The following is a 56017-nucleotide window of genomic DNA, read 5'->3' as shown; positions in this document are numbered from 1 at the left end:
CGCCCCGCACCGGAGCAGGCGCCCACGGCACGCGACCGCTGCGCCGCCGTCTCCGCCCGCGACTCCTTCGGCGCGGTCAGCCTTCGTGCGCTCGGCGCGCCCACCACACGGGCATCACGCCCGTCCCTTCGGCACCCCGAAGCCCATCCGAGTGAAGTTGCCCGCGCCTGACCGAATTCTCCGTACGGCAGCAGCTATACAGGGTTCGTTTCCCCCACCGGCCACGCACTCGGCCCAGCAAATCGGAGTGTCATGGCAGCACCACGTCGCGGATCAATTCTGATGATTGCGGCACTCGCCGCATGCGCCCTGCTCTCCGGGCAAGGGGTGGCCGTCGCCGACGGCCCGGTTGTCAAGACCGGTGGCGCCCAAGGGCTGCACGGCGGGAACGAAGTACCGCTACAAGGGCCAGGCGCGCTTCTACGTGTCGGGACCGCAGGGCAAGGGCTCAGCGCACGTGTACAACCAGAACGACAGCGAGATCAAGTGCACGAAGCGCTGAGTCGTGCGTCGGTGGCTGCGGCGGGCGCCGCCTGTCTGGCGATGGCATTGGTCTCCTGTGGCTCGAATCGAGAGGGCGGTTCCACCCCCTCCCCGGATTCGATGCCGCCCGCGCCGAGCGCACGCGACGGTCAACACGGAGCAGCCCTGCCCCTGGTGGCCGGCCGGTGGTCGAAGAACAGTGGCCACCATCCGCCAGAAAACCTCACATGGAGACGAGCGCCCCTCCCGCAATCGGAAAGTCGTCTGTCTGCAGATGTCGCGGGGCCGGAGCAGCCCTGGTACGCGTCGTTCATGACGCACAAGACCGTCAACCGGGCCGGAATTCCGGACGAGAGTCCGGAGAATCAGCGCGTGCTGGCATGCGGCCAGGGCATCGCGAAGCCCGGCTGTCGGATCACCTCGCTCGGCGGCCACCGGTGGCGCATCGAGACACTCGCGCCCGCCCCTCAGAACCACCCGTACCGAATTCTGTACGTGCAGTGGCCCTCGGGGGGCCCCGGAGAACCCGAGAACTGGGCCTCATGGCAACTACCCACCCCCTGAACGCCATGGCCGGCGACCATGCGGGCCTGGCTCGCTGGGCTCTGGGCAGGATGGCTGCCGCAGCGGCCTGGGACATCCAGTTCGACGCAGAGGCGCGATGCGCCCAGCACCGCTCACCGGAAGATGTCTCGGGCCGCTACGGCTGGCACAGCGTGGGACGCTTCGAAGAGACGGAGGCCGCTTCGGCGGGCCGGCTCCGCATCGACTCCGAGTCCAGCGCCCGCCTCCGCAAGGAGGACGAAGCCGCCGGTGACCCCCTGCTCGCACTCTGCGACCCCGCCCGTCTGATCAGCGGCGTGGCTACCGCCTCGGCGGGGCAGTGCACCTGGATCGACGGGCGCCCCTGCGTCGACGTCACGCTGGTCCCGCATCCCTGGAGCGCCGACCCGCAGGACCCCTGGCTCCCGCCAGGGGTGACCTACCTGACCGCCGGCGTCGACACCGCCACCGGATTCCTCCTGCACACCCGCGCCTACGACAGGCAGGGCTGTTTCCGCTCCGGCCACCTGCGTGATCTGCGCACCACGGCAGACGGCAGCTCACAGATCGCCGACGCGGCGCGGACGCCCGCGGGTACAGAGACGGGGGCACCCTTCGTTCTGGCGCGCATGGCAACCAGCCTGATCGACCCCGTACGTCTGAGAGCCGAAGTCACGGCCGTCCCGGAGATCGAATCGGAACTATCGGTAGCGAGTGTGCCGTCCAGTCGCTCATGGGCTGTCACATTTCGAGGCAGGAACACGATGACGGTGGACATGAGCGGAGACTACGAACCCGAACAGGCCGACCCTGCGGCAGCCAGACTCGCGGAACTCCTCAGTCCGGCCCGCGTCGTGTCGCACCTCGCAGAGGTCACCACCACCGGGCCCACCTCCGTCAAGGCCACGGTACGGCCGATGCGGTCCTTCCCGTTCAGCGCCTGGGCCCCTGAAGAAGGGCTCATCTGCCACTTCACCCTCGATCCGGACACCGGCATCCTCCTTCGGGCCCGCACCGAGGACGGATCCCGGACTCTCTTCCGCATGGAAATCGCCCTCCGGGCCGAGTGACACCAACCGAATGCGGTAACGGAATTCGCCACCTCTCCGTGACGTGAGGGCCGGTCGATGAACAGCCGCAGCAGGACCGAAGGGATCAGTTGTCCGAGCAACACGACGTCGTCCAGCCAGGGATCGACCCCTCGGGTACGTCCACGGCGGGCCCCATGTCCGCCGCGTTTCATGGCGAGCTGGTCCCGCACCCGTGGCGCGACCCCGAGTCCGAGCATGACGCCTACCAGCTGTTCCACCAGCGGTCGGTTGCCATGGGCTGGCTCGACGAGCAATCGAGCGCCGCAGGGGGCGAACGCGCGTCCAAGGCGCCGGGCCTGTGGGCCATGAACAACGCCTTCTGCGGTACTCGCCATGCCGCTGCCGAGCCCTTCGCCCGGTTCCAGGTCGAGTGCAGTACGCCGGCGAATGACAGGCCGTTGCCCGTGCAACCGTTTCTGCGCTGCGCCGAGGACACCACTGCGCGCATCGGCACGGCACATCTGTCCGCGGTACAGCTTCTGCTGCCCCTTCAAGGACTTGCCCCCGCCTCCCGCCCGCGCAACGCGCTCGTGCCCTCCATGGAGACCTGCGACTGGTTCGGTGAACGCGCCCCGCAGGCCCGGACACCGGTGAAGATCACCATTGACAGCGGGCGCAATCCCTCCATCCCTGCCATCGCGCAGCAACTCGTCAGCTGCCTCGGCCACTTGGAGCAAGACGCATTCATCCCGGGCAAGTCGGGAAGAGCCGACGAGGACGAGACGCTGCCACCGCCGTTCGCCGACGGATTCTGGAACGGCCCGCCTCTGCACGGCATGACCCTACGAGGTGAACTCGCCGAGTGGTCCTGCGACGCAGTCGGCTGGCTGGCCGCGACGATCGCCGACTCCGCATCCCACCTCGGCGTACGCACCCCCCTGCTGCTTTCTGTCGTAAGAGGCTGAACGACGGCGAGTGGCTGCTCTCCGGCCGGGCCCGGAAGAAGGCGAGCTGCCGGTCCTGGAGTTCAGCGAACACGCATGTCGGCGTCGCTTGAACCGCGCCCCTCTGACGGCGGGCTGCGGGCCCAACCCGGGCGAGCTGCCCATCGTACGCGGCAGTGATCTGCGCATCACCGACAGCGGCATGGCGGTGATCGACGCTCCGTGGCCGGGACGACTGGTGGCCCCCCGACGCCGAGGGAGCCGACTGGCGTCTGGCGTCTGGCGTCTGGCGTCTGGCGTCTGGCCAAGTACCGCCAGGACGTCCCCTACCTCCGCACCCCTGGCTGAACACGTACAAGCCCATCCGCAGCCACAACGAAGGCGCCAACGGCCGCTTCAAGAACGGGGCCCTCGACATCGGCAACCGCAAGCACCGCCCCGGGCCAGGTCACTCAGGCCCTCTTCCTCGCCCTGATGCTCACCGTCGCGAACCTGAGAATCCTCGAGACCTGGCTCACCGAACGGAACGGACCCGACGAGCTCACCGCCGCCGACTTCGACACCACCGGCCCGCTGCCTCCGCCCAGTACCCCGGCGATCACACCGCCGGCCCTGGGTTCCGGGCGACATCCGCCTCCGCGCCTCCGCTGACGCCGGACTCGCACGACAACCCCAGATGGTCCACGCACGCCGATCACCCCGCAGGTCGGCGTGCACACCCACGCCCGCACGCGGGCAGGCAGCAGGACGGCGGCCGCCGCGCCACCCCGATGCGCGCACCCAGACCTCCTGACGAGCCCAGAAACGACGAGATCCCGCCCGATCTTGCGATCGGACGGGATCTCGTCACCATTCCTGAGCTGACTCAGGAACAGTCGTGCAGTGGACCTGTGGGGATTTGAACCCCAGACCCCCTCGATGCGAACGAGGTGCGCTACCAGACTGCGCCACAGGCCCTTGCGACGTGTGAAACTCTAGCACCCTCGGAGGGGTGCTCGGAAATCCGTTCCGCGCTGGTCAGCCGTGGCGTGGGTCACGGCCGTCCGGCGAGGGGGTCACTCGTTGGCCGCGCGGGGGCGGTCGCCGTCCTCGTACTGGTCGAAGAGCGGGGTGCGGCCCCGGTCGCGGGAGCGGCGGGACTGCGGGGAGCGCTGGCGCGGCGCCGGGTCCACCGGGGGCGCCTCGGGCTCCGGCTGCGCGGGCTCGGCGGTGCTGGAGCGGGCCGCGCTCCAGGTCTCCGGATTGCCGACCTCGACGCCGCCCGTGGCGCGCGGGGCGACCGGGGCGGTGACGTAGGTGGGCAGGGGGACCGGGACCGGCTCCCAGCTGTCGCCCTGGACCCGGCCGCGCTCGCGCTGCTGGTCGACCCACTCCGCGTGGTCCGTCTGCTCGACCAGGGCGCGACGGCCGGCCTCCTGCGGGGAGACCGTGGGGGTGGGTTCGGGGACCGGGTGGCGCGGCTCGGCGTCCTCGTCGGTGTCGGCCGGGGCCGTGGCGGCGGGCTGGTGACGGCGGGGGCGGTTCTCGCGGAGCCGCTGGGCCGCCACCTCGGCGCGGCGCTGGTCCATGGTGAAGGCGAACCTGCGCCGCTCGTGCGTCCGCAGGTGCGCGATGTACGCGCTGAGCAGCACGGCCGGGACCGCCGGCGCCCACAGGAAGCGCAGGCCGCCGACCGCCGCGACGATCGCGCCGAGCGTGAAGGCGAGGAAGAGGACGACGGTGGTGCGCCGGCGGCGCGCGAGGACCTGGAGGCGCTGCGCGCGCCGGGCGCGTTCCGCGTCGGTTCCGCCGGGGCGCGCGCGCCGGGCGGAGCCGATGGCGGCACCGCCCGGCTTGCGCGGGGCGGGCTCGGGCGCGGCGGCCGGGTCGTGCATCCGGGCCTCGGTGTGCGCGGGGGGCGCGGCGAAGGCCCGGACGTCGACGGATTCCATTCGGTCCGTGCTCACGTCCGGGTCGGCGTCGGGTGCCGCCTCGTCCTCGGCGCGCTCCTGCAGCCCCTTGGCATACCGGCGCTCCATCGCCGCCCGGCCGGAGAGCAGCCGGATGGCGGTGCTGAAGCGCTCGGTCGGACGCTCCTCGTTCAGCTCGTCCTGCCTGCGGAGCCACATCGGCACCAAGTAGGCGGCCCAGGCCCCGACGATGACTGCGTAGATGAGGCCACTGCTGCTCACATCTCACACCGTAGAGGGGTTTGCGCGGAGGCATCCGCCAATTGGCCCGGTGTGTCGCACGATCCGGCCGATATCGCGGACTTTTTTTGTGATTGTTCGGATCAACGGACAGCAAGCAATTCGAACATACTTTTTATTATGCGGGAGGTTCCGGCTGATCCGGACGTGGAGCCGGCCGCGACCGGTGCCATCTCCGCAGCAGCCCGTCCGGCACCTCCTCCGCCGTCAGTGCGTAGATCAGGTGGTCCCGCCAGGCCCCGTCGATGTGCAGATAACGCGGGCGCAGCCCCTCCTCGCGGAATCCGAGTTTCTCCACGACCCGCCGGCTCGGCCCGTTCTCGGGGCGAATGCACACCTCGACGCGGTGGAGTCCGACCACCTGGAAACAGTGGTCGACGGCGAGCGCGACAGCGGTCGGCATCACCCCGCGTCCGGCCACTTCCCGGTCCACCCAGTAACCGACGTGCCCCGAGCACATCGAGCCCCAGGTGACCCCGGCGACGGTCAGCTGACCGACCAGCCGGCCCCGGTACTCGATGGCGAACGGCAGCATCCGGCCGGCGTGGGCCTCCGAGCGCAGGTGACGGATCATCTGGCGGTACGTGGGCCGCTGGGCGACCGGGCCGCCGGGGGCGGGCGGCGGGACGGTCGCCTCCCAGGGGCGCAGCCACTCCCGGTTGCGGCGGTTGACCTCGCGCCACTCGCGCTGGTCGCGCAGCTTGATGGGCCGGAGGGCGACATCACCGTCCGTCAGGATCACCGGCCAGGTCGGGACGTTCAGCTCGGGCTCCCGGGTCGGGGGTGGTCGCCGCCGCGCAGCTGGTCCACGGCGTGCGCCAGAAGCCGGTCCAGGACGGCGAGCCCGTCGCGCACCCCGCCGGTCGAGCCGGGGAGGTTGACGATCAGGGTGCGCCCGGCGACGCCCGCCAGGCCCCGCGAGAGCGCGGCGGTGGGGACCTTGTCGCGGCCCTCGGCCCGGATCGCCTCGGGGATGCCGGGGACCTCGTGGTCCAGGACGCGGCGGGTGGCCTCGGGGGTGCGGTCGGTGGGCGAGATGCCCGTACCGCCGGTGGTGACGACCACGTCGTACGCGGCGGCCACCGCGGACCGCAGGGCCCGCTCGACCGGGTCGCCGTCGGAAACGACCTCGGGGCCGTCGACGGTGAAGCCGAGCCGGGTCAGCGCCTCGGCGATCAGCGGCCCGCCCTTGTCGGCGTAGACCCCGGCGGCCGCGCGGTTCGAGGCGGTGACGACGAGGGCGCGGTACGGGGGCGGGGGGACGGCGGCGTTCACGCTTCGGCCCCGGGTTCGTGAGCGCGCACGTAGTCGCCGGACTTGCCGCCCGACTTCGCCTCCACCCGGACGTCCGTGATGACGGCGGCCTTGTCGACGGCCTTGACCATGTCGACGACGGTGAGCGCGGCGACCGACACCGCGGTCAGGGCCTCCATCTCCACGCCCGTGCGGTCGGTGGTCTTCACCGTGGCGGTGATCTCCACGGCGTCGTCGGCCACGCTGAGCTCGACGCCGACTCCGGAGACGGCCAGCGGGTGGCAGAGGGGGATCAGGTCCGGGGTGCGCTTGGCGCCCATGATCCCGGCGATCCGCGCGGTGGCGAGGGCGTCGCCCTTGGGGACCCCCTCGCCCCGGAGCAGTTCGACGACACGCGGCGACACGAGGACCCGGCCGCTGGCACGGGCGACGCGCGCGGTGACGTCCTTCCCGGAGACGTCGACCATGCGGGCGGCCCCCGCCTCGTCGATGTGCGTCAGCCTGTTCTGCGTACTCAACTCACTCCGCCTAGCGGTAGGGCGCCGGATTCCCCGGTGCCGCGCCGGGGCGCGGTCCGGGGGCCGGGGGGTGTCCCCCGGACGGCACAGCGCCAGACACCGTACCGCCACCGGGCCGCGGTCAGCGGAGCAGGATCACCTCGGTGTCGGAGCCGGGTTCGGCGGAGGTGACGTCCTCGCGCAGCACGATCAGCGCGTCCGCCTGGGCGAGCGCGGCGATCAGATGTGAGCCGGAACCGCCGACGGGCGTGACGGTGCCGGCCTCCGCGTCGTACGTACCGCGCAGGAACTGGCGCTTCCCGGCCGGCGAGGACAGGGCCTTGTCGGCGACGAGCACGGCCTTCGCCGTCGGGCGGTCCATCGCGGGCAGCCCCATCAGGGTGCGGATGGCGGGGCGGACGAACAGCTCGAAGGAGACGTAGCTGGAGACCGGGTTCCCGGGGAGGGCGAGCAGCGGGGTGTGGTCGGGGCCGATGGAGCCGAAGCCCTGCGGTTTGCCCGGCTGCATGGCGAGCTTGCGGAAGTCGACCCCGCCGCCGGGTTCGTCCTCGTCGCCGACCGAGGACAGGGCTTCCTTGACGACGTCGTAGGCGCCGACGCTGACGCCGCCCGTGGTGACGACGAGGTCGGCGCGGATCAGCTGGTCCTCGATCGTGGCGCGCAGGGTCTCGGCGTCGTCGGCGACGGCGCCGACGCGGTAGGCGATGGCCCCGGCGTCCCGGGCGGCGGCGGTGAGGGCGAAGCTGTTGGAGTCGTAGATCCGGCCGCCGGTCAGCTCGCCGCCGGGCTGTACGAGTTCGCTGCCGGTGGACAGGACGACGACGCGGGGGCGGGGGCGGACCTTGACGGTGGAGCGGCCGATCGCGGCGAGCAGGCCGATCTGCGGCGGCCCGATGACCGTGCCGGCCTTGAGCGCGAGGTCGCCGGGGCGCACATCGCTGCCCCGGTCCCGGACGTGGGCGCGGGCCTGGGCCGGGCGGTGGACGCGGACCTCTCCGCCGGCCCCCTCGGGGGCGTCGCTGTGGGCGCGCATCGCGGCGGCGGGGCCCTCGCCCGTACCGCCGTCGGTCCACTCGACGGGGACGACGGCCTCGGCGCCCTCCGGGAGCGGGGCGCCGGTCATGATGCGGGCGGCCTCGCCGGGGCCGACGCGCCGGCCGGCGCCGAGGCCGTCGTCGCCGGCCGCGACGTCGCCGATGACGGTGAGGACGGCGGGGAACTCCTCGGTGGCGCCCTCGACATCGGCGACGCGGACCGCGTAACCGTCCATCGAGCTGTTGTCGAAGGGCGGCAGGGCGATCTCCACGACGACGTCCTCGACGAGGACGCAGCCCTGGGCCTCGGGCAGTTGCAGCTCGATGGGTTCGAGCGGCTTCACCGCGGCGAGGATGTCTTCCAGGTGCTCGTCCACCGACCAGATCGTGCTGCTCAACGTGCTACATCTCCTCGGTGACGTAACGGCGGAGCCAGCTGCGGAACTCCGGCCCCAGATCTTCACGTTCGCACGCGAGTCTGACAATGGCCCGCAGATAGTCGCTGCGGTCGCCGGTGTCGTAGCGGCGGCCCTTGAAGACGACGCCGTGCACGGGGCCGCCGACCTTCTCGTCCTCGGCGAGCAGTTGCAGGGCGTCGGTCAGCTGGATCTCGTTGCCCCGGCCCGGCTCGGTCCTGCGCAGTATGTCGAACACCGCGGGGTCCAGGACGTAGCGGCCGATCACGGCGAGGTTGCTGGGCGCGTCGGCGGGCTCCGGCTTCTCGACCAGGCCGGTGACGCGCACCACGTCCGCCTCGGCGGTGGGCTCCACGGCCGCGCAGCCGTACTGGTGGATCATCGCGGAGGGGACCTCCATGAGCGCGATGACGCTGCCGCCCTCCCGCCCCTGGACCTCGGTCATCCGGGTCAGCAGGGGGTCGCGCGGGTCGATCAGGTCGTCGCCGAGCAGCACCGCGAACGGCTCGTCACCGACGTGCGGCGCGGCGCACAGCACGGCGTGGCCCAGGCCCCGGGGGTCGCCCTGGCGTACGTAGTGCATGGTCGCGAGGTCACTGGACTCGCGGACCATGCGCAGCCGGTCGGCGTCCCCCTTGCGGGTCAGGGCGCTCTCCAGCTCGTAGTTCCGGTCGAAGTGGTCCTCCAGGGGACGCTTGTTGCGGCCGGTGATCATGAGCACATCGTGCAGCCCGGCAGCCACCGCTTCCTCGACGACGTACTGGATGGCAGGCTTGTCGACGACAGGCAGCATCTCCTTGGGGGTGGCCTTGGTGGCCGGCAGGAAGCGGGTCCCGAGGCCCGCCGCCGGGATGACGGCCTTGCTGATCCTGGGGTTCGACTGGGTCATGCGCTGAACATTAACCGGCCCATCTGGGCGGAAGATGATCCTCCGGTTAATTTTGTCCTCATATAACCCCGTACGAGAGACCGGTAGGCACCCGTTGAACACCGATATGTCCGCAAAGGCCCTGCTGCGGCGTGAACTGCTCGCCGCACGTCGCCTCCTGACGGACCAGGACGTCGAACGGGCCGCCGCGGTTCTCGCCCGCCACGCGCTCGCCCTCCCGGAGCTGAACGGGGCCCGTACCGTCGCCGCGTACGTCTCGGTGGGGCGCGAACCGGGCACCCTCGCCCTGCTGGACGCGCTGCGCGCGCGGGGCGTGCGGGTGCTGCTGCCGGTGCTCCTCGCCGACAACGACCTGGACTGGGCGCCGTACGAAGGCCTCGCGGGCCTCGCGAAGGCGGGGCGCGGACTGCTCGAACCCGTCGGCGAGCGGCTCGGCCCCGACGCCGTCCTCGGCGCGGACGCGGTGCTGCTGCCCGGTCTCGCGGTGGACGCGCGCGGGATGCGCCTCGGGCGCGGCGGCGGCAGCTACGACCGGGTTCTGGCGCGCCTGACAGCCGCGGGGGCCACGCCCGCGCTGGTCGTCCTGCTGTACGCGAACGAGGTGACCGCCCAGGTCCCGGCCGAGCCGCACGACTTCCCCGTACACGCGGTGGTCACACCCGAAGGCCCCCGGCGCTTCAGCGCGAGCTGAGGCACCGGGGGCCTTCGGGGCGGCCTTCTACGGTTTCAGGGTCAGGGTGTCCGTCGTCGTCCCGGCCACGGCGTTCGTGCCGTAGGCCCAGGGCAGCAGCTCACCGTTGACCCACTTGTCGGTCTGGTCGGTGTAGTGCGCGCTGAACGCGTGTCCGGAGGCGCCGGTGAGGTTGATCCAGCGGGACTTGTCCCAGTCCCCCACGTTGACGACCATCCGCATCGACGGCACCCAGACCACTTCGTAGCCGCCGGCCGCGTTCCAGCCGGTGGCGTCCACCGCGGCCTCGCCGCCGCCGAGGTTCCACGGGCCCCGGTTGAGGACCCGCCGCAGGAGGTCGGGGCCCTCCGTGCCGAGGGTCTGGTTCTTCAGGGTCAGCTGGTGCAGCCGGCCCCAGTTCCAGGTGGTGATGTCCTTGCCGAGCTTGGCCGTCAGCTCCCAGCGCGCGTCCTCCATGGCGCGGGCGAACAGCTCGTCGCGGGTCTCGGTCGCCTTGTCCTTGCGGCTCTTGGGCGACTTCCACCAGTCACTGTCCGGCTTGTCCATGAGGTTCGCGACGACCTGGTACCAGCGGTCGCCGCCGTCCGGCTGCGCGGAGTCCGGGGAGCGCTGACCGCACTCGCGCACCAGCCGGTCCTGCTCGTCGACCGGGCCGGAGCTCTTGGCCGGACGAACGTTCAGGCACTCGCCCTCGACGCGCATCTCCTTGGGCAGCTTGTCGCCGAAGGCCAGCTTGAGGATGTTGCGCCAGACGCCGTTGAAGTACGCGGCGGCGGCCGAGTCGGCCTCCTGGGTGTAGTCCCAGCCCTCCAGCAGCTTCTGCGCCTGGCGGACGTCCTTGTCGGAGACGTTGATCTTCAGCAGTTCGGGCACCAGCAGCGCGGCGATCTCGCTGGTGTTGTCCATCTGCATCTTCTGCATGTCCTCGGTCGAGATCTTGCCGCCGCCCTTGATCTTCGACTGGACGAGGTCGTTGATCCGCTGGCTGCGGCTGCCGTAGCCCCAGTCCTTGGTGAGCAGGTACGGGTACGTGTCCTCGTCGATCACGGCCTGGTTGGCGGTGACGATGTAGCCGCGCTTCGGGTCGTACTCGTAGGGCAGCTCGTCGAACGGGATCGGGTCCTTCTTCCAGCCGTACGACGAGGACCAGCCGGGGCTGGGCGTCGTACCGTCGCCCTGCTTGCGCACCGGGATCCTGCCGGGGGCCTGGTAGCCGATGTGGCCCTTGGTGTCGGCGTAGATCAGGTTCTGCGAGGGAACCTCGAAGTGCTGGGCCGCCGCGCGGAAGGCCGTGAAGTCCTTGGCGCGGTTGAGCTCGAAGACGGCGTCCATGGAGTGGCCGGGTTCCAGCGCGGTCCACTTCAGCGCGACGGCGTAACCGTCGGCGCGGTCCGGGGCGGAGTTGGTGACGGGGGCCTTCTGGCCGACCTTCTCCAGCTCGCTGCTGCGGTCGGAGACCAGCGGCCCGTTGTTGGTCTCGCGGACGGTGATGTGCCGGTCCTTGCCGCCCGCGACCTTGATGGTCTCCTCGCGGGTGGTGAACGGCTTCGTCTTCCCGTCGTACAGGTAGCCGTCGGCGGAGACCTTCTCCAGGAAGAGGTCGGTGACGTCGGCGCCCAGGTTGGTGAAGCCCCAGGCGATGTCCTGGTTGTGGCCGATGATCACACCCGGCATGCCGGAGAAGGTGTAGCCGGCGGTGTCGTACTTGCAGGTTTCGGAGACCTGGCGGCAGTGAAGGCCCATCTGGTACCAGAGGGACGGCAGCATCGGCGCGAGGTGCGGGTCGTTGGCGAGCAGCGGCTTGTTGGTGGTCGTGTACTTGCCGGAGACCACCCAGGAGTTCGAGCCGATGCCGGTGCCGTTCGGGCCGAGCAGCGCGGGGATCTCGTCCAGGGTGTCGGAGAGCGCGCCGAGCTGCGTGTTCAGGCCCTGGGTGGCGCCCGCCACGGTGGACGCGCCGCTGCCCTCGGAGTCCGGCGCCTCGGGGTCGAACTTCCCGGTGAGCGGGGAGATCGCGCCTTCGGTGACGATCGGCTCGTGCTTGTCGTACGGGTAGGCCGGGTAGAGCTGCTCGATCTGGTCGGCGTCGAGCCGGCTCGTCATCAGCGAGCGGTCGATCTCGTCCTGCATGTTGCCGCGCAGGTCCCAGGCCATCGCCTTCAGCCAGGCGACCGAGTCGACCGGGGTCCACGCGGAGGGCTTGTAGTCGTTGGTGAGGCCGAGGGCGGCGTACTCGACGGAGATGTCCTTGCCGTCGCGCCCCTCGAGGTAGGCGTTCACGCCGTCCGCGTACGCCTGGAGGTTCTTCTTGGTCTCGTCGGACAGGACGGTGTCGTACTCCTCCTGCGCGACCTTGCGCCAGCCCAGCGTCCGCAGGAAGGAGTCCGTCTCGACCTGGCCCGAGCCGAACATCTCGGAGAGCCGCCCGGCCGTCATGTGGCGGCGGACGTCCATCTCCCAGAAGCGGTCCTGGGCCTGGACGAAGCCCTGGGCGCGGAACAGGTCGGCGTCGGAGTCCGCGTAGATCTGCGGGATGCCGTAGCCGTCGCGCTTGACGTCGACGTTGCCGGAGAGGCCGTCGAGGTGGATGGTCCCGTTCGTCTGCGGGTACGAGGCGCGCACGGTGGATACGGACCAGTACGTTCCGTAACCGACACCCGCGACGAGCGCCAGCACCAGGACGATCAGGAGCAGGCGGGCGCGTCGCCCCTTTTTCCTCTTCTTGCGCGGCCCGCCACCGGCGGTACCGGTGGATCCGGAAGAGACGGTTGTTGTGGCGGGCATCGCTGTCCTTCGAGGGCAGGGCGGTCCTGGGAGTGCAGGAGCAACCATAGGCGCAGCGCGCAAGCCGCTCGGACGCGGTATCAGGATGGCTCGAATTGCGTAGCGATCGCACGAATACTCGAAGGCATCAAGAAAACGTTAAAGATTAGGTAAGGTAACGAAGTACCGGCCGCCGGAAGCCGATCCGGTAGGCGTACGCAGGGAAAGGACCGGCCACTGACTGTCCACACGCTCAACGAACTCCTGCTCGCCTGCTCACTCGTCCTGCTCGTCGCCGTCGTGGCGGTCCGCATCTCCTCCCGCAGCGGGCTCCCCAGCCTGCTCCTGTACCTCGGCATCGGTATCGCCCTGGGCCAGGACGGCTTCTTCGACGTCGAGTTCGACAACGCGGAACTGACGCAGGTCATCGGCTACGCGGCGCTCGTCGTGATCCTCGCCGAGGGCGGCCTCGGCACGAAGTGGAAAGAGGTCAGACCCGCGCTGCCCGCGGCCGTGATGCTGTCGCTGGTCGGCGTCGGGATCAGCGTGGGCGTGACCGCGGCCGGGGCGCACTACCTGGTCGGCCTGGAGTGGCGGCAGGCGCTCATCATCGGCGCGGTCGTCTCCTCGACGGACGCCGCCGCCGTCTTCTCCGTCCTGCGCAAGGTCCCGCTGCCCGCCCGCGTCACCGGCGTCCTCGAGGCGGAGTCCGGCTTCAACGACGCCCCCGTGGTCATCCTCGTGGTCGCCTTCTCGACCGTCGGCGAGGTCGAGAGCTGGTACGTGCTGCTCGGCGAGATAGCCCTGGAACTGGCCATCGGCGCCGCCGTCGGCATCGCCGTGGGCTGGCTCGGCTCGTACGGGCTGCGCCATGTGGCCCTGCCCGCCTCCGGCCTCTACCCGATCGCGGTCATGGCCATCGCGGTCTCCGCGTACGCGGCCGGCGCCATGCTCCACGGCAGCGGGTTCCTCGCCGTCTACCTCGCGTCGATGATCCTCGGCAACGCCAAGCTGCCGCACTGGCCGGCGACCCGGGGCTTCGCGGACGGGCTCGGCTGGCTGGCCCAGATCGGCATGTTCGTCCTGCTCGGTCTGCTGGTCACCCCGCACGACCTGCTCGACGACTTCTGGCCCGCCGTCGTCGTGGGCCTGGTGCTGACCGTGGTGGCACGGCCGCTGGAGGTCTTCATCTCGCTGCTGCCGTTCCGGCTGCCCTGGCAGGAGAAGGCCCTCATGTCCTGGGCCGGGCTGCGCGGTGCCGTACCCATCATCCTGGCGACCATTCCCATGGTGTCCGGCATCGAGGGCTCCACCCGGGTCTTCAACATCGTCTTCGTCCTCGTCATCGTCTACACCCTCATCCAGGGCCCGACCCTGCCCTGGCTCGCCAAGGCCCTCGACATCGGGGACGACCCGTCCGAGGCGGCCGACCTGGGCATCGAATCGGCACCCCTGGAGCGGCTGCGCGGACACCTGCTCTCGGTGGCCGTCCCCGCGAAGTCGAAGATGCACGGCGTCGAGATCGGGGAACTGCGCATGCCGGCGGGTGCCGCGGTCACCCTCGTGGTGCGCGAAGGCAAGAGCTTCGTACCCGCCCCCTCGACGGTGCTGCGGCGCGGCGACGAACTGCTCGTCGTGGCCACCGACCCGGTGCGCGACGCGGCCGAGGCACGGCTGCGCGCGGTCGCCGAGGGCGGCAAGCTGGCCGGCTGGCTCGGCACGCCCGGCGGGCACCCCACAGACCACGGGGGCCTCACCGGGCCCCATGGGGCGGGGGCGCTCAAGGCAGTGAGGAAGCTCGGCAGGTCGGACGAGGCGAAGAAACGCGACGCGAAGGCACATCACTGAGCCCACGCCGCGTTCACAGGCGGGGAGGGGCAGTGCGCGCACAATCACAGGAACACCGCCCCTCCTGCCTGTAGCATGAAGGAAACCCAGAACCACCGATTGATCGACCAACTCTGCCTGACGCAGAGCTGGCGCGACCGTATGGCGGTCGTGGCGTCCTCCGTACCGGCTGTGCACCGCACACCGGCCGCGAGCGCCCGGCATCTACCGCAGTTCCGCGCGAAGAGGACAGCTCTCGGCAGCCCCCGCCCGGCGCACACACGTGCGGACCGCCCCGGGGAGCACGGCCACCAGGCGGCAGAAAGGCAAGGACCGTGGTGTCCACGGTCTCCGACCGCCCCGGATACGGGCAGTTGCTGCGCACCCCCGGGGCGTGGACCTTCCTCCTTCCCGGCTTCGCCGCACGGCAGCCCTTCGCGATGCTCACCATCGGCATCGTGCTGCTGGTCCAGCACACCACCGGCTCGTACGGCAGCGCCGGCGCCGTCGCGGCCGTCACCGGGGTCTCCATGGCCCTGTTCGCCCCGCAGACCGGCAAGCTCGCCGACCGGTTCGGCCAGCGGGCCGTGCTGCTGCCCGGCGTGCTGGTCCACTCCGCCGCCGTCTCGCTCCTGGTGACGCTCGCCCTGGCGGACGCGCCCCTGTGGGCGCTGTTCGCGGCGGCCGTCCCGACCGGCGCGTCCGTCCCGCAGATCGGCCCCATGGTGCGCGCCCGCTGGGCGGCCGTGCTGGGGGCGGCCCCCGGGCGCGAGGCGTCGCCGCTGCTGGCGACGGCCGCCGCGTTCGAGTCGGTGACGGACGAGTTCACCTTCGTCATCGGCCCCGTACTCGCCACCGCTCTGTGCACCGGCGTGCACCCGGCGGCCGGCCTGATCGCGGAAGCCGCGCTCACCCTGGTGGGCGGTCTGCTCTTCGCCGCGCGGCGCGCCACCCAGCCGGCCGTCCGCGACCGCGCCCTGCCCGGCGGCGAGCGCCACGCCTCCGCCCTGTCGGTCCCCGGCGTACGCGTGCTCGCGGTGGCCTTCCTCGGCATCGGCTCGGTGTTCGGCGGCATGCAGGTCTCGCTGACCGCGTTCGCCGAGGAGATCGGCAGCCCGGGCGCGAACGGTGTGCTGTACGGGATCTTCGCCGCCGGCAACATGCTGGCCGGGATCGCCTGCGGGGCCGTCGCCTGGAAGTCCGGACCCCGCCGCCGCCTCATCACCGGCTACACGGGCCTGGCGCTGACCGCGTCGGGCCTGTGGGCGATGCACTCGGTGCCCCTGCTCGCCGCGCTCGGCCTGCTGGTCGGCCTCTGCATCGCTCCGGCCCTGATCAGCGGCTACACGCTGGTCGAGGCGCTGGTGCCGGGCTCCGCGCGGACCGAGGCGTTCACCTGGCTGACGGGCGCGGTCGCGCTGGGTCAGGCGGCCGCGGTGACGGTGGCCGGCCGGCTGGCGGACGGACACGGCGCGAGCGCCGGGTTCCTGGTGCCGTTGGTGGGTACGGTGCTGGCGCTGGTGACCCTGGTGACGCTGCGTTCGAGGCTCCTGCCGACCGGTTCGGGGCGGACCGTGGCGCGTGGTATCGGTCACCGCGGGCCGGTCACGGTGGACTGATCCAGCGGAATAGGTCACTATGGAGCGTCGTTAGCACTCATCGAGTCAGAGTGCCAGGAGGAACAAAGTGCCGACCTACCAGTACCAGTGCACCGAGTGTGGCGAGGGCCTCGAAGCGGTGCAGAAGTTCACCGATGACGCTCTCACGGTGTGCCCGAACTGCGACGGACGCCTGAAGAAGGTGTTCTCGGCGGTCGGCATCGTCTTCAAGGGTTCCGGCTTCTACCGGAACGACAGCCGCGGCTCCTCGTCGAGCAGCACGCCGGCGTCGGCCGCCTCGAAGACGTCCGGATCGTCCTCGTCCGCCGGCTCCTCGACGTCGTCGGAGACCAAGTCGCCGACCGCCTCGGCGGCCACGTCCTCCGCCTCCTCGTCCTCGACGAGCGGTTCGTCGGCCGCCTGAGCCGTCGGCTTCACAGCCTTCACGAAGACCCCGCCGATCCGCTCGGCGGGGTCTTCGCCGTCCCGGCACCCGGCCGCCTCTCCCCGCCCCTCGCCCGCCTGCCGGAGCCCCGGAGCGAACGCCTACTGTGACCGCATGGCGAACGCAGAGATCGGTGTGATCGGTGGCTCGGGGCTGTACTCCTTCCTGGAGGACGTCACCGAGGTCCGCGTGGATACCCCCTACGGAGAGCCCAGCGACTCCGTCTTCATCGGCGAGACCGGCGGCCGCCGGGTCGCCTTCCTCCCCCGGCACGGCCGGGGCCACCACGTGCCCCCGCACCGCATCAACTACCGCGCCAACCTGTGGGCGCTGCGCTCGGTCGGCGTACGCCAGGTGCTCGGCCCGTGCGCGGTGGGCGGTCTGCGCCCGGAGTACGGGCCGGGCACCCTGCTCGTACCGGACCAGCTGGTGGACCGCACGAAGACCCGCGTGCAGACCTATTACGACGGTGAGACCCGGGTCGACGGGGTCCTGCCGAACGTGGTGCACCTGGGCTTCGCCGACCCGTACTGCCCCGAGGGGCGCAAGGTCGCGCTGGCCGCCGCGCGGGGGCGGGACTGGGAGGCGGTGGACGGCGGGACGCTGGTGGTCGTCGAGGGGCCGCGCTTCTCGACCCGCGCCGAGTCGCGCTGGCACGCGGCGATGGGCTGGTCCGTGGTCGGCATGACCGGGCACCCCGAGGCGGTGCTCGCCCGGGAGCTGGGCCTCTGCTACACCACGATGACCCTGGTCACGGACCTGGACGCGGGGGCGGAGGCCGGCGAGGGCGTCTCCCACGAGGAGGTGCTGAAGGTCTTCGCGGCCAACGTGGACCGGCTGCGCTCGGTCCTCTTCGACGCGGTGGCGGCGCTGCCGGCGGCCGCGGACCGGGGCTGCCCGTGCGGGCACGCGCTGGATGGGATCGACACGGGGATCGCGCTGCCGTAGGGGAGGTTGTTCCGCGGCGCCGGGGTTCCCGGTGCGGGGGCTCCCGGTGCGGGGGCTCCCGGTGCGGGGGCTCCCGGTGCAGGGTTCCGGTGCTGGTGCTCCCGGTGCCAGGGTTTCGCCCCGGTGGTGTTTCGCCCCGGCGGGTGAGCGAGTTTTCCACATCGTGGGGGTGGTCCACAGGCCCCGGCGGGAATCGGGCGGCTGGTGGATCGTGGGGGATGTCCGGCGGCCGGACCCACGGGGTCCGGCGGGCGGCCCCGACCCAACGACTCCTGACGCAGGCGGTGTTCGCGATGCGCTCGTCCGGTTCCTCCTTCTCGCCCCAGACTGCTCCCGCCGCTCCGTTCGCGGGCGGCCCACCGGGGCCGTTGCCCGCTCCCGCACCGTACGGGGTGCCCGCCTTCCCGCCGTTGCGGGTGCGTGGGGGCGCCGGTCAGCGGCTGCGCCGGGCGGTGTGGCGGCAGCGCCGCTCCATGGCGGCCGGGCTGGCGCTGACGGCGGCCGCGCTGGCCGTCTCCGGGCTTGCCGGAAGCGGCGGAGACGACGGGCACGGCGGCGGTACGGCACAGGGGGCGGCCCGGGAGCGGGCGTCGCCGCCGGTGCGCCTGGTGTCGGCGCCGGTACGGATCGCGGACGCGGAGACCGTGCGGCTGCTGAGGCCGGGCGACCGGGTGGATGTCGTCGCGTCGGGGGATGCCGGAGCGGCGGAGGCCCGGGTGCTGGCCAGGGGCGCGCGGGTGGAGCGGGTGCCGCCGGCGGCCGTCGGCGGCGCGCCGGAGGCGGGGGCGCTGGTCGTGCTGGCGGTGCCGAGGAGGACGGCCGCCGATCTGGCGGGGGCGGGGATCTCCGGCGGATTCGCGGTGATCCTGTGCTGACCCGTACTCAGATGTGGTGCGGCGGCTTCTCGTCGAGGAAGCGCGCCAGGTCCGCGGCGCCGCCGGACGGAGCCCGCTCGCCCCACCCCTGGTCCGTGTCGTCCGCGGACTGCTGGTCCAGCGGATCGTCGAAGATCAGCGCCGGCCTGGGCCGGGCCGGCGTGGTGGGCTCCGCGTCGCGCGGGCCGGGGGCGGTACTCATGCCTCCAGGGTACGGCCGCCCGGCCCGGGCGGCCGGTCAGCGGTCCTTGGGGTCGAGCAGCCAGAGCCCGAGGACGACGAGGAACGAGAGGCAGAGGAAACCTGCGCCCCACCAGGCGGTGCCGGTGTTGCCCTCCATCCACTCGTCGACGATGACCATCAGGCCCCACAGCTGCCCGATGACGACGCTCATGGCCAGCACGAGGCGGGCGGTGAGCTTCGAGGACCGCTCCGGCTCCTGGTCGGTGCCGGCTCCGGGCCCGGGCCCGGTGTGGCGGACGCGGGGGTCGCCGTAGCCGCTGGTGGGCCGGATCTGCGGGTAGCGCTCGCGGACGGGCCGGTTGAGCTCGGCCCGCGCACTGCCGGGGTGGTACTCGGGGTAGTGCGGGCCGGGGTGCTGCGGGGGGCCCGGGTACTGCGGGTCGGGGGAGGGCCGCGGCGTGCCGGAGCCGCCCGGAGGCCGGCGGTCGTCGTCGCTCATGTCGGGCTCCCGGGGGTGTCGGACGCAGCGGCTCCGGTACGGGTACGCGTACGGGACGGCCCGGGGGCCACCGTGCGGGCGGCGGCTCCGGGGGCGGGAGGTGCCTCGGCGCCGTCACGGACGCCGGGGCAGCCGAGGCGGGAGGCCAGGTCGGGGCGGTCCTCGCCGAACTGGCGGCACAGTCCGTCCTCGATGCTCTCGCCGGACCGGGTGGTGCCGACGGCCCAGATGCTGCCGTCGGTCTGCTCGGTGAGCACCACCTTGGGCAGCCCCCGGGGCGGCGGCCCGGCGGTGACCTCGCCGCTGCGGGCGTCGAAGACACCCTCGTGGCAGGGGCAGTACAGCTCGCCCTCGGTGCCCCGGTCCTTGCGCCAGAGCACGGCACAGGCGAGGTGGGTGCAGATCGCGGAGTAGCCGACGAGCGTGCCGTCGTCGAGCCGGACGGCGACCGCGCGGTCCTCCTCGTCGGGGTAGTCGAAGGCGATGGACTCGCCGGGAAGGAGCCGGGAAGCGATCTTCTTCGGGGCGGGGGCCTTGCCGTCGTCGGGGTCGCCGTGGCGGGGCAGGATGCCGCCGGCGACGCCGAGGCCACCGACGGCCAGCCCGCCGGAGACGGTGGCGACGATGCGCAGGTAGTCGCGGCGGGTGGTGAGGGCGTCGGCGGCGATCCGGTCGTGCAGGGCCTCGCGCGGGTCCCCGGAGGCCGGCTGGCCGGGCGCGCCGGGCGGTGTACTGCCCGCGTCACGGGGCGGGGGCTGATTCGGGTCGCCGGGGGGCGGGTAGCCGGTTTCGGTCACCGTCGGACGTCCTTCCCGTTGATCTCCACGACGGGCAGGCCGCCGGGTACCGGCCACTGGACCCGGTCGGCGGGCACGACCATCGCGACGCCGGTGCGGACCTCGCTCTCGCCGAAGACGAAGGAGTCGGCGACCTGGACGCCGGGGCGTTCGGCCTGGAGCTCCTCGACTGTCCCGTAGAAGAGCGCGCCGGTCGGGCAGACGGTGGCGCACATGGGGGCGAGGCCGTAGGCGGTGCGGTCGTAGCAGAGGTTGCACTTCATCTGCAGTTTCGCCTGGAGGTCGATCTTCGGTACGCCGAAGGGGCAGGCGTTGACGCAGTTGGCGCAGCCGATGCAGCGGGTGGTGTCGGCCTGCTGCACGACGCCGTCGGCGGTCACCAGGATCGCGTCGGCGGGGCACACCTCGGCGCAGGGTGCGACGGGGTCCTCGCAGTGCATGCAGACGGTGGGAAGGGAGGCGACGGACTGGCCCTCGTCGGTGTAGTCGAGGTGGATCATGGACTTGCCGCGGTGCGAGTCGCATTCACGGCAGGCGGAGACGCAGGCCTGGCAGCCGATGCAGCGCCCCGGGTCGATGAAGATCGTTCGGCCCATCATGCGGGCATCAGCTCCTCTCCGAGGTGCCGCGGCCCTGTGGAGAGGTGGGCGGCAGTGGGTCGGTGCGGGAGACCTGGGTCTCCGGATAGGCGACGTGCCCGGGTGCGACCGGGGGGGCGGGGACCTCGTCGATCCGCTCGGCGTGCTCGATGCGGCAGGCGCACACCTTGTACTCGGGGATCTTGGAGCGGGGGTCGAGGGCGTCGATGGTGAGCGCGTTGGCGGCGGTGGGGACCGGCCAGTGGTACGGGATGAAGACGGTGTCGGGGCGGATCGCCTCGGTGACCAGGGCGGGGAAGACCTCGCTGCCGCGCCGGGTGACGACGCGGACGGGTTCGCCGTTGCGGAAGCCGTGGGAGGGGTGGACCTCGGCCCAGGGGCGCGGGGTCTGCTCGACGAGCCCGCCGAGCCTGCGGGTCTGGTTGCCGGAGAGGAAGTGGGCGACGGTACGTCCCGTGGTGAGCGTCATGGGGTGCTCGTCGTCGTACGGGTCCATCGGCGGGTGCCACTCGACGACCTGGAGGTGGATCTTGCCGTCGGGGTGGTAGGTCCTGCCGTCCTCGAAGAGCCGGGGGGTGCCGGGGTGGTCGGTGGAGGGGCAGGGCCAGGCGATGCCGCCGGTCTCCTCCAGCCGTTCGTAGGTGATGCCGTAGTAGTCGTTGACCGTGCCGGCGGAGGCGATCCGCAGCTCGTCGAAGACCTCGCGCGAGTTGCTGAAGTCGAACTTGTCGCCGGCGCCGAGTCGTCGGGCGAGTTCGCACATCACCCAGGTGTCCGTACGGACTCCGGGGGGCGGGTCCTGGGCCTTGTTGTGCTTGACCACGCGGGCCTCGGCGTTGGCCATGACGCCGTCGTCCTCGGCCCAGGTGGTGACGGGGAAGACGACGTGCGCGTTGGTGGCGGTCTCGGAAAGGAAGAAGTCGAATTGGGCGTGGAACTCGGTGGCGTCGTACCCCTCCTTGACGACCTTGTAGTTCGGCAGGGAGACGAAGGGGTTGTTGCAGATGCCGATCAGGCCGCGGATCTCGCGGCGCTGCATCTGCCAGACCATTTCCATCATCGAGGTCCCGGCGGGCGGGAGTTCGGACTCCTCGATGCCCCAGATCTCGCAGATCTGCCGGCGGTGCTCCGCGTTGTTGATGGAGCGCCCGCCGGGAAGGAGGTCGGATTTCTGGCCGTGCTCGCGGCCGCCCTGCCCGTTGCCCTGGCCGGTGATGGTGCCGTAGCCGGCGCCGGGCTTGCCGATGTGGCCGGTGGCGGTGCAGAGGTTGATCACGGTGAGGCAGTTCTCGACGCCCTGCGAGTGGTGCTCGATGCCGCGGGCGTGCCAGGCCATGGCCTTGGGGGCGCGGGCGAAGGTGCGGGCGACCTGGACGATCTGTTCGGCGGGGATGCCGCAGATCTCGGCGGCGCGGGACGGCGGGTACTCGGCGACCTTGGCCTTGACCTCCTCCCAGCCGGTGGCGTGGGCGGCGAGGTAGGCCTCGTCGGTGAGGCCCTCCTCGACGATGACGTTCAGCACGGAGTTGAAGAACGCGGAGTCGGTGCCGGGTTTGAGGGCGACGTGGATGTCGGCGGTCCGGGCGATGGCGGTCTCGCGGGGGTCGATCACGATGAGGCTGGCGCCGCGGTCCCGGGCTCCCCATACGTACTGGGTCATCACGGGGAAGCACTCGCCGACGTTGGAGCCGGCGATGAGCAGGCAGTCGGTGAGGAGGATGTCGGAGAAGGGGTTGCCGGCCCGGTCGATGTTGAAGGCGAGCTTGTTGGCGCCGGCGGCGCTGACCATGCAGAGCCGGCCGTTGTAGTCGACGTGCCGGGTCTTGAGGGCGACCCGGGCGAACTTGCCGACCAGGTAGGTCTTCTCGGAGAACAGGCTCGCTCCGCCGAGCAGCCCGAAGGCGTCGTTCCCGTACGTCTGCTGGATGCGTCTGATCTCGGCGACGGTGAAGTCGAGCGCCTCGTCCCAGGAGACCTCGCGGAAGTCCTCGTCGCGGGAGCGGCGCATGAGGGGGGCGGTGAGCCGGTCCGGGTGGTTGATCTGCTGGTAGGCGTTGATGCCCTTCGGGCACAGGCGCATGCGGTTGATGTCGTGGTTGCGGGGCTCGACACCGAAGACCTTGCCGCCGCGGTCGACGCGCAGATACATGCCGCACTGGACGCCGCAGAAGCAGCAGTGGGTGGGGACGAGGGTCTCGCCGTTCTGGTCGGCGTGCCACCGGTCGGCGGGGATGCCGCCCGCGTCGCGGAAGGCGCGGGTGCCCGGCGGTGCGAGGGAGGGGTCGATGGGGACGACCGCATGCGGTTCGGGGGAGCGCGGGTCCGCGGTCACTTGAAACCCTTCTTCACATGTGAGAGGTAGGCGCTGCCTCGCAGCACCCGCTTGCAGCGCGGGCAGTATTCGGCCCACTCGTCGAAGCCGAGGCTGAGGTCGCGCATGGTGCCCCGGAGGTTTTCGACGTACGGGGCGGTGTCGATGGGCTCCTCGCAGCGGCGGCAGCCGAAGACCTCTTCGTCCTGTCGGCCGGTGTACTTGAACAGCTGCATGCCGACGGCGGCGGGCCGCTGGACGATGTGGAAGAACTTCCCGAACGGGATGTAGATGAGGGTGAAGACCACGGCGACCATGTGGAGGATCGCCAGGAACTCGTAGCCGCCGCCGTGCAGGAAGATCGAGGAGAAGGTGAGGAGCAGACCGGTCACCGAGATGACGATGAGCGCGATCAGCGGCACCAGGTCGTAGGCGAACCGCTGGCCCGTGATGGCCGCCCGGTCCTTCATCCGCCGCCACAGGAAGTAGGAGGCGCCGGGGATGACGAGGACGGCGGCGATGTCCAGGCCGTGGAACATCAGCCAGCCGAGGAGGTTCAGGGAGCCGAACCCGATGATCTTGAAGCCCCAGATGCGCATTTCGTAGCCGGGTCCGGAGCCGGTCGCCGAGGTGAAGGTGAACCAGCCCCAGGTCAGCGGGAAGGTGATCAGCGCGGCGAGGATGCAGCCCCAGAAGATCAGCTGGTGGGCGGCCCAGCGGGCGTGCGAGCGGGCGCCGAGGAACTTCTGGAAGCCGAGGTAGGTGGCGATCATCTTCGGCAGCGCGGTGGGTGCCCTGCGGAAGTTGGCGGCCGAGAAGAGGCTCCCCCAGCCCTTCTTGAACAGCCGCTGGGCGCCGGGCGCGGAGACCCAGACGGTGTACCGGTACGCGACGCCGAAGGCGAGGAACACCGTGGCCACGGCGTACGGCAGCAGCGCGGAGTCGAAGTGCTCCAGGAACCGGCTGCCGAGCACGATGGCCACGATCAGCAGAAGGGAGACGATGACGCCCGCCGCGGTGGCCCGCCCGGTGACGGACCGGGGAACGAGCCCTCCGGCGCGTACGGATCCGTTCGGGGGCGGCGGACCGCCGGCCGCCCCCTCGACGGTCCCGGTACGGCCCCCGGGGGCGGGCTGCGCGGCTGCGCCTGCGGCTTCAGGTGGCTCGGTCACGGTGCCACGGTAGGACCGCCCGGGGTGATTAGTCCTGTTTTGTGAGCCCGGAGAGTGAGCGAGTCGCGGTGGAGTGGGCCGGGGGCGAGCACCCTGTCGCCGCCCGAACCCACCGAGGGCGCCCTCGTGGCGGTCGACGCGGCGGGTGCGAAGGCCGTGGGCCAGGCCCTCGTGAAGGGGTGCGGGCGGCCACGGGCATGGAGGGAGCGACGGCGGGGGCACTTTCCCGCCCTAGGCGGTCCCTACGGGCCGCACCCGCACCCGGAGGACGGGCCGGGGAAACCGACTCGCCGACCGCGCAAGGAAGTTCGGGCGGCGTACGCGGAACCTTCCGTGCGCCCCGGGCGTTTTTCTGAACCCCGGTTCCGATGTCAGCCCCAGGGGCTACGTTAAGCACGCATCAAGTCACACGCGGCGACGGCCTGGAGACAGCACCTTGAGCGATCCGTACGAGACGACCGAGCAGCACCTCGAGCGAATCCTGCGACGGGCTCTCAATTCGTTCGACCTGCCCGACAGCACCGTGGAGCGGCTGGGTTCCGCGCTGGCCCACAGCAGTTCCCTGCACTCCTCGCACCACAGCGCCACCCTGCACCGCGAGACCTACCGCCACACCTACCTGCTGAGCGACGGCTCCCCGTTGACCCTGTGGGAACTGGTGCACGGCGGTCCGCGCGGAGCCGGTCATCCCGACACCCGCCAGCACGAGCTGTACGACCAGGAGGCCGACGCCCACATCGCCGCCGCCCGGCTGGCCGGCAGCCTGTGGGACGTTCCCGACTTCGGCGACGACGAGGGGGCGCAGGCCGACCTGGAGCTCATGTCGGCCCTGCTGGCCACTCCCCCGGCCCCGCTCCCCCGGATGTACGCGCCGGACAACTCCGCGGACCATGCCCGCCGTGTGCTGCGCCGCGCGGAGAACGGCGACGTGCCCGGCGAGGAGACCGCCCATCTGCTGCGGGCCGCGTTCGCCCACCACATCACGCAGGTCTTCGGCCGCCAGTGCCAGGTGGAGGGCCGGGACGCCGGGTTCACGCTGTACGAGCACGCGTTCCTGCTCCTCGACGGCAGCGAGACGAGCCTGTGGGAGGTCGAGCACACCGCGACGCCCGACGGCCGCCACATGTGCGAGGTGTACGGCGACGAGGAGACGGCGCGCGGCGCGATGGAGGCCCGGACGCGCATCTGCTGACCGGCCCGGCCCGGCCCCGGCCGGCACCCGCGCAGAGAACCCCGGCGCCCGCCCAGCGCCCCGCCGCATGCCGGTGCCCGCATCCCCCGGGGGATGCGGGCACCGGTGACTCTGCCGCGTACGCCGTCGGCTCAGTGCGTGAGCACCGGCTCCTCGGCGGACTCCTCCGCGGCGGGCTCCGCCGCCTCCGCGCCCTCCACGTGCTGCTTCGGCCTGGCCGGCAGGGCGAACATCACCACGAAGATCAGGACCAGCACACCGGCCACCCACCACAGCGACTGCTCGAAGGCGTCGGCGAACGCCGGGCCGATCTGCGCCGGGGTGAGCCGGTCGCCGATCGCCCCGTAGAAGACGACCGAGACGAGCCCGAGGCCGAGCGCGTTGCCCATCTGCTGCACGGTGTTGAACAGACCGGAAGCGGAACCGGAGTGTTCCTTGGGCACCTCGGACAGTACCGCGTCGGCCAGCGGCGCCACGATCAGCCCCATGCCGACGCCCATGACCACCAGCGGCAGCGCCATCTGCCAGGACGTGATGTCCATGCCGTAGTGGTCGGCCTCCCAGATGTAGAGCAGCAGGCCGGCCGCCATGAGCAGCGCACCCGTCTGGAGGACCTTGCGGCCGAAGCGGGGCACCAGCTTCTGCACGGAGAGGCCGGCGGCCACCGAGACGGAGACGGAGAACGGGATTCCGGTCGTGCCGGCCCGCAGCGCGCTCCAGCCGAGGCCCATCTGCATGTACAGGGTCCAGACCAGGAAGAAGATGCCCAGCCCGATGCCGAAGGTCAGCTGCACGGCGATACCGGCGGCGAAACTCCTGACCCGGAACAGCGAGAGCTCGACCAGCGGCGACCCGTCCCGGCCGGCCTTGGCGCGCTCGAACAGCACGAGGACGAGGAAGACGAGGACGCTCCCGGCCATCGACAGGTGGCCCCACAGCGGCCAGCCCAGCTCGCGGCCGCGGGTCAGGGGGTAGATCAGCATCAGCATGCCGAGCGTGACGAGCACGACGCCGACCAGGTCGAGGCGCAGTGCCTTCGGCGACTTGGACTCGGTGATGAACCTGCTGCCCAGGACCAGGCCGAGGATGCCGACGGGCAGGTTGATCAGGAAGATCGGGCGCCATTCGAGACCGGCGATGTTCCACTCGGTCAGCAGGGCGCCCAGCAGCGGTCCGGACACCGCGCCGAGACCGACGATCGCGCCGAAGAGACCGAAGACCTTGCCGCGCTCGTGGGCGGGGAAGGTGGCGTGCACGATCGACAGCACCTGCGGCACCATCAGCGCCGCCGTCGCTCCCTGGAGGAAGCGGGAGGCGACCAGCATCTCCGGGTTGGCGGCGAATCCGCAGAGCGCGGAGGCGAGGGTGAAGCCGCCTATGCCGACGAGGAAGAGCCGCTTGCGGCCGTAGATGTCACCGAGCCGGCCGCCGGTGATGAGCCCGGCGGCGAAGGCCAGGGCGTAGCCGGCGACGATCCACTGGATCGAGGTGAACGAGGCACCGGTGTCCCGCTCGATGCTGGGGATGGCGATGTTGACGATCGTGACGTCGACGAGGTCCATGAAGGCCGCGGTCATCACGATGGCCAGGGCGAACCACCGGCGGCGGTCCGACGGGGCCTGGGCCGCCGCCGACGGTCTCCCCGCGGAAGGGGCTTCCGTCGAGGGGGCCGCGGGCGACGGCTGAGGTGCGGAGGAAGTCATGGGAAGAACTTAAACGGGTATTAGGTCAGTTCATGACCCATTGAGGTCTCATGCTGGGTGACATGACCGACACCCCGGCACGTCTGCTGAATCTGCTGTCCCTGCTCCAGACGCCGCGCGAGTGGCCGGGCAGCGAGCTCGCCGAGCGGCTCGCCGTCAGCCCGCGCACCATCCGCCGCGACATCGACCGCCTCCGTGACCTCGGCTATCCGGTCGAGGCGTCGCGCGGTTCGGTCGGCGGCTACCGGCTCGTGGCGGGCACCGCCATGCCGCCGCTGCTGCTGGACGACGAGGAGGCGGTCGCCATCGCGGTGGGGCTGCGGGCCGGCGCCGGTCACGCCATCGAGGGCGTCGACGAGGCCTCGGTACGGGCGCTGGCCAAGCTGGAGCAGGTGCTGCCGTCCCGGCTGCGGCACCGGGTCTCGACCCTGCAGAACGCGACGGTGCCGCTGGCCCGGGGCGACGGTTCGACGATCGACCCGCGGACCCTGACCGTGATGGCCTCGGCGGTCACCGGCCGGGAGCGGCTGCGGTTCGCGTACCGGGCGGGGGACGGCGCCGAGACGCGGCGGCAGGTCGAGCCGTACCGGCTGGTGAGCACGGGGTGGCGCTGGTATCTGGTGGCGTACGACCTGGGGCGGGAGGCGTGGCGCACGTTCCGGGTGGACCGGGTGAGCGAGCCGTTCGCGACCGGGTCGCGGTTCACGCCCCGGGAGCTGCCGACGGGGGACGCGGCGGAGTTCCTGACCGATTCGATGACGCGCCGGCAGCCGGAGATCGAGGTGGACGTGAGCTTCGCGGCGCCGCCGGAGTTCGTCGCGTCGCGGCTGCCCGCCAGGATCGGCCCGCTGGAGCCGGAGGGCGAGGGCGGCTGCCGGCTGCGGGGTGTGCTGCGGGACTCGCTGGAGTGGGTGGCACTGCGCCTGGCACTGGTGGACTGCGAGTTCACCGCCCACCAGCCGCCGCAGCTGGTGGCGTACCTCGCGGACCTGGGCGGCCGGCTCAGCCGCGCGGCGGCGTCCTGAGGCCCGCGGCGGGGCCGGGCGGGGCCGCGCGTAAAAGAATGAGCCCCGGCGCCAGGGGGGGTGGGCGCCGGGACTCAGCTCAGGGGGGCCAGGTGAAGCGGCCCAATTCGGAGGTTACTGGACTCGGGCTCAGGCTGCAGCGTCAAAGCCCGTGTCGTGAGCCATTCTCTTCAATTCGAGCAGTGCGTGCTTCTCGATCTGGCGGATGCGCTCGCGGGTGAGGCCGTGTTCCTTGCCTACCTCGGTCAGCGTGCGCTCGCGGCCGTCCTCGATGCCGTACCGCATGCGGATGATCGACGCGGTCCGGTTGTCGAGCTTGCCGATCAGCTCCTCCAGCTCCTCGCTGCGCAGCAGTGTGAGCACCGACTGCTCGGGCGAGACGGCGGAGGTGTCTTCGAGGAGGTCACCGAACTGGGTGTCGCCCTCGTCGTCCACGGACATGTTGAGGCTGACCGGGTCGCGGGCCCAGTCCAGTACGTCGCCGACGCGCCCCGGGGTGGAGCCCAGCTCGGCGGCGATCTCGGCGTGCTCCGGGTCGCGGCCGTTCTCCCGGTTGAACTCGCGCTGCACCCGGCGGATGCGGCCCAGCTCCTCCACCAGGTGGACGGGGAGCCGGATCGTGCGCGACTGGTCCGCTATGGAGCGGGTGATGGCCTGGCGGATCCACCACGTGGCGTACGTGGAGAACTTGAAGCCCTTGGCGTAGTCGAACTTCTCGACCGCGCGCACGAGGCCCGCGTTGCCCTCCTGGATCAGGTCGAGCAGGGGGAGGCCGGCCCGCGGGTATCGGCGGGCGACGGCCACGACGAGGCGGAGGTTGGAACGGATGAACACGTCCTTCGCGCGCTCGCCCTCGGCAACCAGCGCCTCCAGCTCCTCGCGCGAGGCGCCGCCCGCGTCGCTCTCGACCTCACCGTCGAGGATCCGGCGGGCGTAGACGCCCGCCTCGACCGCCTGCGAGAGGTCGACTTCCTTGGCTGCGTCGAGCAGTGGCGTACGCGCTATCTCGTCCAGGTACATGCCGACCAGGTCGCGATCGGCGATCTCTCCGCCCACGGCGCGAACACTGCTCGCCCGGTTGGTCCCGCCGGTGGCGGACGAACGACGGGCGACGGCACGGGTTGCCATGCGTGCTCCCTTGCTGAGTAGGTCGCGACACCCTCTCGGGTGCCCTGCATCCGATGGAAACAACGACTGGAATCCGGACAGAATTCCCATGACTGGCATTCAATTTCGCGATCATGCAGTACCCTGTGTCGCCACCGGGGCGGGCGCCTGGCGCGGCCGGGCACGTCCGCGCAGGTCGGAGCGGTTGCCGAGGACACCTGAGAGCCCACCGGCGCTCTCGGCGGGGCCTGCGCGACTCCGCCGTACCGGTACCCCGGAAGACGGCCGGTACGGGTGGCGGGTTGCCCGGCATCGCGGTACCGGGCCCGGCTCCCGTGCGTCCGGGACCAAAGTCCTGGTCCCCATGCCCCAGGACCTTGGGGCCAGCGCCCGTTACCGGGGGCGCACCGGAGTCCTAGCGTCACTGTCATGAACGAGACGACGCCCCGCACCGTGCCCGCCACCACCGCCCCCGACACCTCCGGGACGCTCGACGAGGCCCTGGAGCGGCTGCACTCCTCCGGCCCCGAGCGCGACGGCTGGCTGAGCAATCACGCCCCCATGGCCGTGGAGGCGCTGGTCCGCCGCGGCCAGGCGTCCGGCGTGCACCGCTGGCTGGACCACTACCGGGCGAAGCTGGAGGACATGCCGGACCGTTTCGCCGAGGTCACCCCGGTGAACTGGCAGGAGGCCCTCGGCGACCCCCGCCGCATCGCCGACTGGGCGGCGTACTTCGAGCGGGAGACCGCCGACCGGCCGTGGCGCGACGTGCTCGCCGAGTGGTGGCCCCGGCTGCTCCCCGGCATCGCGGGCGGCTCCACGCACCCGGTGATCCGGGTCGGCCACGGCGTGCGCACCCTGCTGACGAGCGAGGAGAACGGCCCCCGCGTCAAGGAACTGGCCCACGCGCTCGGCTACTGGGCCGCCCGCCATCAGCCGCTGCCCCCGCTGACCTCGCTCGCCCCCGCCCCGAGCGCCGGCGACGCGCTGGCCGCCGTGGCGCGGGTGCCCGACCAGAGCGGCGGCATCCGGGCCCGGCTGGCCCAGCTCACGTCGTTCCCGCAGTGGCCGGGGCTGCCCGTGGCCGGTGCGGACGAGGCCCGCGACCGGCTGGAGGAGCTGGTGCGGGCCGCCACCCACCGCTACGCGGAGTACGGGCACGGGGCGCCGGTCATGCTGGTGCACGCGGCGACCGCGCCCAACGCCGTACTGCGTACGCTGCCGGCGCTGCCGCGCGAGCTGTGGGCGCCGAGCGTGGGGGCCGCGTGGGCGGCGAGCGCGGCGGTCACCGCCGCGTACTCCCCCGCCGGGCCCGTCGCGCTTCCGGCCGGGTACGCGGCGTCCCTGTCGGCGGACGAGGTGTTCGCGCGGGCGGCGGCGCACGGCGACGACCACACCATCAAGTTCACGGACACCGCCCTGGACGTGGGCGACGCGACGGCCCTGGCCGCCGCGCTGCGCTCGGTGGAGCTGAACCCGCCGGCGCTGTGAGGCGCCTCAGCCGTACTGCACCGAGCGCTTCGCCAGTCCCATCCAGAACCCGTCGATCACGCTGCGCCCCTGGTCGAGCTCCTGCTCGGCGGCGCCGAGGGTGACGAACAGCGGGGCGAAGTGCTCGGTGCGCGGGTGGGCCAGCCGGCCCGCCGGGGACTTGCGCTCGAAGTCCAGGAGCGCGTCGATGTCCTGCGCCTGGAGCGCGCGGTGGCCCCAGTCGTCGAACTCCGCCGACCAGCCGGGGGTGCCGCCGCCCGCGTGCCGCAGGGCGGCCAGGTTGTGCGTGAAGAAGCCGCTGCCGATGATCAGGACGCCCTCGTCGCGCAGCGGCGCCAGCTTGCGCCCGATGTCCATCAGCTTCTGCGGGTCGAGCGTCGGCAGGGAGATCTGGAGCACCGGGATGTCGGCCTCGGGGAACATCTCCACCAGCGGTACGTACGCGCCGTGGTCGAGGCCGCGGTCCGGGATGTCCTGGACCGGCGTGCCGGCGCCGCGCAGCAGTTTGCGCACGCTCTCGGCGAGCCGCGGGGCGCCGGGGGCGGCGTAGCGCACCCGGTAGTAGTGGTCGGGGAAGCCCCAGAAGTCGTAGACCAGCGGGACCGTCTCGGTCGCGCCGAGTGCGAGCGGGGCCTCCTCCCAGTGGGCGGACACCATGAGGACGGCGGTGGGGCGCGGCAGCTCAGCCGACCAGGCCGCCAGCTCGCCGGGCCAGACGGGGTCGTCGGCCAGGGGCGGTGCGCCGTGGGAGAGGTAGAGGGCGGGCATGCGCTCCGCGGTGATCGTCATGACACTCCCCATCTGCGGCTACTCAAGGTAAGTCTTCTGCAGGAGGCTTCGACAGGAAAGATTCTTTAATCTTCAAGCTCCTACCTTCGGAGACCTTAGCTCTATCTAGTTAAACTTTCAAGAAAAGGTCGTACAGTGGAGTCCATGACCACGGCATCAACCGGGGCGCCGCTCTGGCTCACCGACGAAGAACAACGCGTCTGGCGCGCGTATCTGCACGCCACCACGCTCCTGGAGGATCACCTCGACCGCCAGTTGCAGGCCGATGCCGGCATGCCGCACATCTACTACGGCCTGCTCGTCCAGCTCTCCCAGGCACCCCGCCGCCGCATGCGGATGACCGAACTGGCCAAGAACGCCAAGATCACCCGCTCCCGCCTCTCGCACGCCGTCGCCCGGCTGGAGAAGAACGGCTGGGTGCGCCGCGAGGACTGCCCCTCCGACAAGCGGGGCCAGAACGCGGTCCTCACCGACGAGGGCCACGAGATGCTCCGCCGCTCGGCGCCCGGCCATGTGAAGGCCGTCCGCCAGGCGATGTTCGACCGCCTCACGCCCGAGCAGGTGAGCTCGCTGGGCGAGATCATGAAGGTCCTGGCGGCCGGACTGCAGCCGGACTGCCCGGACGCCGACCTGCCCTGGCTGCGCTGAGCCACCCGGCCCCGGCACACTTCCGCCCCGGTTCCGTCGTACGAGGGAACCGGGGCGGAAACGTATCCGCGGGGGCGGGGAGGTCAGTGGGCGACGACCGGGACCTTGAACTCCTCCTCGGCACCGTCCGCGCCAAAACCGCCGCTCGCGGAGGTTCCGGTCGACGTCGGACGGCCCGCGTTGATGAAGGTCAGCGCGATCGCGGCGGCCACCACCAGGATGCCGACGGCCCACCAGATGGCACTGGTGAAGCCGTGCACCATCGACTGGAGCTTCAGCAGCTCCGGATCGGTGGCGCCGAGCGCGGCGTGCGAGGTGGCGTACGCCGTGGCGGCCGAGGCGGCGATCGTGTTCAGCAGGGCCGTACCGATCGCACCGCCCACCTGCTGCGAGGTGTTGACCATCGCGGAGGCGACACCCGCGTCACGCGGCTCGACACCGTGCGTGGCCAGCGACATGGCCGGCATGAACGCCGTGCCCATGCCCAGACCCAGCAGGAGCTGCCCCGGCAGGATGACCGCCGCGTACGAGGAGTCGACGCCCAGGCGCGTCAGCAGCAGCATGCCGACCGCGGCGGTCAGGAAGCCCGGCCCCATCAGCTTGCGGGCCGGGACCCGCGTCATCAGCCGGGCGCCGATCTGCGTGGATCCGGTGATCATGCCCACGATCATCGGCATGAAGGCGAAGCCCGTCTTGATCGGCGAGTAGCCCTTGACCACCTGGAGGTAGTACGTGAGGAAGAGGAACAGGCCGAACATCGCGATGACGGCCAGGCCCAGCGAGAGGTAGACACCACCGCGGTTGCGGTCCATCAGGACGCGCAGCGGGAGCAGCGGCGACTTGACCCGGGCCTCGGTCAGGACGAAGGCCAGCAGCAGGACACCGGCGGCGACGAACGAGCCGACGGTCAGCGCGTCCGACCAGCCTGCGGACTCGGCGCGGGTGAACCCGTACACCAGCGAGACCAGGCCCAGCGCGGACAGCACGACGCCCGGGAGGTCGAGCGGGGAGCGGTTGCGGGTGCCGGCGGGCTCGCGGATGACGAAGTAGGCACCGGCGGCGGCGACCACCGCGAAGGGGATGTTGACGAAGAACGTCCAGCGCCAGTTCAGCGTCTGGGTGAGCAGACCGCCGAGGATCAGGCCGACGGCACCGCCGCCACCGGCGATCGCCCCGTAGATGCCGAACGCCTTGGCGCGCTCCTTGGCATCGGTGAACATCACCGCGAGCAGCGAGAGCGCGGCCGGCGCGAGCAGCGCGCCGAAGACGCCCTGGAGGGCGCGGGAGCCGAACAGCATGCCCTGGTTCTGCGCCGCGCCGCCGAGCGCGGAGGCCAGCGCGAAGCCGATGAGGCCGACCACGAAGGTGCGCTTGCGGCCCCAGAGGTCGGCGATGCGCCCACCGAAGAGCAGCAGCCCGCCGAAGGCGAGGGCGTAGGCGGTGATGACCCACTGCTTGTTGGCGTCGGTGATGCCGAGTGCGGTCTGGGCGTGCGGCAGGGCGATGTTCACGATCGTGGCGTCGAGCACGACCATCAACTGCGCGAGTGCGATGAACGCCAGTGCTTTCCAGCGACTGGGGTCGGGGAGTCGGACGTCAGCTGTTTTTGACATGGGGGTAGCCACCTAGGGGCGCGGGAGGGCACAGGAGATCGCGAACCGTGCGTGCCGCTGGTCGCGGGCACGGCCGAGGGCGCGTTCACGGACGGGAGGAGGTCGGACTCAGGTCGGGGCGAAGAGGGAAGGGCGGGCTCGGATCACGTCACATCGCGTCACGCGTCACGTCCGGCGCCGCAGGTCCTCCAGGGTCGCCGCCGTTCCGGGGAGTACGGACCGGGCCGGGGCCTCGAGTCCGTCCAGGAACAGCTGGATGTGTCGGTGGGTGAACCGGTCGATGTTCGGGCAGGCGATGCCCGGCAGCGGCCGGGTGAGCTGGGAGAGGGCGACCAGTACGTCACCGACGGCGATGTCGGTACGCAGGCGCCCCGCGGACATGGCGCGCGCGACGAGCCCTTCGACGGCCTCTTCGAGGCGCCGGCGCTCGGCGAGCAGTTCGGGATGGTCCTTGTCGAAGCCGCCGGACAGCATGGGGCACAGGGCCCCGATGCGTTCGTCGGCCGCCGCGTGGACGAAGCGGGTGAGTGCGGCGAAGGGGTCCGCTTCTTCGGCGGCGGCCTCCTCGGCGCGGTCGGTGGTACGGGAGGTGACCGCGAGCACGACCTCGTGCACGAGGGCGGCCCGGTCGGGGAAGTTCCGGTAGAGGGTGGCGTTGCCGACGCCCGCGCGGCGGGCGACCTCGTCGAGCGGCACATCGGCCCCGAACTCGACGAACATCTCGCGCGCGGCCGTCACGATCCGCTCCCGGTTGCGCAGCGCGTCGGCCCTCGGGCGGGGCGTACGCGGCTGCGCCGGCGCGGTGGCGGTACGGGCGGCGACGGCCACGACGGCACTCCTTCTCTTCCGGTGCTTCCGGTTCTCTTCCGTTGCGGTCACGGCCGGGGAACCAACCGGGGACCGCTTCCCCGTTTCGCGGGGGACACCGATGCAAACGGGGAAATCCTCCCCGCTTATTTCCCCGCTCCTTGTGACCTGCATCACATACATCCTGGCTGGAAAACCAGCCGAACGGCGCACCCAACGAGCGCCCGACGATCACCCGGCACAGGCTGACGGCAGAGCGCAGCCGAGGTCGGCCGGCTGCCGCGGACCGGAAGGCGCCTCTATGCAGCAGCCCCGCCGCCGGATACGCAAGCACCGCCGCCCGGTCGCTCTCGGCGCTGCAACGGCCCTGGTCATAGCGGCGCTGGCGACCGCGAGCAGCACCCTGCCCCCGCAGAGTCCCGTGTCGGCGGGCCCGGCGGCGACGGCCCCCCTGGCGACCGGACTCGGCCCCTGCCGGATCGCGTCGGCCATGGGCGTGCAGATGTCGGAGGGCATGCCGACGCAACCCGGCTACGCGCGCTCCACCGGCCGCGTCCGCGCACTGAACCTGATGATCGACTTCCCGGACGCGCCGGGCACCGGGCGGGCCATGGACCGCCTGGCCGAGTTCTTCCCGCAGACCACGAACTGGTTCCGGACGAGCTCCTACGGCCGGCTCACCTACATACCCGAGGCCCCGATCACCTCATGGCTGCGGATGCCGCTGCCCTTCGAGGAGTACGGAATCGAGCGGGGCTCCCCGTACGAGCCGGGCTACCGCCATCTGGTCCAGGACATCGTGACCGCCGCCGACCCGGAGGTGGACTTCGGCGCGTACGACCTGGTCAACATCCTGGTCACCCCGAACGCCGGTCCCTCGGCCCTGGACACCGTGCTGTCGGTGACCTTCTCCGGCAACGACGACGCCCCGGTCGCGGACGGGGTGCCGCTGGCCAACACGTCCTTCGTCTACAGCCGCCAGGACGACGGCTCCGGCTCGTACGCCCAGACCGGCTACCGGGTCCTGCCCCACGAGAACGGCCACGTCTTCGGCCTGCCCGACCTCTACACGAGGGAGGGCGGCGGCTCGGTCGGGCACTGGGACATCATGTCCGAGGACTGGGGCGCCAACAACGACCTCCTGGGCTGGCACAAGTGGAAGCTCGGCTGGCTGGACAACGACCAGGTCAGCTGCGCCGCCCGCCCCGGCACCACGGACCACGTCCTGGAACCCCTGGCCACCCGCGGCGGCCTGAAACTGGCCGTCGTTCCCCTGACCGCGGAGTCGGGCTACGCGGTGGAGGTCCGCACCCAGGCGGGCAACGACCAGGCGGTCTGCCGCCCCGGCGTCCTCATCTACAAGGTCAGCTCCGACGTGGACACGGGCCAGGGCCCCGTCTCGGTGTCCGACAGCACCAAGGACAGCCCCGGCTGCACCCGCCTCCCCAACGTCCACGCCGAACTCTCCGACGCCGCGTTCCAACCGGGCGACACCTTCACGGACCGGACCAACGGCATACGGATCTCGGTGCTGGAGAAGGACGAGGAGGGGGACTACCGGGTGCAGGTGACCCGGTCCTGAGGGCGGGGCCGTCCCCGGCCGGCTGGACGGTGCCGATCCGCTCGGCGGTGCGTACAGTCCTGCGGACAGAACCGCGTCCGCTGAGCAGGCCCCGCGGCCCTCACCTTCAGGCGCGGTAGGTCGCCCACGTCTTGGGCGTCTCCGAGACGCGTACCGCACTCAGTTCAGGAAGGTCCTGGCACCAGGTGTCGTAGATCCACTTGGCGATGTTCTCGGCGGTGGGGGAGCCCCCCCCCCCCATCGATTCATTCAAGTGCCGGTGATCGAGGGTGGCATCCATCCATTTCTTGAAAGCGTCGAGGTCCCGGTAGTCCCGGACGAACCCGACGTCGTTCAAATCGTCGTCCTCTGCCGACAGCTCGAGGACCACCACGTAGTTGTGACCGTGCAGACGCGCGCATGGGTGCCATTTCGGCAGGCGGTCGAGTACATGGCTTGCCGAGAAGTGGAATTCCTTGCTGATGCTGAACATGCCGACTCCCGTCTCCTGCCGTTTCCCGCGGATGGGACTCGCCTGGCCCGATCTCGCACTGTAGCCGCCGGCCCGGATCCGGCCTCCTACGCGCCCTCCTGGTCCCTGAAGAGCTCACGGTTGAGCGGTACTTGTCCGAGGAACCGCTCGCGCAGCACCGGGTCGTCGATGCTCCGGGCCTTCCGCCGGACCACAACGCGGGCGCGGTTCATCAGGAGGGCGGCCTCGTCACCGTCACCTGCTCGCGCGAGGGCCTCGGCAGCCCGGGCCAGGACCTCCTCCGTGCGCAGAGCCGGCATGTCACCGTGTTCGGCCAGCAGGGCCAGGGCCTGGCGGGCGTCACGGGCCGCGAGGTCGATCCGGCCTGCCTGGAGGCGGATACGGCTGCGCAGGACGAACCCGGCGATCTCGCTGCGGACCATGCCGCTCGCCCGGGTGTCCACCAGTGTGTCCTCGGCCAGTCGGGCGGCGAGCTCCGCATGGCCGCCTGCTTCGAGGAGCACCTCGATGTAGAGGTTACGGACGATGGGCACCAGGTTGACCAGCCAGGTCCGCTGGGTCTCCACCCAGGCGTCCTCGGCCAGCTGCACGGCCTGGTCGACACGATCGGCGTCGCGGACGACGACCTTCGCGAGCAGTGCGGTGTTGTAGGCGTGCCAGCCGCTGTGCCCGTCCCGGCGTTCCTCGAATTCCATTGCCTCGCGCAGGACGTCGCGTGCCCGGTCCCAGCTCCCCAGGGCCAGGTGGAGCTGGGCGAGGTAATTGAGGCCGATAGGCAGTTCCGCGTGGAACGGTTCGTTCCGCAGCCGCTCCACACAGCGCTCGAGCCGCTGTCCCGCCTCGCCCAGCAGGCCGGAGTCGAAGAGGTTGACGCCGATCTGCATCTCGTTGAGGTTCCGTGCGTGCTGGAGGACCGGGTTACCCGTCTCCCCCAGCTGCGGGTCGGAGGCGTAGAGCTCCTCGGCCTCACGCAGGACCCGCAGACCCGCCTGCAGATCGTGCTTGGGCAACTGGCGCCCGTACTCGACCATGGCGACGAAGAGGGCGGGGCGACCGCGCTCACCGCACTCCCGGGCCCGTTCAACGGCCTCGCGCAGTTTCTCCAGGGACGGCGCGACCCCGCGGACGGCGATCAGGGTCTTGCCCCTCAGCAAGGTGGTCCGGGCGACCAGCAGGGAATCCCCCAGCCGGTGAGCGGCTTCCTCGGCCTCCGCGGCGAGCTCGTCGATCCCGGCGCTCTCCCGGTCCCCCTCACCGCCCTTCCACCGCACCTCGGTGAGACTGAGCAGCAACTCGATCGCCTCGACGAGCCGGACATCACGCTCAGGGTGGCCGCTGGGCAGAAGCCGTGCGGACTCGATGGCCGTACGGCAGTGCTGCTCGGCCTCGGCGAACGACAGGTCCTCCACGGCGATGGAACGGGCGAGACCGTAGTGGGCGCCGGCGCTCCGCGCCGCGTGGGCCGGGCCCGCCAAGCGGTACTGCTCGGCGGTGATCGCTCGAAGTTCTACCGGCCGTCGCCCTTCGCCGCTGACCGGCATGCGCTCCAGGACGGACGCGATGGCGGCGTGACGGCGCAGTCTGACCCCTTCGCTCTGCAGGTGCCTGATCCCCGTCTGCAGGACACGGTGCTCGAAGTCGTACCAGGATGTGTCCAACTGCCGCGCCCACGCAGGGATCTCACCCCATGACCGCGGCCGGATGAGGCCATGGTGCCGACCGATGCCGTCCAGCAGGTCCTGCGTACGCGCGTGGGACATACCGGTCACCTCGGCGACGGTGTGCGAGAAGAAGAACTCTCCCATCGCCGCTCCGACGTACAGCAGTTCACGTTCCTGGTCGTCAAGTCGTTCGAAACGGTCGCGGACGGCCGCGTCCAGCTCGGTCGGCAACGGAACGCGTGGCCCGTGGCCGGGGCTCCACAGCCGCAGACACTGCTCGACGAAGACAGGCCGGCCCTTCGTCACCGCGTTCAGCTCCAGGGCGAAGCCCACGGGCAGCGCGTGCTGTCCGAGCCTGCGGTCCACCAACTGCCCGACCGCCCACGGAGGCAGGGGCGGAATCCGGTGCGGGGGAGCGAACAGATCGCTGTACTCCTGCCGCCAGCTGTGCAGCAGATCCTCCGCGGCCCCGCCGTTCCCGATGCCCGACGTGTACGAGCCGAGGCCGAGAACCAGCCCCAGGGGTTCCTGGCGCAGACGCGGCAGCAGGAGGTGAAGGAACTCGAGGGTGGAGTCGTCGCAGAGCTGGATGTCGTCGATCATCAATAGCAACGGCTTGCCGTCCCGCGCCTGCGCGAGCAGCGTGTCGACCAGCTGCCGAGTGACCTCGCTCGACAGCGGCTGAAGGCTGTCGCCGGGGATGGACCCCGTGGTCACCGCGGCCTCGGCGAAGACCCGGCCGGCCGAGTACACGGCGCCCAGGCCGGGCAGCGCCAACGACAACAGCTCCGGCGCGACCGCGGCCATTCCTCTGCCGGCCGCCCGCCCCAGCCCCCGCCCCCGCCGGCCCTGTGGAGCACGGGACTGCAGGGCGAACAACGCGTCGTACACAGGACCGAACGCGCGCCGAGGGCCGATCCCGGGCGTGGCCTGCACCAGCACCACGCGACAGGGAGCCCCGTCCACCCCTTCACGCCGGCCGTCGCGCGCCGCTTCCTCGCCGGCACCCGTCCGCCGGGCGAACTCCCGCAGCAGCGCCGACTTCCCCATCCCCGACTCGCCCTCGACCACCACGACACTCGGTTCCCCGACGGCCAGGCGTGACACGGACTCGTGGAGCAGCCGCAAGCTCTCGTCCCGGTCGACGAATACCTCTTCCATTGCGTCTCCCTGGTCCTCCGAGCCCACGTCTGTCACGTGTGCATCCCTAACACGCCCTGACGGCGGTCGTCATGATGGCCGATCAAGTCTGGTCGGACGATTGGCCGAAACCCATCACACCACCTCCTCGGCAGCACGCTCCAAGCCCGCACCCCGGGCGGTTCGACGGCCTTCGTGATGCGTGGGATCCCTTCCCCGGCCTCTTCCCAGGTGCCGGATTCGGGCAGCCGGAAGTCAGGAACGCAGACCGTGCCCGACGGCCGGGTGAACCGTTCCGGATGCGTACCGCCATCGGATCCCCCTCGCCCCGAGAGGGAGGCCCCCTCGCCATCCGTCACTACCGGAACAACGACGGCCGCCCGGCACCGAGCAGCCGCCTTCCCGGCGCCGGACGGGTGGGCCCCTCACCTGGACTCCCTCACCCGCTACACTGACGGCGGGACGCCAGACCGCTGGCGCCCCGCCGGATCAGTGGACCGATGTGTCCGGGATCGCGGCTTCCGCCGCAATTTCCTGCACATTTTCCTACAGATCCCCGCCTTCGTAGCTCAGGGGATAGAGCACCGCTCTCCTAAAGCGGGTGTCGCAGGTTCGAATCCTGCCGGGGGCACCAGGTCAAAGGCCCGCCACCTCCGGATTTCCGGAGGTGGCGGGCCTTTGACATCCACTTCTGACATCAACAAGGGCGGTCACTGACGACCGGGACGCCTCCGCAGCAGCCGGTCCATGTGGCTCATGGCCTCCCGCTGGGTGTCCTGCACGACGTGCGTGTAGACGTCCATGGTGATGCTGATCTGCGAGTGCCCGAGGATCTCCATCACGACGCGCGGCGCGACCCCGGCCGCTGTGAGGAGCGTGGCGGTACCGTGCCGGGCGTCGTGCAGCCGGATCACGCGGAGGCCGGCGGACTGGGCGACGCGGGTGAAGGAGCGGTAGACGTTCCGCGGCTCGACCTGACGGCCGGTTCGGGTGGTGAAGACGTAGCCCGACTCCTGCCAGGTCTCCCCCGCCCTGGCCCGAGCCGCTGTCTGCCGCATCCGGTGCCAGCGCAAGGGCGCGATGCAGAGCGCGGGCAGCGGGACGACACGACGGCGGCGGCTCTTGGGATCGTCGTCGTAGAGGACGCCGCGACGGCGCTGGGTCTGCTGGCGGACGTAGAGGACGCGGTTGTCGAGGTCGAGGTCGGACCAGCGCAGACCGATGATCTCGCCCCGCCGCAGGCCCATGGCGATGGCGAGGACGAAGGCCGCGTAGAGCGGATCCTTACGAGAGGCCACGAGGAAGTCGAGCGTCTCGTCGAGGCTCCAGGGCTGCAACTCCCGATTGTCCGTGCGCGGCGGCTCGACGAGCTTGGCGACGTTGCGCGTGATGAGTTCCTCACGGCAGGCGGAGGTCAGCGCCGAGCGCAGAACCCGGTGCGACTCCTTGGCGGTTGCGGCGGTCGTCTCCTTCTCCAGGCGGACGAGGAAGCGGCGGACGTCGGCGACGCCGAGGCTTTCGAGCCGCTTGCCGCCGAGGAGGGGCACCAGGTAGAGGCGGACGTGCGCTTCGTACTTGTCGAAGGTGCTGAGCTTGCGCCGGGGCTTGATGACGTTGTCCAGCCAGTACGGCAGCCACTCGGAGAGCTTGGCCGACTTGGTAGGCACGGGCACGCCCTGGTCCACCTTGTCGAGCAGCTCCCGCCGCTTGGCGTCGCACTCGGCCCACGTCTTGCCGTAGGCGAACTTGCGGGCGCGGGTGCCGTCCGGCTGGAGCACGTAGACCGCGCACTGGAAGCGGCCGTCCTTGCGCTTGGTGATGGTGCCGGCGCCGTTCGGGTTGCGCTTGCGCTGACTGGCCATCAGGCAGCCTCCTCGATCTGGCCGAGGACGAAGTCGGTGACGGCGTGGGCAGGGATGCGGCGGGCGCCGTCGATCTTGATGGAGGCGAGGCGTTGCGATCGGATGAGGTCGTAGACCTTGGAACGCCCGAGCTTGAGCCGGGCCATGACCTCCGGCACGGTCAGGAGTTCGGCGGTGGCGGTGGCGGTGGTCATGCTGCGGTTCCCTCCTCGGTGAAGCTGTCACGCAGGGCGTCGCGGGCGGTCTCGCGGTTGGTCTGGAGGTCGCGGGCGATGGTGGCGGCGAGGGCAGCTTCGCCAGGGGTGTGGCCGTGGCCGGCGTACTGCCAGTCGGTCAGGACGAGGACGGTGTCCGGTTCGCGGTCGTCGAGGCCGAGGGCAGAAGCCTCTTGAGCGGCGCGGAAGTCGGCGCGTTCCTGGCGGAGGGCGCCGAGGGTGGTGGAGTAGGCGCGCGACTTGGACGAGAAGTGGCCGCGGAAGCCGAGCATGTGTGCCCAGGCCCAGAGGCGTCGGTCCGGGTACAGGGCGTCGAGGTCGCGGCAGGCGGTGATGAGCCGCCGGGTGTGGTCGGGGACGCCGTGGCGGTCGAGTTCGGAGAGTTCGCCGATGCGGCGGTCGAGGGTGCCGGTGTTCTCGGCGGCTTTGGTGGCGTACTTGGCGACGTACGAGGCGACGGCCTGTTCGGTGATGTCGGAGCCGTCCCCGAAGGCCTTGACGGGGCGGACGTCGAGCTGTCGGCCCCAGCGGAACGTCCGGGCGGGTTGATCGGCGGCGGCCGGGACGGAGACCGAGGTGTAGGAGTGCGCGGCGGCTACTCGGAGCGCGTCGGTGAGTACGTCGACCGTTGCCCAGGCGGGCGGCGGAGTGCCGGGCCCGTCGGGGCCGTCGAGGCGTACGACGGCGTGGAAGTGCAAGGCTCCGCGCTTCTGGAACTCGGCCACCTTGCCGTACGAGACGCGCAGGTGGTCGGCGAGTTCTCGGCGGGCCAGGCCGCCGCGGGCGGCGAGTTCGCGGCGAAGCCGGGTGGTGAAGCGTTGCCAGAGCTGTCCGGCGTGGTTGTTGAACAGGACGGCGCCCGCGTAGTCGTAGGCGTCCGGGTCGAGGGCGGTGCCCAGCTCCGGGGCGTCGGACGCGTGCCGGTCGCCGCAGCGGCAGGGGCCGCCGTGATCGGGCCGGTTGTGGACCGGGCCGAACGAGGGGGCCGTGAGGGTGGCGAAGACGCGCGGGTGATCACGGACGTCGGCGGGGATGTCGCGGCGGTCGTCCCCGGCGAGGCCGGCGCGGATCAGGTGGTAGGTGTCGCCCGCGTAGGTCCAGGCGCAGGAAGGGCAGCGGGAGGCACGGCGGTTGCCGCAGGCGAGGCGGAGGCGTCCGCCCGGCTCGTTCTCGGTGGAGTAGTGGTGCAGCGTCTCACCGGTGGTCTTGTCCTTGGTGAGCGTCCAGCCGGTCAGGTGGATCGGGTCGGAGCAGCCGCCGGTACGGCGGATCTGGTCCTCCCAGCGGGTGTAGTCGGCAGCCGAGGCCACCCGGAGAACGTCTCCGAGGGTGATCGGGTCGAGCGGGCGGGCGGACGTGGTCACCTTGGGTGTGGCAGATGAGGCCCGGTGGGCCATGCTGAGGGTTCCTTCCGGTTGCGAGATCGATCGGTGGGGACGACTCCCGGGCGGCGGATGCTTGGCGGTATCGAGGCCGCCCGGGGGCCGGTCAGCGACGCTTGGCGTCGGCGGTGACCAGAGAGCGCAGGACGACGGCGCAGACGGCGACCGAGGCTCCGGTGACGGCGACGGCCAGGAGCATCGAGACCAGGACGGCGCCGACGACCAGGACGACGGCGGTGCCGGCGCCGACGAGGGCGAGGACTGCGCCGGGGGTGAGCTGGACCGTCGGGCGGGTCGACGCGGCCGGGGCTACGGGCGCCGACGGCGGAACCGGGACGCCCGGGGTGACGGTGGTCGGCTCGACGACGGCGGGCGGGGTGACGAGCCCGGTCGGCGTGGGCATGGTGGGGATCTTCGGGCGGAGCATGGCAGGGCTCCCTACTTGGTGATGGCGGTGTCGATGACGGGGGCGAGGAGGCTGTCGGCGATGAGGTAGCCGCCGAGGAGCAGCACCAGGACCAGCCAGAGCGGCGGGCGGAAGAGCTTGCAGCCGAGGTAGCCGACGACGGCGAGGGCGAACCAGAGCGGGACCTGCATGGCGGTGTCTCCTAGCGGACGCGGCAGCGGTGGGTGCGGGCGGCGAGCTGGGCGGCGGACTGGCTGGAGTAGTCGGCGGACCAGCCGCAGCGGTCGGCGGTGCAGACGGCGGCGTGCGCGGTGCGGCCGTGGCGGTCGCGGTGGGTGCCGATCTGCACGGGGCCGATGCGCATCACGGAGTGGAAGTGGTCGCGGGCGGGCATGGCGGTCAGTCCTTCCGGGTGGTGGTGGGGTCGGGGAAGGTGGCGCGGATGGCGGCGGCGGTGGCCGGGTCGGTGGTGCGCTGGGCGGCTTCCTCGGCGAGCAGGTGGGCGAGGTAGGGCCGGTCGGCGGCGGTCATCTCGCGGGCGCTGTCGAGGTAGTCGGCGGCGGTCAGGTCAGCGGGGTCGGAGGTCATCGGTCGTTCCTTCCGGGTCAGGTGAGGTGGGCGGCGATGGCGTCGGCGAGGTGGGGCGGGACGCCGAGGCGGGCGCGCAGGGTGTCGGTGTCGATCGGGGCGCCGGTGCGGTCGCGGTAGTCGGCGGCGACCTTGCGGGCGTGGTCGACGAGGACGGCGGGAACCGCGGGCGCCGGGTCGGCGGGCGGAAGCGCCGGCGGCTCCTCCACCGGGGCCGAAGCAGGGGCCGGGGTGGGCTCCGGGTCAGGTACGGGTTCGGGGTGCGGCTCGTGGTCGTCGGCGAGGTCGGGTTCCGGGGTCTGGGCGGGTGCCGGCGGAGTCGGTGTGTGGTGGTCGGCGGAGTGGGCAAGGAGGGTGCCGCCGAGGAAGGCGAGGGCGGGCCATCCGGCGATGCCCAGGCGCAGCAGGGCGGGCGGGTCGGCCAGGTCGAGGAATCCGGCGGTGGCGACGTTGGCGCCGAGGGAGGCGAACAGGGCGATGAGGAACCAGCACCAGGCCAGCCGCGACGGCCCTTCACTGCGCAGGCGTCGCCAGGCGGCGACCAGGAGCAGATCGACACTCACCGGGTAGGCCCAGGCTTTCCAGCCGTCCTGTCCGGCAGCGGCGGCCAGGTCGTGCAGGTGGGCGAAGGACAGGGCTCCGGCGATGACGGCTTGGACCAGGACGGCGTCGACGCGCAGGCCGTGGCGGGCGGCCATCAGGACTCCTCACCGGTCGGCGGCTCGGGGAGTGATGCGGCCAGGGAGGGGCTGACGACGTCGACGAAGTCGAGGTCGGCGCCGCTGGTGTCGGCGTAGAGGGCGAGCTGGCCCAGGAGCAGGACGGTGCGGGCGAAGTCCTCGCAGTCGGGGCACATGACGCGGGTTCTCCCTTCATCAGGCATGGCAGGGGTAGGGACTTGGCGCGAGGGACGGTCGCGCCGGCCGATGGGACGAGCGAGAGATCAGGCGGTGGCCGGAGAAGGCTTGGCCGACGGCACGGGAGCGGCGGCGGGTCCGGCGAGGGCGGGCCGGAACCGTGCCAGTTCGGGCAGAGCCGGGGTGCGGTCGGCGTGCCGGTTGCAGAGGTTCACGGCCTGGCGGAGCGAGGTGTGCGGAGCCCGGATGCGGTGCCAGCCGCCGGAGGAGTCACCCGCAATCGCGATCCCCCGCATCTCGGCCGGAATCTGGATGGCGGCGAGGACGGCGTCCGGGGAGATGTCGCCGAAGGCCATGTTGGCGCTGGTCTCGTCGTTGACGCGGTGGGCGGTGCGGCCGGTGAGCTGGGCGCGGAGCATGGTGATGCCCTTGCCGAGTTCGGAGCCGAAGCGCTGCCCGCAGATCTCCAGGTAGATGCCGGCCGCGCGGCCGAGCTGGGCGAGGCGGACCAGCGCGGTAATGATGCGGTCCCGCCGCTTCTCCTCATCCTTGCTCGCGAACAGGGCCAGTTCGGCAACCTCGTCGACCAGGACCACGACTGGCACGGGCCGCAGATGTTCGGGCAGGTCCCAGATGTCGGCGGCGATCTCCGCGTCCGGCACGTCGACCGTGATCCGCTGCTGGGCACGGATGAGCTGATAGACGTCTGCCATCCGAGTCACGAGCGCATCGAGCAGTTCGGCGGCGGTGTCGGGATTGTCGGCCAGCGCGGAGAAGCGGCGGGCCAGCGGGAACAGCTCGACCCCCTGTTTGCAGTCGATGCCGACCAGGGCGACATCCATGGGGGCGAGTCCGACGACCAGGTTGCGCTGGTAGACGGACTTGCCGGATTCCGTGGCGCCGAGGGTGAGGGCGTGCGGGATCGCCCGGTAGTCGCGGTAGTGCACCGAGCCGTCCTGCCGCAGGGCGACGGGAACCCGCATGGGCCGGGTCTCGGTCGTGGCGGGCATCTGCACCCGCTTGAGGACGTCGTAGCCGGTCATCCGCACTTCCACCACGCCGGACCGCAGTTCACGCGAAGTGACGCCGTACATCGAGAAGGAGTGGCGCAGCCGGTCCGAGGCGGCGGCGACGTCGAAGGCGTCTTGTCCGGGGCGCAGCTTGAGCCGTAGGACCAGGCCGGTGCGAGTTGGCCGCAGCCGCAGGATGCGCGGTGGACGGGACTCCGGCATAGGGCGGTTGGTGGCCCGTGCCAGGGCGAGCCGCCATCTCGTGGGCGGTACGGTCAGCCCGCAGGCTTCCATGACGGAGCCGTACCGGACCAGAACCCGCAGCGTGGCCAGGATGATCCCGAAGGTCAGCCAGTACCAGGCGGGACGCCGCCACCGCAGGAGACCCGCGGCGGCGACGACCAGCACCAGAGCGACCGTGAAGCCGGTCATGATCAGGCCGCCTTCGGTCCTGCGGCGGCGTTGACGTTAGCGAGCGAGGTGACCGCGACCGCACGGAACGCGATGCCGTGCCGCTTCTGACCGTTGAAGTCGTTCTCCCACGGCCGGGCAACCAGGCCGGTGAGCGCGACCGGCGTGCCCATGGCCAGCTCACCGCTGATCCCGGGCTCCGGGACGGTGATGGACAGGATCTCCACCTCCTCGTTCGCCGCGAACATCACGTCGACCGTCATCAGCTTCGCGCCGGACTCGATGTCCATGGCGATCTCGCCCGTGCGGCGGTCCTTGACCTTGGGCTGCGGAGTCTTGGCGACCATCACGATCGCGGCGGAGGTGTCGACGGGAATCTGACGCATAGCGGAGCACTCCTCTATAGATGCCGAACTTCGCCACTCATGTATATGAGTGACATGAAGAAGAGTGCACGACTCCTGTACATGAGTCAACCCGCCGCGAAGAAGAACTCGCGACGGGCTGCCAGAAGTTGAGTGAGCGTCAGTCGTCGGCAGGGATGCGGTACTCGAAAACGAACTGATCAGCGGCCATGAGCGTGTCGCACACCTCGACCACGAGACCCGCGGTCGTACGGGCCTCCCGGATCAGGTGAACCACGGCAGCACCCGGGCTCAGCGCAAGCTCCGAGGCTTCCGCCTTCGAGGCCGGCCGCGCTTGCAGCGTCTCGACGAACTCCGCGAACTCATGTCCGTGATCTTCGAGCCGGGCGTAGATGCCACCACCACCGGGGTTCTCGGCGAACAGCTCCGGGATCTCCTTCACGACGTCCCACGGCAGGTAGGACGTGGCGGTCTCGACCGGAACGCCGTTGCGGAAGTAGAGGCGCCGACGGGCCAGCACCTGCGTGCCGGCGGGGACGCCCAGCCGCTGGGCGGCATCCTCGGGAGCCTCCATAGGCCCGATGTAGAGGACGCTGACCTTTGCGGTGGCGCCGGACTGGGCGGACTCCGCGAGGTAGGCCGCCTGCCCTCCCTGCCTGAGCGAGCGCCGGAAGCGATCGGAGGAGCGGTGCCGCACAGGAGGCCGGTTCTTCACGATCGAGCCCTTGCCATGCCGGGTCTCGACGAGTCCACTCGCCCGCACCTCGGCCATGGCCTTACGGATGGTCCCGCCAGACACGCCGTAACGATCCACCAGCTCGGATTCACTCGGCACCATGTCGCCAGGCTTCAGAACCCCCGCCCGGATCTGCTGCACGATCTCTTCCGCGATCTGCACGTACCGAGGCCCGGCCGTGCCCCCTCCAGCAGCAGTTCCCATAGTCCTTCTCTGCCTCCTAAGCTCCTCTACATGAGTCAACCACAGGAAGCGACACCGTCTCCCCTGCACTCCGTGTCAGTAGCCGGAGTGGTGGTGCGCGAGGACGGCCGCCTCCTGGCGATCCGCCGAGCCGACAACGGCACCTGGGAGCTCCCCGGCGGCATCCTCGAACTCGACGAGGCCCCGGAGGCCGGCGTGGTCCGCGAGGTCCTGGAAGAGACCGGCATCCACGTTGAGGTGGACGAACTCACCGGCGTGTACAAGAACATGGTCCGAGGCGTTGTCGCCCTGGTCTTCCGCTGCAAGCCCTCCGGCGGCACGGAACGCACCTCCAGCGAGTCCACTGCCGTTTCCTGGCTCACTCCGGACGAGGTGAGCGAGCGCATGGCCGAGGTCTACGCAGTCAGGCTCCTGGACGCCTTGGACGGCAACGGGCCCCACGTACGCAGCCACGACGGCAAGCACCTCATCCCAGTGGGATAAGACTTTCTCTCCATCATCAAGGCGGCTCGCTCCGCTCCCCGCGCGCGGCCCGGCCCCCGGCCGGGCCTGCGCTCCTGTCTCCGCCCCGCTCCAGCCCGGCCAGCGTCCGTGCCGCGCTCCAAGGAATCAGTCGCCTGATGCAAGAGAAGGGGTACGTCGTGGCTGGGGCGGCCGGTTCCACGGCTTTAGGCAGCCACTTTGGCGCGAGCCTCGAAGATCATGGCCCCAACGTCGTGCTTTAGCGGGCAGGTCCACAGACTGCCCGACTCGCCGGAAGCTTACGGGGCCATGATCACTCGCGCCAAAGCAGCTCCAGCCCAAAGCCGCTCCACCGACCGCGAGCGTCGGTGCAGGGCATCGACGCCATTCCCAGAGAACGAAGATTCCTAGGGGCGACCTTGGGGTATCACTGCCCGCAACCGGGACGTGCCCGCTCAAACGACCGAGCGGTAATCTGCGTTGGGCACTCGCACGCGCCAGCGCCTTCGAACGAACGTGGAGCTCGGGCCTGCCACCACCATACGGTCCGTGGTTCGCCCGACGTGGCTAGGAGTTACCTGGATGAGCTTCACGTTCAAGCTAGTTGAGTGGCACAGTGCGGTCGGAAAAGCACCAGGCGCCTACTTGCTCCCGGAGCAATGGGATGATTTCGGATTTCAGACACTATTCGAACTGAAGATACGCATCACTCAAGGTGGTCGACTTGTCAAGATAGGGCGCCTTCGAATTGCACACCCCGGAATGCAGAGCGATGAACTGCCAGGCATCTTCTCAACCCGCGAACAACTCGACGAAACATTCGATCGACTACCCCAAGGGTATTTCAGTCTCGGCGTCGACGATTCCTACTATTCCAATCTAAACGAGCTGCCGAATGAAATCCGTCACAACCTCTTCCGCGGGTTGAATGATCTCGCATTTAATACTCATCTCTGGCGCCGGGTTCGAGATGCACCAGTTTTGAAACAATCCGTCATGCGCGGGATTGAGAACCGCGAGGCAGAAATCGATCGCCTAGCCAAGATCGCCTACGGGCGAGCCAGGACAGTTCAATACGAGTGGACATTTGAAGCCAAACCAATTGGCGCCTCCAATTCCATTAATCTTCGCTTTAAGGTGGACCCCCACTCCGATCCGCCATCAAATGTTTACGCGCTGATCGGTCGCAACGGTGCCGGAAAAACTAGAATCCTGCATCAGCTAGCGAGTAAAGTTTCCAGGAGCGCGGCAATCATCTCAGACTTGAGCGATGATACGGCGGAGCCAATGAATGTCGTCGCCGTATCATTCAGCGCCTTTGACACTCTCTTCGCCAGCGACACGCGCACTTCGACACTGCTCCCGTTTAAATACGTTGGGCTTCACGCAAGCGGAAATAGAGGAACTTTCCTAAAGCCAGAGGCAGATCAAAAGCGCGAGTTTCTAGAAAGTTTTGAAGTCTGCATGATCGGCACGAGACGGCAGCTATGGCTACAAGCTATGCAGACCCTCAACTACGCAGGATCTGGATTCCTTGAGGGTCGGGAGGATCTGCTGCTGCGAGTCATTGAGGGCGAGCCGATCAATGAGGTTGCCGCAGAAGCCGAGGAGTTGCTAGAAGAGCTAAGTTCAGGGCACAGAATGGTCTATCAGACGATGACCCATTTGGTCGCAAGCGTCACGGAACGGACTCTCGTCCTTATCGACGAACCAGAAACGCACCTTCACCCACCCCTACTGTCAGCATTGGTTAAGAGCATCTCGGATCTTCTACGGGACAGAAACGGCATGGCTCTGCTCGCGACACACTCTCCTGTGGTTCTCCAGGAGATCCCCCGCAAGTGTACTTTCGTGCTCCGCCGGCACGGCCGAAGGCTGCGGGCTGATCCCCCGGAGATCGAGACGTGGGGCGAGAACGTGGGTGATCTGACTCGTTCGGTATTCCACCTTGAGGTAACCGCAACTGGTTACTACCGGCGGCTTGCTGAAATGGTTGACTCCGGGGCAAGCTATGAGGAAATTATCGACCGGTTCAATTCAATTGGAACCGAAGCACGTGCTCTTTTGCGCGCCCTGATCGCTGAGCGCCGCTCTGAACTCGAGGGCTAATGCTGCAACTTGACATTCCTGAGGTTACTGTCGCAGAAGCCGCGGCAGCGGTGACGCTACGAATGCGACGTCAACCACACTCCAATAGGATTGACGCACGAACGTCCGACATGAAAACGGCAGAGATGCTGTACCTCGCAGCCGGGCGTGACGGAACGTTGCACGATCTCAGCAGACAACTTCCTGCAACAGGGAGCGATGGAGAGTACCTAGAATTCGCGTACGACGGCGGCTTGGTCACTAGCAAGGCCGGCCGGGATATATATGATCAAATCCTGGCGGGTGCACCGTACGAGCGTTGCCCTTTGTGCGGGCGAGGGATCGCAACAACTCTCGACCACCAGCTACCTAAGAGTGAATACCCAATTCTGGCGATCACTCCAGCGAACTTGGTCCCGGCATGCAACAAGTGCAACCAAAGGAAGTCCAGTAAGGATCCCGCAGATGAAACCGAGACGCTCCTTCATCCCTACTTCGACAGCCTAGGAACGAGTCAATGGCTGGAGGCACGGATTCACGAAGATTCGCCAGCTCGTGCCGAGTATTTTGTTAGACCGGGTGGCGACTGGAGCGCTACTTTTACCGATCGGGTAGTACGACACTTTACGTTTTTTGGGCTGCGCCGACAGTACGCCCTTGCCGCGGCAGGAAAGCTCGCGACTGACAGAATACAGCACTCCGGCCTACTCAAACGTGCCGGGCCAGATGAGCTGCGCCTGCACCTACAGGAGGCCGCAGCGGGATATTGGTCGACTGCGGGTAATACGTGGGAGGGCGCTCTCTGCAATGCCTTGGCTGATAGCCAATGGTATGTAAACGGCGGCATGAACGAAATTTAGATTCGCCATCCACATGCGGAGCCTCACGTTACTTTCTCCAGCTAATCAAGCTAGCCGAGGAGAACGGGGACTACGATTAAGCCGCCCCGTCCACTCCATTATTTACACCCGATAGGTGTTACCTTTAGCATCCCTGTTACCTATATTTGGGCGGCTTGAACCGACTCAGTCCAACGCTGTCTTGTGGCATTCCAAGGCTTCTTTGAGCGAGCAGCGTCAGGACGCTGCGGCCCGTTCCCAAGGGGAGCGAAGAAGCCGAATGGGCGAGGGCGACAGGAATAACGGCGTTGGGATACAACTGGGTCTGCATGAGATCCAGTGCCTCAAGGGTCACTCTGAGCGTTGGATACGACTCGTATTTTTCGGATGGAACCTGGATGAAGTCGCCGGCGCTATCCCGACGAGGTTTCTCATATGGATGCCCCCCAGGAACTCGCGGAACCGTCACGACGAGTGACTCGCCGGTACTCGTCTTGTAGATGAAGCGGCGACCGTAGAACTCATCTTTCCCATAGTGATGGTCGGGTTTTTGATTCGTCACATATCGATTGATATAAGGAGTATCCAGCATCATGACGTGCCCGTTTGGGATGTGACGCTCAATTACACGTGCGTGATCGGCGAAGCGGCCGGACTTCTCAATTCCAACCAACAGAGGAGGCGCGATGTCGCGCCGATCCATGGCAACACAAAGTTGAGTCCAATATTCGAGGAACTTGGACTTCATGGGTGCAGCAGGACCGTAGACAGCCAATGGGCCGTCAGTAATAAAGATGCCTTGTGACAGCATCCGGGGTTCCACCCGATAGAAGCCGTCAATGTAGGAAATAAGTAGCAGGCGTTCAGCCATGTTCATGGCTCGCGTGAGAGTGAGTGCATTCTCCCCATCGTCAGTGAACTCCTCGTATCCGCGAAGGACATCTGTTGGGTAAAGCTTCTCCATGCAGTCCGGAGTCGCACATACGCCCCCTGAGGCCGTTACTCTCTGGTCTGACGCTCCACAGGCCGGGCATTTACTCAGAGTTAGAGACGAAGCCGGAGCACCGGGTTTGCCGTGGATGGTCATGAGAGCATCGGTAAGACTGAATGAATTACCGAAATCAGTGATCTCTGACTCAGCGAAACTCCTGTCGAACTCCGCGCGCCAGGAGTCTCGCCCAGTGACTCCTTTGAGGAAAACGTTGGACCCAGGGAGGACGCTGTTCACCGTCTGCGTTATCTGTGCACGTTCCAGCTGACGCGCATTAACAAGTCCTGAGCTGTTGGCCCCTAGGAACTTCAAGATGTCGACGTACACGCCGGCGATCTGAATGTAGCCCACACGGACCGACGGGTACCCCGGGCGAGCCTCAACTTCCTGGTTAGAGCCGTCAAAGGCGATGGCAAATGTTGGATCGGGGCGGTCATCTCTGTTTAGATTCTCGAGTGAAGTGAGCCTTTCTGTGATATGAGCAGGATCACCTACCTCAAGGGCGGGGGTTTGCCAGCGCTCCATCGCTTCGCTGATCGCGGGACTGAGCGCAGTTTGTACATGGCCAATCCGTGAGGCCCGCTCTTGCTCGTAAGGCATTTCATCACCCTCAGGGATTGATAGGAGGAAGACCAGCCGCCTCGCGCGCACGGTTGATCATGGCATGGTCAAACTTCGCGATCTGCACCGGAACGATGTACTTCCCTGAGAATGTCTTCATTCTGGCGTAGCCGCGATCCTCCACTTTCCGCAGGCCATCGGCAAAGACGGCAAAGTCGTAATAGTGACTCAGTTCACGCGTCTCATTGTCAGAGTTCAGATGCGCCACGACCCAGTTCGAGGTGTTTGACAGAATTCGCTTGTCAATGCTCGTTACCTCTTGCGTCGCGTACACAAGGCCCATTTCGTACTTGGCGGCTTCTTTCGCGAGGCGCACCCAGGGGTCGTCCTTTACGGTGGACTTGCCCGCCTTAGTTCGATCAAAGAGGTTGTGAGCCTCTTCAACTACGATCTGAATTGGCGCATTTGGCAAGTTTGCCCTGAATCGCTGATTGGCGCGATCGATGAGCCGGAAAACCAGGCGCTCGGAAAGCATCGTGATGACTCGGTCACTCCCGACGGAGAGGTCAATAATCACCAGCCTTCCTGCCACCAGATCATCCCAAACTTTGTCAGCTAGATCACCGCGACTCGCGGGGTCATGGAAGTCAACCAGTGTCCTAATTCGGTTGATTACCGCGCTTCCTACCCTGGCGTCAAAGACGGCCAGCACTGCCATAAAAGGATCGCAGTTTTGCCACGTGGCGGCATTCACTTGCTGATATTGGGGTGGCACATTGTCGTTCACGACCTCTGCTATGCGTTCCGATAGCCACGTAACAACCGTCTTGGCCTCCGCGGGGGAATGGACAGCGCAGAGACCATTGTTGGAATTTACCAACTCGAGGATGCTCGGTCGATCCTTTTCAAACGCGGCCCGGGTGGCCTTGTCCATCTTGAAACGGAGAGTAAAACCTGGTGCAGACCCTGGGTAGCTCGCCTTGGCAAGCAGGGCATAGAATGCAAGTTTGCCCCTTTGGACATCGCAAAGGGTGTCGTAATATTCGCGCTCGCCAGCAGGTCCGACGGGATAGTCGTCACGATCGGGTTCCAGCAGCCGAGCTGTCTTGAACGCGTTAGCATATGAAGCGCTCATGTCCGCAAGTGAATCCCCCAGCATCTCCCATACCATGGGAAACTCATTCGTGTCATGAAAGTTCACAGCCAGGGGGAATTCCTGGCTATCGTCGGGATCGGGCTTCATCTTGTAGATCCGGACGCGATCGCCGCCGATACCCAGCAACCGAAGGCCAGTTTTGTCCTGCTCGTTTACGTTGGCGTATTCACCCTGTGGGTCAAAAATAAGCTGACCGATGTTCTTTCGAGTTCGCGCTGCATGTTCGAAGACGGCCGTGCAAAGGGTCTTATTGGTGTTCGACTTACCCACACGTGTCATCCCGAGGACCGCGGTCTTTCGCGAGATGAAGTCGGTTACGCGAACCTTCACGGGGACATTGTCCATCTTTGCAGCTACCGCGCGGCGGCGCGTGGAAGAGAAACGGACAACACCAATGTCGATCAGGTCAGGCTCTTCTTTCTTCTCGATCTCTTCCGATGTTTTGTCAGGATAAGAAGCGATGAAGGAGAGCACTTCCGCTGAGGGGAGGTATACAAAATAGCGGGCACCCGAGTACACGTTGTCGATATCGGCGCCCCACTGTACATACGGCTGACGTGCAACCAAATCCGAGTAGAAGGTCCCAAGTACCTCGCAGTCAAAAGCGGACATCTCGATCTGGCTTGAGGTCAGGTTATCGATCACGGCTTCCGGTCGCTGATCGCGAACATCTGCGGTGCGCATGGCCGCGAGCCGCGTGGCGATCAATTCGCTCTCATTGGGCAGCGCAGCGGTTCCCCGGACGCGGAGCAAGATAACTTCGTCTTCGTCTAGCGGGGCATTCGTCTCTTTAGTAGGCACCGTGGCTGCCGCCAGGAGGAATCCGTTGCGCGGGATACCACCCGCTTCCCTCTTTACGAAGTCGTCGGTGATGACGATGGCCTTGTCATAGTCAAGGTGGTAGATCCCGCCCAGCCTCTTAGCGCCATCGAGTAGCGCCGTCAACGGGTTCCCGCCAGCTGTGGCCGCTCCAGCAATACCCGATAGCCTGGTCATGTGCCCTCCCCTAGAGCTAGTTCCGGCCTGCCTACCAGACAGAACCGCGCCTGCGCAGGTGTGACCTGACGCCGGCCTAGCGCCCCTGCGCCTCCGACGACTTCACATCGAACGCAGAGGGGCCCCAGTTGAGGCTAGTCCAACTCGCGCTAGTTGGCAGGCTCTTGTAGATCTAGGACCCTGTAGTCGTCCGAAGGCGGGATCGTTGGGAGGTTCGTCACGAGCAACTCATCCTTGACGGTGCGCTTTTCGGAACCCGCCGCGGTGTACCTGTGAGAGACGTGCAACGTCGTCTGCCCCTGCTGATCGCAGTACAGGTCGCGTACCGCTCCATGGTCGTCGTAAGACAGTAGCCAGCGATAATGAGTGTCTGTCAGCAGAGCCGAGGCGAGGGCGCCGTGTTCCCCGCTATCAAACGACCACTCGTACAGCCACAGGGCCTTGTCTACGTATGGTGGGTCCAAGTAGACGACCACTTCGTGATCTTCAAGGAACCCGAAGCGTTCGGAGACCCTCTGTAGGGTAGTTCGCCAGTCAGCCTGCCAGACATCCAGTAGGCGTCCTGTCGAGGCCAGTTCGGCCACACCATTGATCCTTCGGGTCAGACCCTCCAGGCCGAATCGGCAGTCAATCGTGTACTTCGATGCTTGAGCACGCCCGCCGATGGGTCCCGCCCGGCCGTGGAGGATCCCCGAGAAGGTCGTGCGATTCAAGAAGAGGCACTTCAGAGCACGATCTCGTCGGCTGCGAGGACTGGCGGCACGCCAACGGTCCCACTCCTCGACCGTTATCGTCAGCTCATGCATGGAAGAGATCAGCCACGACGCATCGAAGGCGGCTGTCTTCCAGAAGGCAGCAACCAGCGGGTCGACGTCTGCCAGGATGCCGTGCTCAGCCACTCCTGCGCCGAGTAGCCTCAAGGTCGTCGTCGCGCCTCCGCAGAACGGCTCCACTAGCAGGCGTGGGGGGGGAATGTTGGCGGCGATGAGACCCTCGATGACAGGTACCAACTGACGCTTGGCGCCCGGGTATCTGAGAGGGCTGATCACGGAGCGACTGAAGAGTGACTGATCAACAAGGGGCTCAGCCTTGTCCAACACCGCTTCCGGCGGCCACGAACTGCGGCGACGTGTGACACCTCGCTTTATCCCCATCGGATCCTCTCTACCTCCATGCCTATGACGAACCAACTAGTCTCGTCGACACGGTTACTGTAGCGGTCTTCCAGCGTTCCCCCAGGTCAGATGCTCAATTTCGCGGCCGCCCCGCACGTCCAGGCAGCTTCGTCGGGTGTCGCAGCCTCCGAGCTCCGCAGCCAGCAGACAGTACGCGGCACGACGCTCTTGCGTAGCCCCCCGAAACCACGTGGAGACCGCCCCGGCGACACTTGCCAGAACCAAACATTCCCGTTCGGCAGATGAGAGAGCTCCCAAGGAAGGTGACCAGGTCTCGTGGACTACCTGTGGACTGAGTTCAGCCGATTGGCTTCCCGCCTAGCCTTGACCAGCAGCAGTGTCTGACTAGCTGTTTCTCAACCGTGGGGCGTTCGATGAGGGCCCGTACGGCGTCCTGGATCAGGTGACGGAGCCTTGGTGCGGGCACCGGAAACGGGGCCTTGTTCATAGCGTGTCGGTTGTCTAGGCCAGCCA

Annotated in this window: 53 protein-coding genes and 2 tRNA genes; 19 read left to right on the top strand and 36 right to left on the bottom strand. The window is 69.2% G+C overall.

The features are described from left to right. The first annotated feature begins 361 nt into the window (after positions 1-361). From ABZ564_RS26630 to ABZ564_RS26615, 4 genes are all read left to right on the top strand, one after another. Complete coding sequence (locus tag ABZ564_RS26630) at positions 362-502, top strand: hypothetical protein (protein WP_360861246.1); 141 nt, start codon at positions 362-364, stop codon at positions 500-502. Positions 503-795: 293 nt separating this feature from the next. After that, positions 796-1047: a hypothetical protein gene (locus ABZ564_RS26625; protein WP_219570738.1), complete on the top strand. Its 252-nt coding sequence runs from the start codon at positions 796-798 to the stop codon at positions 1045-1047. Beyond that, complete coding sequence (locus tag ABZ564_RS26620) at positions 1026-2096, top strand: hypothetical protein (protein ID WP_360861244.1); 1071 nt, start codon at positions 1026-1028, stop codon at positions 2094-2096. The genes ABZ564_RS26625 and ABZ564_RS26620 overlap by 22 nt, the downstream gene beginning before the upstream one ends. A 155-nt stretch (positions 2097-2251) precedes the next feature. Next, entirely contained in the window at positions 2252-3022 is a 771-nt protein-coding gene (locus ABZ564_RS26615) for a hypothetical protein (protein ID WP_360861242.1), read from the top strand. An 862-nt stretch (positions 3023-3884) separates the two neighbouring features. Here the strand turns inward: ABZ564_RS26615 and ABZ564_RS26610 are convergent. The 7 genes from ABZ564_RS26610 to galU all read right to left on the bottom strand — a co-directional run bounded on the left by ABZ564_RS26610 (position 3885) and on the right by galU (position 9301). Then, positions 3885-3958 (bottom strand) — tRNA-Ala (locus ABZ564_RS26610). Between the two features lie 98 nt (positions 3959-4056). Then, on the bottom strand, positions 4057-5172 hold the full coding sequence (glpR, locus tag ABZ564_RS26605; protein WP_360861240.1) for a gephyrin-like molybdotransferase receptor GlpR: 1116 nt from the start codon (positions 5170-5172) through the stop codon (positions 4057-4059). A gap of 136 nt (positions 5173-5308) precedes the next feature. Next, positions 5309-5932: a GNAT family protein gene (locus tag ABZ564_RS26600; RefSeq protein ID WP_360861238.1), complete on the bottom strand. Its 624-nt coding sequence runs from the start codon at positions 5930-5932 to the stop codon at positions 5309-5311. Between the two features lie 17 nt (positions 5933-5949). Continuing rightward, complete coding sequence (locus ABZ564_RS26595) at positions 5950-6465, bottom strand: MogA/MoaB family molybdenum cofactor biosynthesis protein (RefSeq protein WP_360861236.1); 516 nt, start codon at positions 6463-6465, stop codon at positions 5950-5952. Further along, positions 6462-6962, bottom strand: coding sequence for a cyclic pyranopterin monophosphate synthase MoaC (gene moaC / locus ABZ564_RS26590; RefSeq protein WP_360861234.1), 501 nt, complete (start codon positions 6960-6962; stop codon positions 6462-6464). Before moaC ends, ABZ564_RS26595 begins: the two co-directional genes overlap by 4 nt. 121 nt (positions 6963-7083) lie before the next feature. After that, entirely contained in the window at positions 7084-8394 is a 1311-nt protein-coding gene (glp, locus tag ABZ564_RS26585) for a gephyrin-like molybdotransferase Glp (protein ID WP_360861233.1), read from the bottom strand. A gap of 4 nt (positions 8395-8398) precedes the next feature. Beyond that, entirely contained in the window at positions 8399-9301 is a 903-nt protein-coding gene (galU, locus tag ABZ564_RS26580) for a UTP--glucose-1-phosphate uridylyltransferase GalU (protein ID WP_360861231.1), read from the bottom strand. A gap of 106 nt (positions 9302-9407) precedes the next feature. Here galU and ABZ564_RS26575 point away from each other — a divergent pair, with 106 nt between their 5' ends. Beyond that, entirely contained in the window at positions 9408-9992 is a 585-nt protein-coding gene (locus ABZ564_RS26575; RefSeq protein ID WP_360861229.1) for a 5-formyltetrahydrofolate cyclo-ligase, read from the top strand. Between the two features lie 27 nt (positions 9993-10019). Here the strand turns inward: ABZ564_RS26575 and ABZ564_RS26570 are convergent, their stop codons facing one another. Then, on the bottom strand, positions 10020-12776 hold the full coding sequence (locus ABZ564_RS26570) for a penicillin acylase family protein (RefSeq protein ID WP_360861227.1): 2757 nt from the start codon (positions 12774-12776) through the stop codon (positions 10020-10022). Positions 12777-13019: 243 nt separating this feature from the next. Between ABZ564_RS26570 and ABZ564_RS26565 the strand changes: the two genes are divergently transcribed. The 5 genes from ABZ564_RS26565 (at position 13020) to ABZ564_RS26545 (ending at position 18448) form a co-directional block, all read left to right on the top strand. Beyond that, a complete protein-coding gene (locus ABZ564_RS26565) occupies positions 13020-14603 on the top strand; it encodes a potassium/proton antiporter (protein WP_360861250.1) in 1584 nt (527 codons plus the stop codon). Between the two features lie 314 nt (positions 14604-14917). Continuing rightward, positions 14918-16201, top strand: a complete 1284-nt coding sequence (locus ABZ564_RS26560) for an MFS transporter (RefSeq protein WP_360861225.1) — start codon at positions 14918-14920, stop codon at positions 16199-16201. A 67-nt stretch (positions 16202-16268) separates the two neighbouring features. Next, positions 16269-16604 carry an FmdB family zinc ribbon protein gene (locus ABZ564_RS26555; protein ID WP_360861223.1) on the top strand — a complete coding sequence of 112 codons (336 nt, stop codon included), beginning with the start codon at positions 16269-16271 and terminating at the stop codon, positions 16602-16604. Positions 16605-16739: 135 nt separating this feature from the next. After that, complete coding sequence (locus ABZ564_RS26550) at positions 16740-17573, top strand: S-methyl-5'-thioadenosine phosphorylase (RefSeq protein ID WP_360861221.1); 834 nt, start codon at positions 16740-16742, stop codon at positions 17571-17573. Between the two features lie 416 nt (positions 17574-17989). Beyond that, positions 17990-18448, top strand: a complete 459-nt coding sequence (locus ABZ564_RS26545) for a hypothetical protein (protein WP_360861248.1) — start codon at positions 17990-17992, stop codon at positions 18446-18448. 7 nt (positions 18449-18455) lie between these two features. Here the strand turns inward: ABZ564_RS26545 and ABZ564_RS26540 are convergent, their stop codons facing one another. From ABZ564_RS26540 to ABZ564_RS26515, 6 genes are read right to left on the bottom strand one after another with little or no spacing between them, the layout of a single operon-like run. Next, on the bottom strand, positions 18456-18650 hold the full coding sequence (locus ABZ564_RS26540; RefSeq protein WP_360861219.1) for a hypothetical protein: 195 nt from the start codon (positions 18648-18650) through the stop codon (positions 18456-18458). A gap of 36 nt (positions 18651-18686) precedes the next feature. Beyond that, positions 18687-19130, bottom strand: a complete 444-nt coding sequence (locus ABZ564_RS26535) for a hypothetical protein (RefSeq protein WP_360861217.1) — start codon at positions 19128-19130, stop codon at positions 18687-18689. Continuing rightward, positions 19127-19927: a Rieske (2Fe-2S) protein gene (locus ABZ564_RS26530; RefSeq protein WP_360861215.1), complete on the bottom strand. Its 801-nt coding sequence runs from the start codon at positions 19925-19927 to the stop codon at positions 19127-19129. The genes ABZ564_RS26535 and ABZ564_RS26530 overlap by 4 nt, the downstream gene beginning before the upstream one ends. After that, positions 19924-20526 carry a 4Fe-4S dicluster domain-containing protein gene (locus ABZ564_RS26525; RefSeq protein WP_360861213.1) on the bottom strand — a complete coding sequence of 201 codons (603 nt, stop codon included), beginning with the start codon at positions 20524-20526 and terminating at the stop codon, positions 19924-19926. The genes ABZ564_RS26530 and ABZ564_RS26525 overlap by 4 nt, the downstream gene beginning before the upstream one ends. A 7-nt stretch (positions 20527-20533) precedes the next feature. Then, positions 20534-22858 carry a molybdopterin oxidoreductase family protein gene (locus ABZ564_RS26520; protein WP_360861211.1) on the bottom strand — a complete coding sequence of 775 codons (2325 nt, stop codon included), beginning with the start codon at positions 22856-22858 and terminating at the stop codon, positions 20534-20536. Then, complete coding sequence (locus tag ABZ564_RS26515) at positions 22855-24009, bottom strand: MFS transporter (RefSeq protein WP_360861209.1); 1155 nt, start codon at positions 24007-24009, stop codon at positions 22855-22857. The genes ABZ564_RS26520 and ABZ564_RS26515 overlap by 4 nt, the downstream gene beginning before the upstream one ends. A gap of 436 nt (positions 24010-24445) precedes the next feature. On the opposite strand from ABZ564_RS26515, the gene ABZ564_RS26510 reads away from it, so the two are divergent. Beyond that, positions 24446-25201, top strand: a complete 756-nt coding sequence (locus ABZ564_RS26510; protein WP_360861207.1) for a DUF6227 family protein — start codon at positions 24446-24448, stop codon at positions 25199-25201. Positions 25202-25332: 131 nt separating this feature from the next. Here ABZ564_RS26510 and ABZ564_RS26505 read toward each other — a convergent pair whose 3' ends face one another. Beyond that, entirely contained in the window at positions 25333-26904 is a 1572-nt protein-coding gene (locus ABZ564_RS26505; protein ID WP_360861205.1) for an MFS transporter, read from the bottom strand. Positions 26905-26966: 62 nt separating this feature from the next. Here ABZ564_RS26505 and ABZ564_RS26500 point away from each other — a divergent pair, with 62 nt between their 5' ends. Next, positions 26967-27929 (top strand): transcriptional regulator, encoded by a 963-nt coding sequence (locus ABZ564_RS26500; RefSeq protein WP_360861204.1) that lies wholly within the window; start codon positions 26967-26969, stop codon positions 27927-27929. A gap of 129 nt (positions 27930-28058) precedes the next feature. On the opposite strand, the gene ABZ564_RS26495 is transcribed toward ABZ564_RS26500, so the two are convergent. Next, complete coding sequence (locus ABZ564_RS26495; RefSeq protein WP_360861202.1) at positions 28059-29057, bottom strand: sigma-70 family RNA polymerase sigma factor; 999 nt, start codon at positions 29055-29057, stop codon at positions 28059-28061. Positions 29058-29465: 408 nt separating this feature from the next. On the opposite strand from ABZ564_RS26495, the gene ABZ564_RS26490 reads away from it, so the two are divergent. Continuing rightward, a complete protein-coding gene (locus ABZ564_RS26490; protein WP_360861200.1) occupies positions 29466-30527 on the top strand; it encodes a questin oxidase family protein in 1062 nt (353 codons plus the stop codon). 6 nt (positions 30528-30533) lie between these two features. Here the strand turns inward: ABZ564_RS26490 and ABZ564_RS26485 are convergent, their stop codons facing one another. Continuing rightward, a complete protein-coding gene (locus ABZ564_RS26485; RefSeq protein ID WP_360861198.1) occupies positions 30534-31316 on the bottom strand; it encodes a class III extradiol ring-cleavage dioxygenase in 783 nt (260 codons plus the stop codon). Positions 31317-31451: 135 nt separating this feature from the next. Between ABZ564_RS26485 and ABZ564_RS26480 the strand changes: the two genes are divergently transcribed. Next, positions 31452-31964 carry a MarR family transcriptional regulator gene (locus ABZ564_RS26480; RefSeq protein WP_360861196.1) on the top strand — a complete coding sequence of 171 codons (513 nt, stop codon included), beginning with the start codon at positions 31452-31454 and terminating at the stop codon, positions 31962-31964. An 83-nt stretch (positions 31965-32047) separates the two neighbouring features. On the opposite strand, the gene ABZ564_RS26475 is transcribed toward ABZ564_RS26480, so the two are convergent. After that, complete coding sequence (locus tag ABZ564_RS26475) at positions 32048-33577, bottom strand: MFS transporter (protein WP_360861194.1); 1530 nt, start codon at positions 33575-33577, stop codon at positions 32048-32050. A 165-nt stretch (positions 33578-33742) separates the two neighbouring features. Continuing rightward, complete coding sequence (locus ABZ564_RS26470; protein WP_360861192.1) at positions 33743-34405, bottom strand: helix-turn-helix domain-containing protein; 663 nt, start codon at positions 34403-34405, stop codon at positions 33743-33745. Positions 34406-34685: 280 nt separating this feature from the next. Here ABZ564_RS26470 and ABZ564_RS26465 point away from each other — a divergent pair, with 280 nt between their 5' ends. Then, positions 34686-35966, top strand: a complete 1281-nt coding sequence (locus ABZ564_RS26465) for a M6 family metalloprotease domain-containing protein (protein WP_360861190.1) — start codon at positions 34686-34688, stop codon at positions 35964-35966. A 106-nt stretch (positions 35967-36072) separates the two neighbouring features. Here ABZ564_RS26465 and ABZ564_RS26460 read toward each other — a convergent pair whose 3' ends face one another. After that, positions 36073-36438 (bottom strand): 6-carboxytetrahydropterin synthase, encoded by a 366-nt coding sequence (locus ABZ564_RS26460; RefSeq protein ID WP_360861188.1) that lies wholly within the window; start codon positions 36436-36438, stop codon positions 36073-36075. A gap of 86 nt (positions 36439-36524) precedes the next feature. Next, positions 36525-39260, bottom strand: coding sequence for an AAA family ATPase (locus ABZ564_RS26455; RefSeq protein ID WP_360861186.1), 2736 nt, complete (start codon positions 39258-39260; stop codon positions 36525-36527). Between the two features lie 537 nt (positions 39261-39797). Between ABZ564_RS26455 and ABZ564_RS26450 the strand changes: the two genes are divergently transcribed. Further along, positions 39798-39873 (top strand) — tRNA-Arg (locus ABZ564_RS26450). 76 nt (positions 39874-39949) lie between these two features. Here ABZ564_RS26450 and ABZ564_RS26445 read toward each other — a convergent pair. The 12 genes from ABZ564_RS26445 to ABZ564_RS26390 all read right to left on the bottom strand — a co-directional run bounded on the left by ABZ564_RS26445 (position 39950) and on the right by ABZ564_RS26390 (position 47275). Then, positions 39950-41101: a site-specific integrase gene (locus tag ABZ564_RS26445; RefSeq protein ID WP_360861184.1), complete on the bottom strand. Its 1152-nt coding sequence runs from the start codon at positions 41099-41101 to the stop codon at positions 39950-39952. Then, the gene (locus tag ABZ564_RS26440; RefSeq protein ID WP_360861182.1) at positions 41101-41295 is read right to left on the bottom strand and encodes a helix-turn-helix domain-containing protein; all 195 of its coding nucleotides are present in this window, start codon (positions 41293-41295) and stop codon (positions 41101-41103) included. The genes ABZ564_RS26445 and ABZ564_RS26440 overlap by 1 nt, the downstream gene beginning before the upstream one ends. Then, positions 41292-42713 carry a replication initiator protein RepSA gene (repSA, locus tag ABZ564_RS26435; protein ID WP_360861180.1) on the bottom strand — a complete coding sequence of 474 codons (1422 nt, stop codon included), beginning with the start codon at positions 42711-42713 and terminating at the stop codon, positions 41292-41294. The genes ABZ564_RS26440 and repSA overlap by 4 nt, the downstream gene beginning before the upstream one ends. A 91-nt stretch (positions 42714-42804) precedes the next feature. Beyond that, on the bottom strand, positions 42805-43125 hold the full coding sequence (locus tag ABZ564_RS26430; RefSeq protein WP_360861178.1) for a SpdD-like protein: 321 nt from the start codon (positions 43123-43125) through the stop codon (positions 42805-42807). 11 nt (positions 43126-43136) lie between these two features. Beyond that, the gene (locus ABZ564_RS26425) at positions 43137-43295 is read right to left on the bottom strand and encodes a hypothetical protein (protein WP_266717816.1); all 159 of its coding nucleotides are present in this window, start codon (positions 43293-43295) and stop codon (positions 43137-43139) included. A gap of 11 nt (positions 43296-43306) precedes the next feature. Continuing rightward, positions 43307-43498, bottom strand: a complete 192-nt coding sequence (locus tag ABZ564_RS26420; RefSeq protein ID WP_360212052.1) for a mobile element transfer protein — start codon at positions 43496-43498, stop codon at positions 43307-43309. A gap of 5 nt (positions 43499-43503) precedes the next feature. Continuing rightward, on the bottom strand, positions 43504-43692 hold the full coding sequence (locus ABZ564_RS26415; RefSeq protein WP_360861176.1) for a hypothetical protein: 189 nt from the start codon (positions 43690-43692) through the stop codon (positions 43504-43506). A 17-nt stretch (positions 43693-43709) separates the two neighbouring features. Beyond that, positions 43710-44390, bottom strand: coding sequence for a DUF2637 domain-containing protein (locus ABZ564_RS26410; RefSeq protein WP_360861174.1), 681 nt, complete (start codon positions 44388-44390; stop codon positions 43710-43712). Further along, positions 44390-44548 carry a hypothetical protein gene (locus tag ABZ564_RS26405; protein ID WP_215207556.1) on the bottom strand — a complete coding sequence of 53 codons (159 nt, stop codon included), beginning with the start codon at positions 44546-44548 and terminating at the stop codon, positions 44390-44392. The genes ABZ564_RS26410 and ABZ564_RS26405 overlap by 1 nt, the downstream gene beginning before the upstream one ends. Before the next feature lie 87 nt (positions 44549-44635). Further along, positions 44636-45991 carry an FtsK/SpoIIIE domain-containing protein gene (locus ABZ564_RS26400; RefSeq protein ID WP_360861172.1) on the bottom strand — a complete coding sequence of 452 codons (1356 nt, stop codon included), beginning with the start codon at positions 45989-45991 and terminating at the stop codon, positions 44636-44638. A 2-nt stretch (positions 45992-45993) separates the two neighbouring features. Next, positions 45994-46356: a hypothetical protein gene (locus ABZ564_RS26395; RefSeq protein WP_190154406.1), complete on the bottom strand. Its 363-nt coding sequence runs from the start codon at positions 46354-46356 to the stop codon at positions 45994-45996. A 139-nt stretch (positions 46357-46495) separates the two neighbouring features. Further along, a complete protein-coding gene (locus tag ABZ564_RS26390) occupies positions 46496-47275 on the bottom strand; it encodes a GntR family transcriptional regulator (RefSeq protein WP_190154420.1) in 780 nt (259 codons plus the stop codon). Between the two features lie 30 nt (positions 47276-47305). Between ABZ564_RS26390 and ABZ564_RS26385 the strand changes: the two genes are divergently transcribed. The 3 genes from ABZ564_RS26385 (at position 47306) to ABZ564_RS26375 (ending at position 50685) form a co-directional block, all read left to right on the top strand. Further along, positions 47306-47758, top strand: a complete 453-nt coding sequence (locus ABZ564_RS26385; RefSeq protein WP_360861169.1) for an NUDIX domain-containing protein — start codon at positions 47306-47308, stop codon at positions 47756-47758. A 561-nt stretch (positions 47759-48319) separates the two neighbouring features. Next, a complete protein-coding gene (locus ABZ564_RS26380) occupies positions 48320-49846 on the top strand; it encodes an AAA family ATPase (protein WP_360861167.1) in 1527 nt (508 codons plus the stop codon). 110 nt (positions 49847-49956) lie between these two features. After that, a complete protein-coding gene (locus ABZ564_RS26375) occupies positions 49957-50685 on the top strand; it encodes an HNH endonuclease (RefSeq protein WP_360861165.1) in 729 nt (242 codons plus the stop codon). Between the two features lie 136 nt (positions 50686-50821). Here ABZ564_RS26375 and ABZ564_RS26370 read toward each other — a convergent pair whose 3' ends face one another. From ABZ564_RS26370 to ABZ564_RS26360, 3 genes are all read right to left on the bottom strand, one after another. Then, positions 50822-52255: a hypothetical protein gene (locus ABZ564_RS26370; protein ID WP_360861163.1), complete on the bottom strand. Its 1434-nt coding sequence runs from the start codon at positions 52253-52255 to the stop codon at positions 50822-50824. Between the two features lie 10 nt (positions 52256-52265). Continuing rightward, on the bottom strand, positions 52266-54368 hold the full coding sequence (locus ABZ564_RS26365; RefSeq protein ID WP_360861161.1) for a DUF87 domain-containing protein: 2103 nt from the start codon (positions 54366-54368) through the stop codon (positions 52266-52268). A gap of 149 nt (positions 54369-54517) precedes the next feature. After that, positions 54518-55417, bottom strand: a complete 900-nt coding sequence (locus ABZ564_RS26360; protein WP_360861159.1) for a DNA adenine methylase — start codon at positions 55415-55417, stop codon at positions 54518-54520. Positions 55418-56017: the final 600 nt, after the last annotated feature.

Origin of the sequence: Streptomyces sp. NPDC019224, assembly GCF_040632605.1 — a bacterium.
Lineage (GTDB): Bacteria > Actinomycetota > Actinomycetes > Streptomycetales > Streptomycetaceae > Streptomyces.
The sequence above is the reverse complement of the archived record's forward strand: the minus strand, read 5'-3'. Positions and strand labels throughout refer to the sequence as shown.

Bases quoted from the DNA above. Each gene is read 5' to 3' on its own strand.
- ABZ564_RS26625 (WP_219570738.1), top strand. From the start codon at position 796: ATGACGCACAAGACCGTCAACCGGGCCGGAATTCCGGACGAGAGTCCG.
- ABZ564_RS26620 (WP_360861244.1), top strand. From the start codon at position 1,026: ATGGCAACTACCCACCCCCTGAACGCCATGGCCGGCGACCATGCGGGC.
- ABZ564_RS26615 (WP_360861242.1), top strand. From the start codon at position 2,252: ATGTCCGCCGCGTTTCATGGCGAGCTGGTCCCGCACCCGTGGCGCGAC.
- galU (WP_360861231.1), bottom strand. From the start codon at position 9,301: ATGACCCAGTCGAACCCCAGGATCAGCAAGGCCGTCATCCCGGCGGCG.
- ABZ564_RS26575 (WP_360861229.1), top strand. From the start codon at position 9,408: ATGTCCGCAAAGGCCCTGCTGCGGCGTGAACTGCTCGCCGCACGTCGC.
- ABZ564_RS26570 (WP_360861227.1), bottom strand. From the start codon at position 12,776: ATGCCCGCCACAACAACCGTCTCTTCCGGATCCACCGGTACCGCCGGT.
- ABZ564_RS26550 (WP_360861221.1), top strand. From the start codon at position 16,740: ATGGCGAACGCAGAGATCGGTGTGATCGGTGGCTCGGGGCTGTACTCC.
- ABZ564_RS26540 (WP_360861219.1), bottom strand. From the start codon at position 18,650: ATGAGTACCGCCCCCGGCCCGCGCGACGCGGAGCCCACCACGCCGGCC.
- ABZ564_RS26535 (WP_360861217.1), bottom strand. From the start codon at position 19,130: ATGAGCGACGACGACCGCCGGCCTCCGGGCGGCTCCGGCACGCCGCGG.
- ABZ564_RS26525 (WP_360861213.1), bottom strand. From the start codon at position 20,526: ATGATGGGCCGAACGATCTTCATCGACCCGGGGCGCTGCATCGGCTGC.
- ABZ564_RS26505 (WP_360861205.1), bottom strand. From the start codon at position 26,904: ATGACTTCCTCCGCACCTCAGCCGTCGCCCGCGGCCCCCTCGACGGAA.
- ABZ564_RS26500 (WP_360861204.1), top strand. From the start codon at position 26,967: ATGACCGACACCCCGGCACGTCTGCTGAATCTGCTGTCCCTGCTCCAG.
- ABZ564_RS26495 (WP_360861202.1), bottom strand. From the start codon at position 29,057: ATGGCAACCCGTGCCGTCGCCCGTCGTTCGTCCGCCACCGGCGGGACC.
- ABZ564_RS26490 (WP_360861200.1), top strand. From the start codon at position 29,466: ATGAACGAGACGACGCCCCGCACCGTGCCCGCCACCACCGCCCCCGAC.
- ABZ564_RS26485 (WP_360861198.1), bottom strand. From the start codon at position 31,316: ATGACGATCACCGCGGAGCGCATGCCCGCCCTCTACCTCTCCCACGGC.
- ABZ564_RS26475 (WP_360861194.1), bottom strand. From the start codon at position 33,577: ATGTCAAAAACAGCTGACGTCCGACTCCCCGACCCCAGTCGCTGGAAA.
- ABZ564_RS26465 (WP_360861190.1), top strand. From the start codon at position 34,686: ATGCAGCAGCCCCGCCGCCGGATACGCAAGCACCGCCGCCCGGTCGCT.
- ABZ564_RS26460 (WP_360861188.1), bottom strand. From the start codon at position 36,438: ATGTTCAGCATCAGCAAGGAATTCCACTTCTCGGCAAGCCATGTACTC.
- ABZ564_RS26455 (WP_360861186.1), bottom strand. From the start codon at position 39,260: ATGGAAGAGGTATTCGTCGACCGGGACGAGAGCTTGCGGCTGCTCCAC.
- ABZ564_RS26445 (WP_360861184.1), bottom strand. From the start codon at position 41,101: ATGGCCAGTCAGCGCAAGCGCAACCCGAACGGCGCCGGCACCATCACC.
- ABZ564_RS26440 (WP_360861182.1), bottom strand. From the start codon at position 41,295: ATGACCACCGCCACCGCCACCGCCGAACTCCTGACCGTGCCGGAGGTC.
- repSA (WP_360861180.1), bottom strand. From the start codon at position 42,713: ATGGCCCACCGGGCCTCATCTGCCACACCCAAGGTGACCACGTCCGCC.
- ABZ564_RS26430 (WP_360861178.1), bottom strand. From the start codon at position 43,125: ATGCTCCGCCCGAAGATCCCCACCATGCCCACGCCGACCGGGCTCGTC.
- ABZ564_RS26425 (WP_266717816.1), bottom strand. From the start codon at position 43,295: ATGCAGGTCCCGCTCTGGTTCGCCCTCGCCGTCGTCGGCTACCTCGGC.
- ABZ564_RS26420 (WP_360212052.1), bottom strand. From the start codon at position 43,498: ATGCCCGCCCGCGACCACTTCCACTCCGTGATGCGCATCGGCCCCGTG.
- ABZ564_RS26415 (WP_360861176.1), bottom strand. From the start codon at position 43,692: ATGACCTCCGACCCCGCTGACCTGACCGCCGCCGACTACCTCGACAGC.
- ABZ564_RS26410 (WP_360861174.1), bottom strand. From the start codon at position 44,390: ATGGCCGCCCGCCACGGCCTGCGCGTCGACGCCGTCCTGGTCCAAGCC.
- ABZ564_RS26405 (WP_215207556.1), bottom strand. From the start codon at position 44,548: ATGTGCCCCGACTGCGAGGACTTCGCCCGCACCGTCCTGCTCCTGGGC.
- ABZ564_RS26400 (WP_360861172.1), bottom strand. From the start codon at position 45,991: ATGACCGGCTTCACGGTCGCTCTGGTGCTGGTCGTCGCCGCCGCGGGT.
- ABZ564_RS26395 (WP_190154406.1), bottom strand. From the start codon at position 46,356: ATGCGTCAGATTCCCGTCGACACCTCCGCCGCGATCGTGATGGTCGCC.
- ABZ564_RS26390 (WP_190154420.1), bottom strand. From the start codon at position 47,275: ATGGGAACTGCTGCTGGAGGGGGCACGGCCGGGCCTCGGTACGTGCAG.
- ABZ564_RS26385 (WP_360861169.1), top strand. From the start codon at position 47,306: ATGAGTCAACCACAGGAAGCGACACCGTCTCCCCTGCACTCCGTGTCA.
- ABZ564_RS26380 (WP_360861167.1), top strand. From the start codon at position 48,320: ATGAGCTTCACGTTCAAGCTAGTTGAGTGGCACAGTGCGGTCGGAAAA.
- ABZ564_RS26375 (WP_360861165.1), top strand. From the start codon at position 49,957: ATGAAAACGGCAGAGATGCTGTACCTCGCAGCCGGGCGTGACGGAACG.
- ABZ564_RS26370 (WP_360861163.1), bottom strand. From the start codon at position 52,255: ATGCCTTACGAGCAAGAGCGGGCCTCACGGATTGGCCATGTACAAACT.
- ABZ564_RS26365 (WP_360861161.1), bottom strand. From the start codon at position 54,368: ATGACCAGGCTATCGGGTATTGCTGGAGCGGCCACAGCTGGCGGGAAC.